The organism is Paeniglutamicibacter sp. ZC-3 (assembly GCF_025847175.2).
Taxonomy (GTDB): domain Bacteria; phylum Actinomycetota; class Actinomycetes; order Actinomycetales; family Micrococcaceae; genus Paeniglutamicibacter; species Paeniglutamicibacter sulfureus.
This window is the reverse complement of the sequence record NZ_JAOYTG010000004.1, coordinates 57,672-114,433: the sequence shown is the minus strand read 5'-3', so window position 1 is coordinate 114,433 and position 56,762 is coordinate 57,672. Positions and strand designations below refer to the sequence as shown.

Sequence of the window (56,762 nt, the reverse complement as noted above, 5' to 3'; positions counted from 1 at the left end):
CGAGCTGGTCTATTTCCGCTCCACCCCGCTGGCCACCCAGCACCTGGTGATCGTCGGATCGGCCTCGCGGGAAATGGCCGGGGTGCGCGGTGCCAGCATGCTGGTGATCCAGCACGTCCTTTCCGCGGCAGCCGTCGACGGGCTGGTCCAGGAGCGCAGCTCCCCCCAGTCCGCCGCGGCGTCCCGGTAACGGGCGCCCCCCCAACACGATTCCCCCCCCGGCACACCACGGCCACGGATGGCCAGGTACAGGAGAACGACACCATGAGCACCCCCGCTTCGACCCACCCGGTCACCCTCTTCACCGGCCAATGGGCGGACCTGCCCTTCGAGCAGGTCGCGGCGCACGCCGCCGAGTGGGGCTACGACGGCCTGGAAATCGCCGCCTCGGGCGACCACTTGGACCTGCGCAGGGCGGACGAGGACGACGACTACGCCCAGTCACGCCTGGACATCCTTGAACGCCACGGACTGAAGGTCTACGCGATCTCCAACCACCTCACCGGCCAAGCGGTGTGCGACGACCCCATCGACTTCCGCCACGAGGCGCTGGTGCGCCCGTACACCTGGGGCGACGGGGAACCGGAGGGCGTGCGCCAACGCGCCGCCGAGGACATGAAGCGCTCGGCCCGGGTCGCCCGCAAGCTCGGCGCGGATACCGTGGTGGGGTTCACCGGATCGAAGATCTGGCCCTATGTGGCCCAGTTCCCGCCGGTGCCCGCCTCGGTCATCGACGCGGGCTACCAGGACTTCGCCGATCGCTGGAACCCGATCCTCGATGTCTTCGACGAACAGGGCGTGCGCTTCGCCCACGAGGTGCACCCCTCGGAAATCGCCTATGACTACTGGTCATCGGTGCGCGCCCTGGAGGCCATCGGGCACCGGGAGGCATTCGGGTTCAACTGGGACCCCTCGCACATGATGTGGCAAAACATCGACCCCGTCGGTTTCATCTGGGACTTCAAGGACCGGATCTACCACGTCGACTGCAAGGACACCCGGATGCGCACCCCCAACGGCCGTGCAGGGGTGCTGGGTTCGCACCTGCCGTGGGGAGACCCGCGGCGCGGCTGGGACTTCGTCTCCACCGGGCACGGGGACGTTCCGTGGGAGGACGCGTTCAGGGCGTTGAAGTCCATCGGCTACTCAGGTCCGATTTCCATCGAATGGGAGGACGCCGGCATGGACCGGCTGCACGGGGCCAGCCAGGCGGTGGAGTATGTCCGCTCCTTGCTGTGGAAGCTGCCGGAGACTTCCTTCGACGCCGCCTTTGGCAACCAGCGCTGACTGGCTGCCTATCTGTCGGTCTTGGCCACGCTGAGCAGCAGGCTGGATTCCTCCAGCGCGGTGATCTGCGAATAGCCCGGCGGCATCACCAGCAGGTCGCCGGTCCGTGCCTCCCAGGAATCGCCGTCCGAGCTCAGGCGGATCCGGCCGGTGAGCACCATGACCGTCGCCTCGCCGGGATTGATGTGTTCCTTCAGCTCGGTGCCGGAGGCCAGGCCGATGACCGTCTGGCGCAGGGTCTGTTCGTGCCCGCCGAACACGGTGCTGGCCGCGCGCCCGCTGGACTGCGCCGCGGCGGCCTGCACCTGTGCGCGGGCAATGGCCGTCAGTGAAAACTTCTTCATGTGCTCCTCGTTCCCCGCGGCAAACCCTCTTGCCCAAGGATGTCCCGGGGACACCGCGCGGGTCAAGGAACCATTCGGCGGCAGCCGGCCGCTCCCGCTCTGCCCGCGGGACGGCGAACCATGGCCAATTCCCTTCCACGGCGGTAGGTTGAAGGCAGCAGCCGGGCGGCTTCGCCGGCCAAACCAGCCGCCCCGGCTCACGATTCCGGGACGCCACGCCGGGCGCTCCGATCCGACCTGGAGGCACCGCATTCAGGCATCGGACGCCCGGGGACGCCCCACCGGCTGGTGATGCGGGCACGCACCTGGAAGTCGAGGTGGCGATGGAAGGACCCACATCGCCGACAACTTCACCTAGCCACGCAACAACCGGCCACCGGCGCGGCGGTCGGCAGCATTCCCGAGAGGACGACGCTTCCATGTCCAGCAACTCCTTCAACGCCCGGGCCCGGCTTTCCGTCGACGGGCACGACTACCACATCCACCGGATCGACGCCATCGAAAACTCCTCCCGCCTGCCCTACAGCCTCAAGGTGCTGCTGGAAAACCTGCTGCGCAACGAGGACGGCCGGCTGGTCACCGCCGAGCAGGTCAACGCCCTGGCCGCATGGGACCCTGCCGCCGAGGCTTCCAGTGAAATCCAGTACACCCCGGCCCGCGTGCTGATGCAGGACTTCACGGGTGTGCCCTGCGTGGTGGACCTGGTGGCCATGCGAGACGCCATGACGGCGCTGGGCGGGGATGCGCGGAAGGTCAACCCGCTGATCCCCGCCGAGCTGGTCATCGACCACTCGGTCATCGCCGACGTCTTCGCCCGGAACGATGCCTTTTCCGTCAACGCCGACTACGAGTTCAAGCGCAACCAGGAGCGCTACCAGCTGCTGCGCTGGGCCCAGCACTCCTTCGACGACTTCCTGGTGGTCCCGCCCGACACCGGGATCTGCCACCAGGTCAACCTGGAATACCTCTCCCGCGTGGTGTTCACCCGTGAGGGGCCCGACGGCCTCGAAGCCTACCCGGACACCCTGGTCGGCACCGACTCGCACACCCCGATGATCAACGGGCTGGGCGTGCTGGGCTGGGGCGTGGGCGGCATCGAGGCAGAGGCCGCGATGCTCGGCCAGCCCATGAGCCTGCTGATCCCGCAGGTCGTGGGACTCAAGCTCACCGGCGAGCTGTCCGAGGGCACCACCGCCACGGACCTGGTGCTCACCGTCGCCGAGCTTTTGCGCAAGCTCCGCGTGGTGGGCAAGTTCGTGGACTTCTTCGGCCCCGGCGTCGCCAACGTCCCGCTGGCCACCCGCGCCACGCTGGGGAACATGTCCCCCGAGTACGGCTCCACCGGAGCGCTGTTCCCCATTGACGCCGAGACCCTCGACTACCTGCGGCTGACCGGCCGCGACCCACACCAGGTCAGGCTGGTCGAGGCCTACGCCAAGGAACAGGGCCTCTGGCACGATCCGGAGCACGTCCCGGACTTCAGCGAGGTCCTCGAGCTGGACCTGGGCACCGTGGTTCCCTCGCTGGCCGGGCCCAAGCGTCCGCAGGACCGCATCCCGCTGGCCGCGGCCCAGGGCGCGGTGCGCCGGCTGCTGGCCGGGGACACCCAGGAGGAGGCGATCGCCGGCGGGCTCGACGACGCCGAGGCCGATTCCTTCCCCGCCTCCGACCCGATCGCCGTCAGCTCCCGGATCGAACGCGACACCCCGCCGCACAACTACGCCGGCGGCGAGGCCGCGATCAGCTGGCCGTCCAAGCCCGCCACGGTCCATCTCGGGGACGGCACCGAGGTGATCGACCACGGCTCGGTCGTCATCGCCGCCATCACCTCCTGCACCAACACCTCCAACCCCACCGTGATGCTGGGCGCGGCGCTGCTGGCGAAGAAGGCCGTGGAGCGCGGGCTGCGTTCCAAACCGTGGGTCAAGACCACCCTGGCCCCGGGCTCCCGCGTGGTCACCGACTACTACAACCGCTCCGGGCTGACCCCCTACCTGGAGACGCTGGGCTTCAACCTGGTCGGCTACGGCTGCACCACCTGCATCGGCAACTCCGGCCCGCTGATCCCGGAAATCAGCGCGGCAGTGAACTCGCACGACCTCACGGTCGCCTCGGTGCTCTCGGGCAACCGCAACTTCGAGGGCCGCATCCACGGGGAGGTGAAGATGAACTTCCTGGCCTCCCCGCCGCTGGTCATCGCCTACGCCCTGGCCGGATCCATGCACGTGGACCTGCTCAACGATTCCCTCGGCGAGGACACCGAGGGCAACCAGGTCTACCTGCGCGACATCTGGCCCAGTGGCGAGGAAGTCAAGGCAGTGGTCGATGCCAACCTCGAGGCCTCGATGTTCACCAAGGGGTACGCGGATGTCTACCACGGGGATGAGAACTGGCGCTCGATGCACATCCCCGAGGGCGACCGGTTCGCCTGGGACGAGTCCTCCACCTACGTGCAGTCCCCGCCCTACTTCGAAGGCGTGGGACCGGTGCCCGATCCCATCGGGGACATCACCGGCGCCCGCGTACTGGCGTACCTGGGCGACTCGGTCACCACCGACCACATCTCCCCGGCCGGCGCCATCCGCAAGGACTCCCCCGCCGGCGCCTACCTGTTGGACAAGGGCGTGGAACCTGCGGATTTCAACTCCTACGGCTCGCGGCGCGGCAACCACCACGTGATGATCCGCGGCACCTTCGCCAACGTCCGGCTGCGCAACAAGCTGGTCCCCGGCACCGAGGGCGGCTTCACCCGGCACCTGCCGGGCACCGACACCACGACCATCTTCGACGCCTCGCTGGCCTACGCGAAGGACAACACGCCGCTGGTGATCCTGGCCGGGTCGGATTACGGTTCGGGCTCCTCCCGCGACTGGGCAGCAAAGGGCACCCTGCTGCTGGGCGTCAAGGCCGTGCTGGCCACCTCGTTCGAGCGCATCCACCGCTCCAACCTGATAGGCATGGGTGTGCTGCCGCTGCAGTTCCGCGATCGTGAAACAGCACAGTCCCTGGGCCTCACCGGCGAGGAGGTCTTCTCCATCACCGGGCTGGCCGGGACCGATGAATTGCCCGGCGAAGTCACCGTGGCGGTGGAACCCGCCGATTCATCGGGCGGTCAATCCCGCGAAATCACGATGCGGGTACGCATCGACACCCCGGCCGAGGAGGCGTACTACCGCCACGGCGGCATCCTGCAATACGTGCTGCGCCAGTTGCTCGACGCCTGACGCGCACCCGGGGGCCCTCCTCGCCAGGAGGGGGCGGTCCGCCCGCGTGCCGCCGGTCGCCAACCGCACGGCCAATGGGTGGCGCCAGCGGCGGCAATCAGTAAGCTGGAACCACTGATCAAACGTTCGTCAATGCACAATCGCCCGGAAAGGCGGAGACATTATGAGTATCGGTGCCGGAATTTTCCTGTTCGTTGTCGGCGCGGTGATCCGCTTCGCACTGAATGTCGAAGTGAGCTGGCTGGACCTTCCGCTGGTCGGGAACCTCCTCATGGGAGCCGGCGTCCTGATCTTTGTGCTGGGGCTGGTTTTCACCTTCCGCCGCCGCCGTAGCGTCTCGACCCGCCGGACCGTCAATGGCCACGGCGAGGTCGACGGTGTCACGCGGACCACCCGCGAAGTGGACGACCCCGACCTCTAACCGCTGCCTTACCGTCCCGGCGCGCCCTTGTTCCCGCCCCGCGGGACCGGCATACTCGGGGCATGATGCGAAGCGTCGCCGTCCTGTCCGACATCCACGGGGTGCTGCCGGTGCTCGAGGCGGTCCTGGCCGAGCCCGCCGTGGCGGCCGCGGAGCGCATCGTCGTCACCGGGGACCACGCCGCGGGGCCGCAACCCACCGAGGTCCTGGACCTTTTGGCGGCCCTGGGCGAGCGGGCCGTGCTCGTGCGCGGCAACGCCGACCGCGAGCTGGCGGCCGTGGCCCGGGGAGCTTCGATCGAGGTTCCCGACGAGGTCGTTCCCTGGGCCGCCGCGCAGCTGGCCCCGGAACACATCTCGCTACTGGAGCAGCTGCCGCATCCTGTCACCCTGGAGGTCCATGGCTTCGGCCCCGTTCTCTTCTGCCACGGGACCCCGCGGGACGACGAAGAGGTCGTGCTGGTGGACAGCCGGCTGGGGCGCTGGACGGAGGTCTTCGCCGGGTTGCCCGACGAAGTCCAGACCGTGGTCTGCGGGCACACCCACATGCCATTTGTGCGGCTGGTGGATCGACGCCTGGTCGTCAACCCCGGCAGCGTGGGCATGCCCTACGGCCGTCCGGGCGGCAACTGGGCCCTACTGCACGACGGTGCCGTATCCCTTCACCGCAGCACCATCGACGTCGAGCAAACCATCGAACGGGTGGTGGCCGAATCAAGCTACCCGAACCGCCGGCAATGGGCCGAGTACTTCATCGGCTCCACCGCGAGCGACGCCGAGGCACTCACCGTGTTCGGCCCCCGGGACGGCCGCGGGAAGTAGCCGCACCGGGGCATCCTCCTCCGCTTCCGGCCCGGGCGCAACCACCGTGCACCTGGTTTGTGGATCAACCGGGTCCCCATCCACAGATATTGCCACCCCGAACCATTCCTCTTCGCGTCGACGCATGCTGGTGGACATGGAAACCGACCGGTTCATCGAACTCACCGCGGGTACCCGCGGCACCCCGGGACACCCTGTGTCGCCGGACGATGAACTGCGCGCGCTGCTGGAGGCCCAGCGGTTGGCCCGCGACCTCGCCCGGCGCATCGCACGCACCACCTCCCCCACCGCCGCCGCCCTGTTCGCCCAAGCCGCCGAGGACGCGCACCGCGCCGCTGGCCACGCCAAGCTCCTCGCCGCCGACACTGCCCGGCGCACCCTGGCCCACGAACTGCCCGAGGCCACGTTCGACGCCCTCGCCGCGGTCCACGCGGACCCGGCGCCCTACGTCGCCGGCACGACGGACCTGCCCGAGGATCCCCGGACCGTCCCCACCGGGCGGCCCGTCTTCAAGGACACCACCGAGTTCCTCACCGGCTTCCTGCACATCTCCTTCTTTGAGGCTCGCGAACGCGTCCGCTCCATCGACCGGCTGCTGCCCGGCACCGACATCCACGGCCAACCGGTCCCGGCGAAGTTCCCGACGCTGGCCGACGACCTGGCCAATGGCACCGCCGACCCGAAGGAAATCGGTGCCGCGGCCCGCAGGCTGGAAAAACTCGCACCACACATCAACCAGCACCCCAACCCCGCCGTGCTGGCCGGGCAGCTGGAGGACCAGGTCGCCGAATCCGTGCGTCGCGAGGACCCCCGCACCACCGCCAAGCTGCTCGCCGGCATCCAGGGCACCCTCGAACAGGGCACCAAGGACGTCCCGGAGGACGTCCTGCGCGCCAGAACCGGTCTCTTCAACCGCGGCACCACCGGCGGGCTCGGCGAATTCCTGCTCCGCACCCTGCCCGCCGACACCGAGGCCCTGCTGGCCCTCTGCGCCAGCACCGACAACCCCCGGACCAAGGCCGGGGACCGCGAGGGCCTGCTCGCCCAGTCCCTGGCCACCGGTGCCGCCGCGGGCTCGGGCGCAGGCGCCGCCGCCGGCAGCGACGGCACCGGGCCCGCCAACGCCTCCAACGCTTCCAACGCTTCCGTCTCCAACGGCTCCAACGGCTCCAACGGCCGGTCGAACACCGGCAACGGTGCCGGAGCCGGGTTCCCTGATTTCCTCGTCGACCCCACCACCGGCCGCCCGCTGAACGACGCGGAGGCCGTCAGGAACCTGTCCCTGGACCCCAACGGCCTCAACCTGGACAACCTGTTCACCGGGAACGGCGCCAACAACACCGGCAACGGGACCGGCAACAGGGCCGGCGATCCGGCCACCATGAACTCCGCCGCCTCCGGCCCCGACGGACTCACCCCTCCCCAACGCCATCTCCAGGGGCTGATGAACCTCATCAGGTCCGCCGGGAACCCCGCCACCGGGAAGAAGACCACCGGTCTTCCCTCCCCCAAGACCCTGGTCATCGCCACCCTTGACGAACTCCGCGGCTTGGCCGACACCCACGGCATCACCAGCCGCGGCCAACAACTCACCCCCGCCGAACTCCGCCAGGGCCTGTGCAACGGCGGGGTCATCCCAGCGGTCATGGGCGGGGACTCCCGGATCCTTGACCTCGGCCGGGAGGAACGCCTCTTCCCCGACTACATGCGCGAAATCATTCTCGGCCTCTACGGCGGTTGCATCATGCCCGGCTGCACCGTTCCGCCCGAACACTGCGAAATCCACCACTTCAACTTCTTCGCCAACGGCGGCAAGACCGAGATCAACGAAGGCGCCCCCGGATGCACCTCGGCACACCACGCCTTCCACACCGGGCTGGTGCGCGTCGTCCGTGACACCGACGGGCTCTTCAGCGTCATCCTGCCCAAGTTCATGGACCCCGAACAAAAACCCCGACGCAACAATCACTGGCGGGACCGCACCCTGAACCCACCCCTGTTCTGAGAGGCACGGCCCACGGCCGTGGACCTGCCGGTGATTTCCCATGCCCATGCCCAATAACGGGCATGCAAAAGGGCGGTCCGCCCCGAAACCGGAGGGGCGGACCGCCCTTGGTGTCTCACCAGACGCGCAATAACGACTACTTTGCGGTTTGGTCCTGCAACGCCTTCACGATCTGCGGCAGCAAGCCGCGGAACGCACGTCCGCGGTGGCTGATGGCATTCTTTTCCTCGCTGGAAAGTTCCGCCACGGAGATCTCGTAGCCATCGGGCTGCAGGATCGGGTCGTAGCCGAAGCCGCCGTTCCCCCGCCGTTCGTGCAGCAGCACCCCGGCCAGGTGGCCCATCTCCACGGCAACAAAGCCGCCCGGGGTGGCCAGCGCCGCGGCACACACGAAGGACGCCCCGCGGTGTTCATCGGAAATATCTCCCAGCTGGGCCAGCAGCAGGTCGATGTTCGCCTCGTCATCACCGTGCTTCCCTGACCAACGGGCCGAGAAAATCCCCGGCGCCCCGCCAAGCACATCGACCGAGAGACCCGAATCGTCGGCGATGGCAACCAGGCCGGTGGCCTCGCACACCGCACGCGCCTTCAGCAGGGCGTTGCCCTCGAAGCTCACCTGGTCCTCGACGACGTCCGGCGCACCCACGGCACCGGCGTCGACGACCTGTGTGTCCACGTCCAGCCCCGGGGCCTGCCCGCGCAGCAGCTCGCGCAGTTCGCGCAGCTTGCCCTGGTTGTGCGTGGCCAGCACCAAACGCGGGGTGGCACCCATGCTCAGAGCCCCAAAGTGGCGCGCTGGATCAGTGCCAGCTCCGTGGTGCCAACCAGCGCCAGGTCCAGCAGCGAATCAAGTTCTGCGCGCTTGAACGGGACGCCCTCGGCGGTGCCCTGCACCTCGACGAAGTCGCCAGTCCCGGTGACGACGACGTTCATGTCGGTCTCGGCGCGCACGTCCTCCTCGTAGGGCAGATCCAGCATCGGGACCCCGTCGATGATGCCCACGGAAATCGCGGCAACCGAGTCGGTGAGCACGGTGGCGTTCTTGCGCACCAGCTTGTTTTCCTTGGCCCACTCGATGGCCTCGGCCAGTGCGACGTAGGCGCCGGTGATCGCGGCGGTGCGGGTGCCGCCGTCGGCCTGAAGCACGTCGCAGTCCAACACGATGGTGTTCTCGCCCAGTGCCTTGGTGTCGATGACCGCGCGCAGCGAGCGGCCGATCAGGCGGGAGATTTCGTGGGTGCGCCCGCCGATCTTGCCCTTGACGGACTCGCGGCCGTTGCGGGTGTTGGTGGCCCGCGGCAGCATGGCGTACTCGGCGGTGACCCAGCCGGTGCCCTGCCCCTTGAGCCAGCGCGGCACGCCCTCGGTGAAGGACGCGGTGCACAGCACCTTGGTGTTGCCGAATTCGATCAGGGCCGAGCCCTCGGCCTGCTTGGACCAGCCACGGGTAATGGTGATCTCACGGAGTTGGTCGACGCCGCGCCCGTCGGCGCGCACTGCTGCTGTGGTTGATGCTGAAGTCATGGCTTCAAGTCTAGTCGTCACGCCGAGCTGTTCCGTCGAGACAATGTGGCGATGCGGCAGCCAGGCGAAAGCGCTAGTTCTTCCTGGTGCCCGGCCACTCGCGGGCCGGCGCCGAACGCACGATCGAGACCGGTGCGGTCGGCAGCGACTTGGGGGTGCCCAGCTGCGAGCCGGAGAACACCCCGTATGTCACCCCGGAGACCGCCACGGCGATGCCGCCGTCGTAGACTTCCTTGGCCTCGTTGACCACGGTGTTGATGTTCGTCCACACCGGGATGTGGGTCAACAGCAGGCGTTCGACCCCGGCCTCGGCCGCCGCCTCGCCGGCGCGCCGCCCGGTCAGGTGCACACCGTGGATCGCATCGTCGCGGCCCTCCTCGAAGGCCGCCTCACACAGGAACATGTCGGCACCCCGGGCCGCCTCGACGAGTTCGGGGCAGGCATCGGTGTCACCCGAATAGGTCAGCACGCTGGTCTGGAGCGACCCGTCGGCCACCGGCTCGGTCGCCTCGACGCGGAATGCGTAGGACTCCTCGATGGGGTGCAGCACCGGGTAGGGGGTGATCGAAAATGGGCCGATCTTCACCGGCTGGCGGGATTTCCAGTGCTGGAAGTCGTAGTCGGGGTGCATGCCCTCATCCAGCGGCAGTCCGTAGGCCGTGGCCATCCGGTCCGCGGTGGCAGCAGGTCCGTGCACCAGCATCCGATCACGGTTCCAGCCGTTGGGATCCCAGCGGATGGCCACGTGCATGCCGCACAAATCCATGCAGTGGTCCGGGTGCAGGTGGGAGATGAAGATTCCGTCCAGGTCCTTGATGTCCGCATAGCGTTGCAACACGCCCAGCGCACCGGAGCCAAGGTCAAGCAGGATCTTCCAGTCCCGTTCGCCGTCGAACGCGGTGACCAGGTAGCAGGAGGCAGGCGACCCCGGGCCGGGGAACGAGCCGGTGCAGCCGATGATGGTCAGCTTCATGAGGCACTCGCTTTCGAAAGAGCCACCATCTGCGGGGTAATCATCGCGATGGAGCCGGTCGGGTAGTGGGCGGCCACGTGGTCGACTTGCTCGACCGCGAGTACTTCCGGGCCCAGGAAGCGCCTGGCCAGGATCTCAAAACTATCGGAATCACCGGTGGACAGGAACTGGTGCGTGGGGGCCTGCTCCTCGGTGCGCGCCAGGTCGTGGTGCATTAGCGCGCGGTACACGTCCTTCGCGGTTTCCTCGGCGCTGGAGACCAAGGTGACGTCCTCGCCCATGACGTAGGAGATCACGCCGGTCAGCAGCGGGTAATGGGTGCAGCCCAGCACCAGCGTGTCCACGCCGGCTGCCTTGAGCGGCGCCAGGTAGGCCTCGGCCGTCTCCATGAGCTCGGCCCCGGTGGTGATGCCGTTCTCGACGAACTCGACGAAGCGCGGGCAGGCGACGGAGGTGATGGAGTAGTGCGGGGCGGCGGCGAAGGCATCCTCGTAGGCGCGGGACCCGACGGTGGCCCGGGTGCCGATGACCCCGATCTTCCCGTTGCGGGTGGCGGCGACGGCGCGGCGCACCGCGGGCTGGATCACTTCGACCACGGGAATCCCGTAGCGGGCGGTGTAGCGTTCGCGGGCATCGCGCAGCACCGCGGCGGAGGCGGAGTTGCAGGCAATCACCAGCAGCTTGACGCCGGCGTCGACGAGTTCGTCCATCACCCCCAGCGCATTCGCCCGCACCTCGGCGATGGGAAGCGGCCCATAGGGCGAATTCGCGGTGTCCCCGACGTACATAGTGGATTCACCGGGAAGCTGGTCAATAATGGCGCGGGAAACGGTCAGGCCGCCGACCCCCGAGTCGAAGATGCCCAGCGGGGCATTCGGATGGGGTCGCTCTGATGTTCGATTCTCGCTAGAGGACACACTTGTCATGGTCTACGAAGCCTACGTGGTTTTCAACGCCAACAGCTAGCACGTGCGACACACTGTAGCCCAGCTCACAAGGACTTGAGCATGGCCTGCATCAGGGATTCCTGCAACCAGGTGACGAAGTTGTAGACCAGCGCAAGGTATTCGTCGACGGTTTCGGCCTTCGACCAATCGTCCTGCGCATGGATGCGCTCGGCGTCTTCCTCGCTTTCCAGGCCAAGCCGTTCGGCCAGCACCAGGCGCACGTCATTGACCGCTGCGGCGAAGCGCGGCGCCGTCTGCTCGTTGAGCAGGATGCTTCCGGACTCCATCAGCAGGGCGGCCTCGCGCAGCGCCCCGATCTTGCGTTCACGGATCCCGCGTTCCGAGAGCCTGCGAAATTCCAGCGATGCGGCGGCATCGTCGGGGTCGGCGTCCGGCAACAGGCGCTTGGTAGCCCGGTCACTCGGTGCGGCGAAGTCTTCCTTGTGGGAGTTCGGATCCAGGCCGACCAGCGCATAGAGCGGATCCTCGTCGTCGGCCCGCTGGGGCTCCAGCAACGTGATGACGTCCTCAAAGAGACCGCGCAGCAGCTGGCGTTCGGCGGCTTCGAGGGACGCGGAGAACCCGCGCATGGTGTTCTTGAATGCCCGTGCCATATCTAGGCTGCGTCCGCCTTGGACAAGGTGGCCCACAGCCCGAACCCGTGCATGGCTGCAACGTCGGCCTCGATCTTCTCGCGGTTGCCGGTGGCGACCACGCTGCGGCCCTCCTGGTGGACCTGCATCATCAGCTTCTCGGCCTTGGCCTCGTTGTATCCGAAATAGGAGCGGAAGACAAAGCTGACGTAGCTCATCAGGTTGACCGGGTCGTTCCAGACGATCAAGATGTAGGGCTGGTCGAGTTCGTGTGCTTGTGCCTGCTCTACGTGCTCAAGCACATCGGGCATCGCAGTCATGGTTGGCATACTCACCATTCTACGACCGGCCGCCTCGGATGCGAACCGGGCGCCAACCGGGCCGTGGACACAACTGCTCCAAAAGCACAAGGCGACGACTCACGTGAGCCAACGCGGCATGGAACCGGTGCCGGGTCTAGAGTATCTACTAGCGTTTATGCCGCAGACCCGGTTTCGCCCCGCCACCTGCGGCGGCCCGGATCCGGCACCCGACGCCCGATAACGGTGCAAACCAGTCCGGCATTCCATTGCCCCAGTCCCCCCGTCGCGAGGAGCCCCCCGGCCATGTGGCAGCAGCCCACCTCCCTGTTTACCGACCACTACGAACTGACGATGCTGCAGGCTTCCCTGCACTCGGGAGCGGCGCACCGCCCCAGCGTCTTCGAGGCCTTCGCCCGCCGCCTGCCCGATGGGCGGCGCTACGGCGTGCTGGCCGGGACCGGCAGGGTCCTTGAGGGCATCAAGGAGTTCCGCTTCGGCGACGAACAACTGCGCTTTCTCTCCGACACCAAGGTCGTGGACGCCACCACCATCAAGTACCTCGAAGACTTCAAATTCAGCGGCAACATCCATGGTTACGCCGAGGGGGAAATCTACTTCCCGTACTCCCCCGTGATGATTGTCGAGTCGACCTTCGCCGAGGCCTGCGTGTTGGAGACCTTCATCCTTTCGGCGCTGAACCACGATTCGGCCATCGCCTCCGCGGCCTCGCGCATGATCGCCTCCGCCGGAACCCGCCCGTGCATCGAGATGGGTTCGCGCCGCACCCACGAGGAATCCGCTGTCGCCGCCGCCCGCGCCGCGATCATCGCCGGGTTCGACTCGACATCGAACCTCGAGGCCGGGCACCGCTACGGCCTCAAGACCGTGGGCACCGCCGCTCATTCCTTCACGCTGCTGCACGATTCCGAACGCGCAGCATTCGAGGCGCAGGTCGCCTCGATGGGCGTGGGCACCGCCCTGCTGGTTGACACCTACGACGTGGAGCAGGGCGTGCGCACCGCGGTGGAGGTGGCCGGCCCCGGGCTGGGCGCCGTGCGCCTTGATTCGGGGGACCTGGTGGAACAGGCCCGCTGGGTGCGCACCCTGCTCGATGACCTGGGCAACGAGAACACCCGCATCATGGTCACCTCAGACCTCGACGAATACGCCATCGCGGCCCTCCAATCCGCACCGGTGGATGCCTACGGCGTGGGCACCTCGCTGGTCACCGGCTCCGGGCACCCGACGGCATCGATGGTCTACAAGCTGGTGTCCCGCAAGAACGACGCGGGCGACTACGTGGACGTTGCCAAGGCCGCCAAGAACAAGGTCTCGGTGGGCGGACGCAAGTTCGCCGTGCGCCTGCTCAACGAGCGCGGCCGAGCCACCGAGGAATTGATCGGCGTGGGCGAGGTGCCCGCTTCCGACGCCAACGACCGGGCCTTGCTGACACAATTTGTTGAAAACGGGGTCATCGACGAGGCATTCACCGGTGCCGCGGGCGTGCACCGCGCCACCAAGCGCCATCACGACTCCATCCAGGAAATGCCCGGCAGCTCCCGCCGCCTGCAGCGCGGCGAACCGGTGATCGGCACCCGATTCATTGACGAGAACTGAGAACAGCGAGAGGAAGCCATCATGACCCAGGAACCAACCAGCGTGCCGGAACAACCTGCGGCACGGGCATTGATCATCGTGGATGTCCAGAACGATTTCTGCGAGGGCGGAAGCCTCGGCGTGGAGGGCGGGGCCGCCGTGGCCGCGTCCATCGCCACCGTACTGCGCGAGCGCGCCGACAGCTACGCGGCGGTGGTGGCAACCCAGGATTGGCACATCGATCCGGGGTCCCATTTCTCCGATTCCCCTGACTTCATCGACTCCTGGCCGGTGCACTGCGTTGCCGCAACGGAAGGTGCCGCGCTGCACCCGGAGCTGTCCGCGGCTGCCGGCTACATCCAGCACCATTTCCGCAAGGGCCGTTACGCGGCAGCGTATTCCGGCTTCGAGGGCCGCTTGTCCGCGGACGAGGACGACGTGGCCGACGAGGGCGGTGAGCTGCTGGGCGACTGGCTGCGCAGACAGGACATCGCCGCGGTGGACATCGTGGGCATCGCCACCGACTACTGTGTGCGCGCCACGGCCCTGGATGCCAAGTCACAGGGCTTCGCCACCACCGTCATCGCCCCGCTGACCGCTGCGGTGCATCCGGCGAACGCCCCCGGGGTGCTGCAGGAACTGCGCGACGCCGAGGTCACCGTCCTGTCCCTGGGCTAGGCCCGCGCCGAGCCAGGGTCCATTTCGGACGCCGAATCAGGCGGCACGAGAAATGCCGGCGGCCCGGTGCGTTGGAGAGCATCCAACGCACCGGGCCGCCGACTACATTAAGCGATCATTTCTTGCCGATGAACCTGCCCTGCAGCTTGTTCAGCCGCTGGCGCGCATCTGGCCGGTCGGCACTCCGATGCGGTCCATTAGGTTGTTGGCTACGCCGGAGAAGTACTCCGCTCCCCATGGGGTGAGATAGCCCTGCTCGATCAGGTCGGCGTCGACCTCGCCGATGAGCGCGAGGTAGTCCGTACGGGTGCCATAGGTCTTGGCAAAATCCGCGGCCGAGATCAGATCCACGGATCCGTACACCGCGCCGGGGGCCGCGGCACCGCGATACTGCCCGAGCGGATGCTCGATTAGTCCGTTGCGGACGCCACCGGCGACGTTTCCATCCTCGTTCCGACCCAGCACGCCGTCTGTCTGGTCAAACCACCGCGAAGGGGCGGCTTCCTTGTTCGTCTTGCCCCAATCGATGAGGGCCTCGGTGGCTGCAATGACAGCCGGCTCCAGCGGATACGGGTTGAGCGATTCCCGGAACGCCGCGTCGTGGACGGCGGTGTTCGGGAGTCGCCCGGCCTTGAGGATCTCTCCGTCGGCAGGGATCACCGGGGAGAGCAGGTCGGTGTGTGGGGTTCCCGGGACCTGCCAATGCCGACGGTTCGCCGGCAGGTCCTTTTCGGCGAGCGTTGCGGCGCCGAAAAGGTCGGCATCGCCCTCCGAGGTGACGGTGATGAACGGGACATCGAGCGCCGGCTCGGAGCCGGGCACCGTAACCAGGCCGTCCTTCGTGCCCTGGCGTAGCGGCCGTTCAAGGACGGCACCGACCGTGTTGAGATAGCCGTCGAACACCGGTCCGTGGTTGGCCTCAGTCACGACCTCGTGGAAGTTGGACACATAGGTGTTGAGGTAGATCCCCGACTGGGACTGGCCCATGAGCAGCACAGTCTTCGCTGTCTGCCCGCCGAGGACCGATCGGCCGTCCTTGCTTTCGAGCAGCGTGCCCACCTGGGTAATGATGTCCCATGCCAGGCCCTCTTCGGCACCCGGAACGACCATGAACGGGTCGAACGCCGCCGGATCCGCCGGGTCGGCGATGATCGCTTCTCGTTCGACGTCCTGGACGTCCCAGGACAGGTCGGCATAGCGCTCCGGGTCGAAGTTCTTCAGCGCGTCCACCTGGATCGGCTTGGAGGTCACGCCGATGATGGTGTGCCCTTCCTCTAGGGCCCACTCCCACATGCGCCGCAGGTGGTCCTCGCCTGGGAAGCCGTTGGAAGCGTTGAGGATATCTACGAGCACGACACCGGAGGAGTCCGCCTTGCTGGCGGGGCGGCGCACGAGGATGTGATTGGTGTACGGCACATCCTGGGTCACGACTTGCGGCTCGCCTGCTGCGTTGTCATAGACGTTCGCCGTCCCGGAAAGGAAGTACTCTTCCTCGACGTATCCGCGCTCCGTGACATCCAGTGGCACCCTGGCCTGTCCCAGCGCCGACCACGGATAACTGTCATCGGTTGTCGCGATCGGCCCGACGACCTCCGGGACCGCGTCCAAGGTTGCGATGCCCGCGCTTGGCTTCCGCTGCGCGGCGGCACCTGCCGGCGTCGCCGCAATGGTCAGTCCAAGCGCGCCGATGCACGCGGCTGCCATAACCCTGCGATACCGACGATTTCCCTGTTGATTAGGCATAGGATCCTCCTTGTTGGGACAACGCTGTCTGGAGGGATGCACCCTCGCACCCCCCTCCGAAAGAGTGTCAGTCGTCACATTCGGGCGTCCACTTGTTGCCGCTTGTTGCCCGTGCCGATGTGGTCCGAGGAATTCGCAGTCCTTCAAGGGCACCTTCACGCACGACCGCGAAATCCGGCTCCGATATGGCTGGTCACGCAAAATGCCGGTGGCCCGGTGCGTTGGAGAGCATCCAACACACCGGGCCGCCGACTACATTAAGCGATCATTTCTTGCCGATGAACCAGCCCTGCAGCTTGTTCAGCCGCTTCTGCAGCTGCTCGGCATTGGCCTGGGCGACGGCCGGCCCGCCGCACACCTCGCGCAGCTTGGTGTGGATGACCCCGTGCGGGGTGCCGGTGCGCGCGCTCCAGGCCGAGACGTTCTTGGAGAGCGTCGAGCGCATCTCCATCAGCGCCCGGTGATCGACCACCGGTGCGGCCGCGGCCTCCTCGGCGCCCTTGCGCACCTTGCGCCGGGACACCTGTTCGGCCTGGCGCTGGCGCAGCAGCACGCCCACCTGGTCTGCGTCCAGCAGCCCGGGGATGCCCAGGAAGTCTTCCTCCTCCTCGGATCCCACGGCGCCGCCGGTGCCGAACTCGCCGCCGTCAAAGAGCACCCGGTCGAAGGACGCGTTGGAGTTCAGCGCCTCGAACTTCTGCTTGTTCAGCTCGTCGCTGGCCTTTTCCTCGCGGTTGGCCTCGGCGACCAGGTCGTCCTCGGGGTTGTAGTCCGGGTCCTGGAAGTGCTTTTCGGGGCGGTCCAGCGCGTGGTCGCGCTCGGTCTCCATCTCGTTGGCCAGCGCCATCAGCACCGGCACCGAGGGCAGGAAGATCGAGGCGACCTCACCGCGTTTTCGGCTGCGCACGTAGCGGCCGATGGCCTGGGCGAAGAAGAGCGGGGTGGAGGTGGAGGTGGCGTAGACGCCCACGCACAGCCGGGGCACGTCGACGCCCTCGGACACCATGCGAACCGCGACCATCCAGCGCGAATCGCCGGCGGAGAACTCGTCGATCTTCTTCGAGGCGCCGGCGTCGTCGGACAGGATCACGGTGACCTTCTCGCCGCAGATCTTCTCCAACTGCTCGGCGTAGCCGCGCGCGTCCTCGTGGTCGGTGGCGATCACCAGGGCACCGGCGTCCGGCACGGTGCGGCGGACCCGGGTCAGGCGCTTGTCGGCGGCCGCGAGCACCGAGGGAATCCAGTCCCCCGCCGGGTCAAGGGCGGTGCGCCAGGCGTGCGCGGTGATGTCCTTGGTGAAGCCCTCGCCAAGCTGGGCCTCCATTTCCTCGCCGGAGCTGGTCTTCCAGCGCATCGACCCGGAGTAGGCCATGAACAGCACCGGGCGCACCACGTGGTCGCGCAGGGCCTGGCCGTAGCCGTAGGTGTAGTCGGCCTTGGAACGGCGGATGCCGTCGGGACCTTCTGCGTACTCGACGAAGGGGATGGCCGCGGTGTCGGAGCGGAAGGGGGTGCCGGTCAGCGCCAGGCGGCGGGTCGCCGGCTCGAAGGCCTCCCGGATGCCGTCGCCCCAGGAAAGCGCGTCGCCGCCATGGTGGATCTCGTCCAGGATCACCAGGGTGCGGGCGGCCTCGGTCTTGGCGCGGTGCAGCATCGGCTTGGAGGCGACCTGCGCGTAGGTGACGACGACGCCGATGTAGCCGTCGCCGTGCCTGCCGTCGGAGTTCTTGAAGTTCGGGTCAATGGCCAGTCCCACGCGGCCGGCGGCATCCGCCCACTGCTTCTTGAGGTGGTCGGTGGGGGCCACCACGATGATGCGGTTGACGGTCTTGGCGTCGACCAGCACCTTGGCCAGGCGCAGCGCAAAGGTGGTCTTGCCGGCGCCGGGGGTCGCCACGGCCATGAAGTCGCGGGGATTGGCGGTGAAGTACTTGTCCAGCGCCTCGGCCTGCCAGGCGCGGAGCTTGGGGCCGGTGCCCCAGGCCGCCCGTTCGGGGTAGGCGGGAGGAAGACGGTCCTCCATGGGCAACTTGTCTGCAAGTGAGAACAAGGTATCGGTCATGCATACACCTCCACGGCAATAAAAAAGCTTCCCCCCGGGGCGCGGGCCGGCGCGCCCCAGGGGGTTCTGTGTGAACCTACGCTGCGTGGAAGATGATTACTTCTTGTCCTTGTCCCCACCACCGGTGAGGCCCTCGTAGATTTCCTTGCACTCGGGGCACACGGGGAACTTCTGCGGGTCGCGGCCCGGGATCCACACCTTGCCGCACAGGGCAATGACCGGATCGCCGGAAAGCGCCGACTCCATGATCTTTTCCTTGCGCACGTAGTGCGCAAAGCGCTCGTGGTCCCCGGCCTCGACGTCCTGGGCCTGCTCGGTGCGCTCGATGGTGGTGGCACCGCCGCCGGAGGTAGTGCGCGGGTCATCTCGGAACGGATCTAGGGGCATGCTCATGTCCACCAGTCTAACAACGGATTGATCGACTTCCGGCAGATTCGCCGCGTGCGGTGCATCGCACCGTTGCCTCAGCGGTTGACCATGACGGCCTGCATCAGCTCCGGCAGCCGGGCCTCGAGCCATCGCCCGCCGATGCGGATTCCCGCCACCAGCAGCACCGCGCCCTCCATCACGCCCACGAGCAGTGCCAGCCAGCCGAAGAGCGCATTCCCCGTCAGCAGCTGGACCACCAGCAGCCCGAGGGCCGGCAGCAGGAGCAGGAACATGATCGCGAACGTGGCCAGCTGCACGATGGCCATCCGCGCGCCGGCGCCCGGAGGTGTCTTGAACGGGCTCTCCCCCGGTAGCGGCACCGCGTAGGTGAAGCGCGCCGAGGCCACCGATGCCACGCCGAGGCCGGCCAGCAGTCCGCACAGCGAAATCCCGAGGAGCGCCGGCAGCAGCTCGGTCCGGTCCAGGAACACCGGTGGCAGGATGGCCGCCAGTAGCGTTACCGGCAGTGCCAACACGGCACAGGCCATCACGCGCCCTGCCCGGTCGGCGACTCCGCGCACCCCGGTGAGCAGGTGCAGCGAGAAGGCGGTGGAATCGTAGGACACGTCGGCGGAAATCGAGAACGCCATCAGGATCCCCAGCAGCGGGCCCAGGACCAGCATGGCCTGGGGATAGCCGGAATTGGAGGCCGTAAACCAGATCAGCACCGGCATCAGCGGGACAACCACGATGGACGCGGCGTAGCGCGGGTCCTTGAGCCAATACGTCAGCGCCCGGGCCGCCACGGCGCCGACCGGGGTCGCGGGGAAAACGCCGAACGCGCCCATGCCCACGGGCTTGGAGCTGGTGCGCGGCGCCATCGGGTTCTCCATCGACTGGTGCAGACCGCGTTTCCACGCCCAGATCACCGCGCCAAGATAGGAAAACCCTAGCGCCAGGCGCAGCACGCCCAGCCCCCAGGCCCCGGCGGCCAGGTCCCCGGGGAGCGCCGCGAAGACGCCCAGCGGGGTGAATCCCAGCACCGCCACGACCCGCGGCAGCCAGTCCAGCACCGATTCGATGCCCGAGGCCGCCGAGCCGATGATGGGGCCCAGCAGGATCAGCGGGATGATCGCGATGATCCCTGCGACGTCGCGGAAGCGCCGCGAACCGGTCAGCCGCGCCATCGAGGTGGTGGTCAGCCGCGCAAGCGCCAGGCACATCAACGCACCCAGCACTCCTCCCACGACGGCGGCCGCCAACGTGGCGGGGTGGTGGCGCCAGGCCAGGAACTGCCCGCCGAACAGCAGCAACGTCAGCAGCCCCGGTATCCCGATGAAGCCCGAGAGCAGCAGTCCGGTTGCCAGCCGGGGCCGCGAGAGCGTAAAGGTGGTGAAGCGCGCCGGGTCAAGGGTCAGGTCGACCCCGAAGGCGATCAACGGGATCAGCGCCCAGCCCAGGGTGATGAGCGAGACCGCGGAGACCAGGATGGTGTTGGCCAGCGCCGGGTCGACATCCGCCAGGTACGCCGTGCCCGATACGAGCATCACGACCATGCCCAGCCCGTAGACCGCCCCGATGGCAACGCCGACCAATTGCCAGGGACTGCGCCGGAAGGAGTTCTTCAGCAGCAGCAGCTTGAGCCTTAGGAGGTGTGCAACCATGAGAGCCCCTCGTTGGTTCCGCGTCCGCCGACCAGCTCAACGAAGCGGTCCTCCAGTGAAGTTGCCCCGCGCACCTCGTCCACGGTTCCGGCCGCCAGCAGGTTGCCGTTCGCGATGACCGCGACGTGGCTGCACATGCGCTGGACCAGGTCCATGACATGGGAGGAGACGATGACGGTGCCGCCGTGGGCCACGTAGTCGGCGAGGATCTCACGAATGTTGGCGGCGGAGACCGGGTCGACAGCCTCGAAGGGCTCATCGAGCACCAGCACGCGCGGGGAATGGATCAACGCGGTGGCCAGGGCGATTTTCTTGGTCATGCCGGCCGAGTAGTCGACGACCAGCTTGGATCCGGCGTCTTCGAGGTCCAGCACGCGAAGCAGGTCTTCGGTGCGCGTCTGCACCGTTGCGCGATCCATGCCGCGCAGCAGGCCGGAATAGGTGACCAGCTGGCGACCGGAGAGCCGGTCGAAGAGCCGGACCCCGTCGGCCAGCACGCCCATGGCTGCCTTGGCCTTCAGTGGCTCGGCCCAGACATCGATGCCGTTCAGCCATGCCTGGCCGGCGTCCGGGCGCAGCAGTCCGGTTGCCATCGAGAGCGTGGTGGTCTTGCCGGCGCCGTTGGGCCCCACCAAGCCGAAAAACGACCCGGCTGGGACATCGAGGGATATGCCGTTGACCGCGACTTTTTCGCCGAATCGCTTGCCGAGCGATCGAATCGACAGGGCCGCCGTACCGGGGTCGGGGTAAGAGTTGCTCATGACATCGAAAATAACAGTCGATGGATGGTTTTGCCGTCATCCCTGCGGACTAATCCCATGGTCGACGCACATCCGAGAACCGGATCGGACTGCCCGCTGCGGTGCCCTGAAAGCACTGGGATGATTGTCCTGGGTGAGTGGACGCCGCCTTCGCCGCCACGCCTAGGGACCTATTCCTCTTCTACGGCACGACCATCGTACTGGCGGGTTTCGTCCCAACCGCCTTGCCCGCTTCCAGCTTGCCGGAACCACCAGCGAGCCGCTGCAGCGGCAGCTTCGATCCGTTGGAGGGCATTGGGGCAAAGTTCGCGCGCCTTGCTCTCGCCTTCACGGTGACCGAAGCCTAAAATGAAAAAAACGTGTTTCCGTTCAGCATGTTCTTCGGCCCCTAGCCATGGACCGAATAATTGCATATTTCGTACTTGGGGTGCGTATGTTTCATCTGCGTTTGCTCGGTAAGGCACCAGCGATTTCCGCCGCTAACGGTGTGGTGCACCGTAGGGAGTACGTACGCCCGAAAGCACCGGCCGCGACTTCGCCACACAACGGATTCAAGCGCTGGAAGGTCCATCTGCTCATGGACCGTGCGGGACATGCCGTGACCCACCCTGCAACGGAACCCACCGAACGCCTTCTTGCCCTTCTGCTGCGGGAGACGACCCGACGGACCCGGGTGCGACCGGACGTTGCCGACCGTCTGCGGGTGAAGTCATGACCGCTTATCCCGGGCCGGCGGTGGCTGCACGTTCCCCGCGGCATATAAGGGCCCAGAGACACTCACAAGCAAGGCTCGCGGGCCTCGCACTGCTGTGCACAGGAGGTTGGGTCGCGTCGGTGACCGTCGGGGGCTCCCTCGACGCCGCGCTCGGAGTGCAGCAGATCGCGTTGGCCGTGCACATCATGGCCATGGTCGTTTCACTGGGCGCCATCCTGCTTATCGACTGGGTCGGCCTGCTGTGGCTGCTGGGCCGGCGGCAAATACACGAACCCGGGCGCGTGGAATCGGCGGCCGTACTGTTGATCTGGGGCGGGCTGGGCATGCTGCTGCTCTCCGGCGCGTTCATCAGCCCCGATCTGAGCGATACCCCCACCCGCGTGAAGTTGGCGTGCGTACTCGTGCTGATGCTCAACGGTGTGGCCATCGCACCGGTGATGAAGCGCCTGCACGAGATGCCGGCAAGCACCAAGTTCTCCCAGCTCAGCCTGGGCCTGCGGGCGCGGATGCTGATGGCACTGTCGATCTCCCAGGCCTGCTGGTGGTCGGCCGTGGTCATCGGCCTGCTCAACTCCGCGATCAGGCGCGGGCCCTGAGACAGGGCGAACGGTGCGTTCGGTAGACGCAGTGCCGTACAGCCAAAGACGGGGAGGCAAGTCGCACCAAAGCGACTTGCCTCCCCGTCTTTGTGGCGCGGCGCCTTGCCCCGCCGGAAATTCCTAGAAGAGCACGCGTGCCAGTTTCTGTCGCGAGGCCACGACGCGCGCATCGCCCACACCGACCACAGAATACAGTTCGACGAGACGGGCCCGAGCGGTTTCCTTCTCTTCGCCTGCGTTGCGGCCGATGAATGCCACCAGGCGAGCGAAGGCGTCCTCGACGTGGCCCCCGACCAGGTCCATGTCCGCAACGTCCAGCTGCGCCTGCAGGTCATCGGGGGCAGCGGCACCGGCGGCACGCACGGCGGCCAGGTCCTTCCCCTCGGTGCGCATCAGCAGGCGCACTTGGTTCAGCCCGATGGCAGCCTCGTTGTCGTTGGGCTTTTCGTTCAGCGCCTGCTTGTAGGCGCTTTCGGCCGCGGGCAGGTCTCCGGATTCGATGGCGTCCAGGGCCGCCTGGTGCAGTGGCGGCAGCGGGGCGGGGCCTGCTGCCGGTGCGGTGGTGCCCAGCGGCGGGATGGTCCCGGCCACGCCGTGCTGCACGCCCAGGGCCAGCAGCTCGTCCATCAGCGACTGGATCTGCGGGGTCTCGGCACCGCCCTGGAAGAGCGGCACCGGCTGGCCGTTGATCAGGGCGATGACGGAGGGCACCTGCGTGACCTGGAAGGCCTGGGCGATGGCCGGCTGTTGCTCGGCGTCCACGGTGGCCAGCGCGAGGGTCCCGCGCTTGGCATCCACCAGGGAGGCGATCACACCGTCGAGCTGCACGGAGGCCGGGGAGCGCGGGCTGCCCAGTGAAACGATCACCGGCACCTGCTGGGAAAGGGCAACGACTTCCGGGAAGCTCTCCTGGTTGACGGAGCGGACCCAGGTGGGCGCGGCCTCGCCCGAAGCACTGACCGGCTCCGGTTGGGACTGCTGCTTGAAGGCTGCCAGATCAATGGCGCCGCGTGAGGAGGGTGCAGTGGGTTCAGGCATGCTGGTGGTCATTCCTCTACTTTAGGCCGCATCGTGCCCGGGTGGAAAACCCGTTGCGGCGATCCGGGCCTGCGCACCGGCTGGCGCCAACGACGGAAGGCGCGGTGCCTCGGTGCCCGGGAACCGATTCCCGTGGCCTGAGGCACCACGCCTTCAAGTGCGGGAACCGCTCGGTTCCCGGTTCCCCCTTCGGGGGCAGGGATGCTACTTCAGCAGCTTTGCTCCCTTGGTGATGACCTCTGCGGCAACCACGGAGACCTTGTCCTTGGAGCCTGCAGCAGGAATGTAGATGAGCGTCGGTTCGCCGTAGGTGATCTCGATGCCCTTCTTGGTGTCCTTGGCGCCGACGATCTTGGACGTCGTGGCATCCAGGCCGATCATTCCGCCGTCTTCCTTGGGCTTGGCAGTGGTCGTGGCGGTGAAGTTGCCCGAGACCAATGCTCCGCCGTCCGGGGTGGCCAGCACAACGGTGTCCTTGGTGTTCACGTTGCGCTTGAAGGAGATCGTCGCGTCCTTGTTGGCCTTGACCAAGGCGTTCTGGTCCTTGGCGTTCAGGGTCAGGAACGCGTTCTTGGCGAACTTGTCTGCGTCCTTGGACTTCTCGTTGTCCATGAGTCCGGCCAGGCGCTCAAGAGCTACCTTCGGGGTCATGGCCAGGTCCTTGGCATCGTCCTTGAGCATCTTCACCGACTGGTCGCCCACCGCGATTCCGGGGAACGTTGAACCGGGCAGCATCGGCGTGGCGAAGGCGACCTTGTAGTTCTCGCGCGGCCCCGACTGGGTCAGCGTGAGGGCGGTGGGAATCGTGGAGGCCTCGGAGTCCTTCGCGGTGACAACCATGATGGAGCGCGGGAAGTGCGCACCGTCGTCGGTGGGTACGGCGGCCGAGCGGATCACGCTGGTGTCGATGGCCTGCGGGGCGTCCAGCTTGACGTCGTCGTTGCGCAGCTCGTAGTTCTGGCCGCGCAGGGTCTTCAGTGCACCGGTGGTGCGCTCATCCAGGTCCTTGGCGTTCTTGGACTTGTCGGCCTTGGCCACGGAGGAGGATGCCTCCCCGAGGATGCGCTCGAGCTGCTTCTGCAGCACGACCGGGTAGACCTTCTCGGCATCTTCGGTCGAGCTTTCGGCGGGGCTCGGCGAGGTGCCTGCCGCCAGGGCCGGTGTGGAGGGAACCAGCACCAATGCCAGCACGGAGGCGGTCGCCACGATCTTGGCCACGGTGTTCTGGTCGCCCTTGGGAGCGGGAGTCGTGGTCAGGGTGTCGGTCTTCGGGGCGTCGGGGTGGCCGGCCGCACGGCGTCCGCCACCGGATCCTCCGCGCGGGGCGGTGCGGACAGCCGCCAGGGCGATGCCGGCAATCACGAGCAGCGAGCCGGCAATGATCAGCGGCATCGAGAACGGGGTGGCGGTGTCGCCGGGCCAGGTCGCGGTGATGTCGGTGGGTGCCGCGGCCTTGCCGTCGGCGGCCAAAAGCAGCGTCCAGGATCCCTCGTCGGGGTTGGTCCAGCGATACGTCATGGTCTTGTCGGCATTTTCGGTTGCCTGGAAGAGGTCGGCGTCAGCCGGGTTGGGCACTTCCGCCTCGCCGGTTTCCGAGGTCGACTCGAGGACCGTCTCTTCGGCGTTGATGCCGGTGATGGTGGTGTGGGCGGCCTTGCCGACCCACGCCTGCGCATCGGCGGAACGCACCAGCGAAGCGGTGAACTTGCCCTCGGCGTTGATGGTGATCTCCGTGGGATGACCGCCCACGGTTCCGGCCCCGGCTTCGATGAGTGTGACCGGGGCGGCTGCGGGGACCTGGGCAAGGGAAGCGGTCAGCGTCTCGGGCGGAGCCCATATGGTTCGCTGGCCAATCCCCACCACCAGGGCTGCCAGCCCAAGAATGATAGCGATCGCTGAAAAGATCTTTCGCACAATTACACCTAACGGATGAGGGGGTCGAGATTCGGCCTCGGGTGCCACCACATCATTTATCAGGATGACACGCTCACAAGTCTAACGAGTTCTAGCGCATCAGGGTTCCGGAATGTGGGTAGCACCACGCCGTTGGCGGTTGAGGTCTTGCCCACTAGTTACCGCGTGCGACTCCTGTCCCCCAATGCCGCCAAGCGGGTCCCGGGGGCATTAAGCTCGGGGTTGTGACTACTCAACACGGAGACGAAGCAGCTACGCCGGAAGGCACCGGGAGCCATGAAGCCGCGCCCCGGGCCGATGCCGAGGGACAGGAAGCCGCGACGCCGAATTACCCCGGGAAACGGCCGACGCAGCCGCGAAAGTGGTGGCGCCGGGCGTTGGGCACCGCCCAGCAGACGCTCGATGCGCGGATCAAGCCGCCGGCGAACTTCGGGTTCCCCCCGGAGCCGCACCGGGAGCCCGGCGACGGGTACCCGGATGCCGACATCTCACCACAGTCCAACCCGATTGCCTTCGGCTTCCTCTTCACCGTGGGCGTGGGCCTGGCGTTGCTGGGCTTCTTCCTGCTGACCAACGTGGGATCGCTGGTCATCTGGATCGCCATCGCCCTGTTCATCGCGCTGGGCCTGGACCCGATGGTGCGCTTCCTGGTCGCCCACGGGCTCTCGCGCGCCATCGGCGTCTTGATCACGATGCTGGCACTGCTTGGCGGTGTGGCGGGATTCATCGGCGCCATCATCCCGACGCTCACCGAGCAGACGGCCCAGTTCATCGAACGTGCACCGCGGATCGTCGACGACTTCCTCAAATCCGAATTCTTTGTCACCCTCGATGCGCAGTACCAGCTCTCGGACCGGATCAGCCAGGAAATCGGAAAGTTCTTCTCCGACACCGGGGCCGTGGGCGGGATCTTCGGCGGCGTGCTGGGGGTGGGCACCGTGATTGCCCAGGGCATGTTCGGAGTGCTGATCGTACTGGTGCTGGCCATCTACTTCCTGGCCTCGCTGCCGGCTATGAAGTCCTTTGCCTACCGGCTGGCCCCGCATTCACGCAGGGTGCGCGTGGAGGAACTGGGCAACACCATTACCCATTCGGTCGGCAACTACGTCATGGGCCAGGCGTTCGTGGCAGTGCTCAATGCGACAATCGCGCTGGTGCTGATGAGCATCCTGGGCGTCCCGTTCGCCGCGCTGCTGACACTGCTGGTGGCCATGCTGGCCTTCATCCCGCTGGTGGGCGCCGTGATCGCCGGCATCCTGGTCTCGCTGGTGGCGCTGACCCTGGGATGGCAGACCGCCGCCATCTACGCTGTCTGCTACTTCGGGTACCTGCAGATCGAGGCCTACTTCGTCTCGCCAAGGGTGATGCAGAAAGCTGTCTCGGTCCCTGGCGCGGTTGCAGTGATCTCGGTGATCGCCGGCGGCTCCCTGCTCGGCGTCATCGGCGCACTGATGGCCATTCCTGTCGCAGCGGCAGTCATGTTGATCCTGCGCGAGGTCTTCATCGTGCGGCAGGACAACCGCTAACCGGCCCGACGTCCCTGGGTGCAGGCGGCATTGATTCCGTCGCCGCCCACCCGATCAGTACCGGTAGGAGCGTGATTCCCAGCACTTCGGGTGCCAGTGCCTCCGTGCCGCGGCCGAGGCGTCATCGCCCGACCAATGGTCAGCACGCCACGCAACCAGGTGCTCGGTCCCGGGCTTGATGAACTGCCCGCATCCGGGGCACTTGTAGGTCTTCGCCGCGCCGACCGAGGAAATCCGGCGCACGTGCCACTGGCCATCGGGCGCGTCCTGCAGGCGCTGTACCCCGTAGCGGGCCTTCTCCAGCCACTGCTCGTCCGATCCGCCGTCGGGTCGCGTCCACTTGTTGACCCGGCCGGAGCGGGGCTTGGGGGCGGAGGAGCGAGAGGGTCGGTTGGAGCGGGCCATGATCCAATTCTGCCCCAGATGCTCCGCCCCTCCGGCCCGGGACGCACCCCCGGGTGGTGTCGCTCCGGCCACGGCACCTGCCCGAAACCCGGTAGAGTGCCTGTTGTGCGTTTAGTGATTGCCAAGTGTTCAGTTGATTACGAGGGCCGTTTGCGTGCCCATCTCCCCCTGGCGACCCGCCTGCTGATGGTCAAGGCCGACGGCTCGGTGCTGGTCCATTCCGACGGCGGCAGCTACAAGCCGCTGAACTGGATGAGCCCGCCCGCGGTGATGCGGATTGTGGCCCCCGACGAGGAGCAGGCCGCCGAGGGCGACGTCGAGCTCTGGCACGTTGCCCACCAAAAGTCCGACGACCGCCTGGTGGTGCACATCAAGGAGATCATCCACGACACCGAGCACAACCTCGGCATCGATCCCGGGCTGATCAAGGACGGCGTCGAGTCGGACCTGCAGCGCCTGCTCGCCGACCAGATCGAGACCCTTGGTGCCGGCTTCACGCTGATCCGCCGCGAGTACATGACCGCCATCGGCCCGGTCGACATCCTGGCCCGGGACGCCGACGGCGCCACCGTGGCCATCGAGCTCAAGCGCCGCGGCGACATCGACGGCGTCGAGCAGCTCACCCGCTACCTGGACCTGCTGAACCGCGACCCGCTGCTCAAGCCGGTGCGCGGGGTCTATGCCGCCCAGCAGATCAAGCCGCAGGCCCGCACCCTGGCGACCGATCGCGGCATTGACTGCCTGATCCTTGACTACGACGCGATGCGCGGCGTCGACGACGTGGCCGCGCGCCTCTTCTAGGCCCCCGCTTTCCCCGCGCTGCGACACCGCGCCGGGGACGATGGAACTTTTGCGGCGCGGATACGTGATTCGCCGCCGCGCCCGGCCCTAGACTGGGTCCATGACTGCCACCGACTCACCTGAACGCTATGCGCTGACCGGACGACTCATCACCCCCGGAAGGGACATCCCCCGGGGCGTGGTTGCGGTGGAGGGCGACCGCATCGCCTTCGCCGGCGATGAGCACGAGTTTACGTTTTTCGACGAATCGGACACTTTCGAGCTGCGCCAGAGCCCGGAAGGCACGATCATCATCCCGGGCCTGATCGACCTTCACTGCCACGGCGCCGGCGGAGGGGACTTCCCCTCGGGCGACCCCGAGTCGATCGCCACCGCCATCGAGTACCTCCACCGCTCCGGCACCACCACATTCCTGGCCTCGCTGGTCACTGCCCCGCGTGCGGACATGTTGGCGGCTGCCGCCGTGCTCGCGGAGTTTGCCCAACGCGGCGACATCGCCGGGATCCATGCCGAGGGCCCGTTCCTTTCCGCGGCGCGCTGCGGGGCACAGGACCCGGAACACCTCATCGACCCAGATCCCGAGTTCGTCGACGAGCTCATCGCCGCGGCGGCCGGCCAGCTGCGCACCATGACCTATGCCCCGGAACGCCCGGGATCCGATGCCCTGCTCGAGCAACTGGTGTCCCAGGGGGTGGTGCCGTCCCTGGGGCACACCGACGCCGACGCCGACACGACCGCTGCCTCCCTTGCGGTTGCCCGAGAGGAACTTTCCAGTGCCGGTGTCGACGGCTTCACCGAGCGGCCCACCGTCACGCACATGTTCAACGGCATGGCACCGATGCACCACCGCGCACCCGGCGCCGTTGCCACCTGCCTGGAGCTCGCGGCCCGCGGAAAGATCATCGTTGAGCTGGTGGCCGATGGCGTCCACCTGGATCCGGTGATGGTGCGGACCATGTTCAAGCTGGTCGGTGCCGAATCCATCGCACTGGTCACCGACTCGATGGCAGCGACCGGCCTGGAAGACGGCAGCTATACGCTGGGCCCGTCCACGGTCACCGTTGCCAACGGGCAGGCCCGACTGGCCTCGGACGGCTCGCTGGCGGGAGGCACAGCCAGCATGCTCGAGGTGGTGCGCTCTGCGGTAGCGGCAGGCGTGGACCTGCAAGACGCCGTCATCTCCGCCACCAGGGTTCCGGCGAGCATCCTGGGCCTGATCGACGAAGCCGGCCGGCTGCACCAAGGATTCGTAGCTGACATGCTGGTTCTGGATGCCGGCCTTGCGCTGCAGCAGGTCGTGCGGAACGGCAAAAACCTATTGTGAAGTTTCCGTTGAGCAAGCGGACCCAGGGGTATTGACCCAAGTCACACGTTTGTGTGATGCTTGACTCAGTCTTTGTGTTGGTTAGTCATACCCGCCAAAGCAGTGCTGCGGGTGTGAAGTAACTGCGGCGGGGTCATACCCACGCCAGTGATCTTCTCACTTGAGTACCACCAATGGTCGTTGCACAGTGCAACGGCCAGATTTTCGCACTAAATGAGGAGAAATACATGGCTCAGGGAACCGTGAAGTGGTTTAACGCCGAAAAGGGATTCGGCTTCATCACTCCTGATGGCGCCGAGGCCGACGTGTTCGTGCACTACTCGGAAATCCAGACCAACGGCTTCCGTACGCTGGAAGAAAACCAGCGCGTGGAATTCGAAGTTGGCCAGGGTGCCAAGGGTCCGCAGGCCACCGGCGTTGTCGGTCTCTAAGGACTTCACAAATTCTTTGAACTTTTCACCAGTCAGGCAATCGACCGCAACGCGGCACGGATCCGGACGGGCGTAAACCTAAGAAGATGCAAAAAGCATGGGGCGGGATGATTCAATCATCCCGCCCCATGCTTTTTGTCTTGCTTGATCAGTCTTGCCGCCAGGTGCCGACGCCGGCAACGGGGCCGGCTTCCAACCAGGCCGAAAGGCCGTTGTAGGTCTGGTAATCCATGGCGATCAGGACTTCTCGGCCTTCATAGCTCATCATCACGATGACGCTTCCGGGCTGCACCAGGTGCTTTTCCTCTTCCGCGGGACGCCGCCAGCCCTTGAGCCGGATGGACGTCCGCAGGAAGCGATGCACAGGGATCGGGGAGACCGAAAAGAGCTTGAGGAACTCAAGCTCACCAGGGCCATAACGCGCAATCGCCATCATCCACTTCCCGGAGGACGTGGAGATGGAAGCGTCGAATGTGCCAAGAGTGCGCCGCAACTGAATGCGGCGCACTCCCATGGCACCCAAGAACATCACCACAAGCAGCAGGGCTGCCAACACGATGAGCACAGGAATGCCGAGTTCGTTCAAGGCAGGACTATCGAGTTCCCGCCGGGACGGAGTCGGCCATGACGGCGTTGTCCGCTACGATCACCACACGGTCGGTATCAACGGAGAAGAACCCGCCATCAACCTGGACCGAGAACCGTGAACCGGAAACCGGAACGATTTCCAGATCACCGGCAGCGAGGACGGCCAGCATCGGCACGTGGCCGGGAAGGATCCCGATTTCGCCATTGCTGGTGCGTCCCTTGACCAGTTTCGCCGCACCGGACCACACGAAGTGGTCGGCAGCAACGATTTCGACTTGGAGTTCGGCCATGATTAGCGAGTCGACTTCTGGATGTCGGCCCACTGACGCTCAACGTCGTCCATGCCGCCGATGTTGAAGAATGCCTGCTCGGCGATGTGGTCGACGTCGCCGTTGCAGATCGCGTTGAAGCCCTCGATGGTGTCCTTGATGGCAACCGTCGAACCCTCGACACCGGTGAACTGCTTGGCAGTGTAGGTGTTCTGGGAGAGGAACTGCTGGATGCGACGAGCACGCGACACAACAATCTTGTCTTCTTCACCGAGTTCATCGATGCCGAGGATGGCGATGATGTCCTGCAGTTCCTTGTTCTTCTGGAGGATCTGCTTGACGCGAACCGCGGTGTTGTAGTGGTCGTGACCAACGTACTGCGGGTCAAGGATTCGCGACGTGGAGGTCAGCGGATCGATGGCCGGGTACAGACCACGGGAAGCGATTTCACGGGAAAGTTCCGTGGTCGCGTCCAAGTGGGCGAAGGTCGCGGCCGGGGCCGGGTCCGTGTAGTCATCGGCAGGCACGTAAACGGCCTGCATCGAGGTGATCGAGTGACCCTTGGTCGAGGTGATGCGCTCCTGGAGGAGACCCATCTCATCGGCAAGGTTCGGCTGGTAACCCACGGCCGAAGGCATGCGGCCCAACAGGGTCGACACCTCGGAACCGGCCTGGGTGAAGCGGAAGATGTTGTCAATGAAGAGCAACACGTCCTGCTTCTGCACATCGCGGAAGTACTCCGCCATGGTCAGTGCCGAAAGCGCCACGCGAAGACGCGTTCCTGGCGGCTCATCCATCTGGCCGAACACCAAGGCGGTGTCCTTCAAGACGTTGGCTTCTTCCATTTCGACCCAGAGGTCGTTGCCTTCACGGGTGCGCTCGCCAACACCGGCGAATACCGAGGTACCACCGAAGTTACGTGCAACACGGGTGATCATTTCCTGGATCAGCACGGTCTTGCCAACGCCGGCGCCGCCGAAGAGACCGATCTTTCCACCCTTGATGTACGGGGTGAGAAGGTCGATCGACTTGATGCCGGTCTCCAGCATTTCGGTCGAGCCTTCGAGGCTTGCGAAGGACGGGGCCTTGCGGTGAATCGGCCAGCGCTCGGTGATCTCGAGTTCCGAAGCCGCAACGTCGAGGGGCTCGCCCAGCACGTTGAAGATGTGTCCCTTGACGACGTCGCCAACAGGCACGGAGATCGGGGAGCCGGAGTCAACCACCGAGGTACCGCGGACGAGTCCGTCGGTGGCCTGCAGGGCGATAGCACGAACCATGGAGTCACCGAGGTGCTGGCTGGTTTCGAAGGTGATGGTGGTGGTCTTGCCGTTGAGGGTAATCTCAGCGGAAAGAGCATTGTAAATAGCAGGCAGGGAGTCGGCGGGGAATTCAACGTCGACAACCGGGCCGATAACGCGTGCGATACGACCGATTGCACCGGTCGAGGCAGCGTTACCCTGCTCGTTGAGTTGGGCAGTCATCTCTCTCTCACTTCACTTGTGTAGATGGCGTGGATGTAAGTGTGGGTAGGAAGTTCCCGTTAACCGTTCAGCGCGTCAGCGCCGGCAACGATTTCGGAGAGTTCCTGGGTAACCTCGGCCTGGCGGGCGTTGTTACGAAGACGCGTGTACTTCTTGATGAGTTCCTTGGCGTTGTCGCCTGCGGACTTCATCGCGCGCTGGCGGGCTGCGAGCTCGGAAGCCGCCGCCTGCAACATGGCGTTGAAGATGCGTGATTCGATGTACCGCGGAAGCAGTGCGTCAAGCACCTGCTCCGGCTCCGGCTCGTATTCGTAGAGCGGCAGCAGCTCATCGGCAGGAGTCTCGGACTCCTCCTCGACAACCTCAAGCGGCAACAAACGAATGACCGTCGGTTCCTGAACGACCATTGACTTGAACTGGGTGAAGACAACGTGGATCTCGTCCACGCCTCCCACTTCAAATTCGTCGGCGAAGTCCTTGAGCAGGGCTTCGCGCAGTTCGCGTGCGGTCGTAAACTCCGGGGCGTCGGTACCACCGGTCCACACCTTCGCGTATTCGCGTCCACGGAAATCGAAGTACGCCTGAGCCTTGCGGCCGACCAGGTAGGTCTTGACGTCCTTGCCTTCTTCATGGAGCAGTTCAACGAGGTGCTCTGCCTGCTTCAAGACGCTGGCGGAGTAGGACCCGGCGAGTCCGCGGTCAGAGGTCATGACCAAGACTGCCGCGCGACGGATTGACTCCGGCTCGGTGGTCAGTGGGTGATCAACCTCGGACTGTGACGCGACGGCAGTAACAGCACGGGTAATCGCATTGGCATATGGCAGCGATGCCGAGACACGCGCGCGTGCCTTGCCAATACGGGAAGAGGCGATCAGTTCCATCGCCTTGAAGATCTTGCCCATCGACGTCGTCGATGCAATCTTCTGGCGGTAGACCCGAATCTGGGCTCCCATGTTTGTCCTTTCCTTATCCCTTTGCAGGGGTTGCCGCACCGCACCTTCTGGTGCGGCAACCCCTAATCAAAGGTGATGTCAGCGCTTTTGCTTGACGATCTTTTCCTGGTCGACGGATCCCTCGGCCAAGGCGTCGAATTCTTCGTTGCCGGCGGCGACAAGCTTGTCGTCGCCTTCACCGAAGAAGCCGGCCTTGAAGTCGGCGATGTTCGACTTGAGCGATTCCACAGTCTCGTCCTCGAGCTTGCCGGTTTCGGCAATCACGGTGAGTACGTTGGTGCGGTGGCGCAGGTGGGCAAGGAACTCGGTCTCGAAACGACGAACGTCTTCAACCGGGACGTCATCAAGGTAGCCCTTGGTGCCGGCCCACACGGAGACAACCTGGTCCTCAACCGGGAACGGTGCGTACTGTCCCTGCTTGAGCAGTTCCATCAGGCGCGCGCCACGGGTCAGCTGCTGCTTCGAAGCGGCATCGAGGTCCGAGGCGAACATGGCGAATGCCTGCATGTCGCGGAACTGTGCCAGCTCGAGCTTCAACGTACCGGCGACCTTCTTCATGGCCTTGATCTGCGCCGAGCCACCAACGCGGGACACCGAGATGCCCACGTCGACTGCCGGACGCTGGTTGGCGTTGAAGAGGTCCGACTGCAGGAAGATCTGGCCGTCGGTGATGGAAATGACGTTGGTCGGAATGAAGGCCGAGACGTCGTTTGCCTTGGTTTCGATGATCGGCAGACCGGTCATCGAGCCTGCTCCGAGCTCGTCGGAGAGCTTTGCACAACGCTCAAGCAAGCGGGAGTGCAGGTAGAACACGTCGCCCGGGTAGGCTTCGCGTCCCGGCGGGCGACGCAGCAACAGCGATACGGCGCGGTAGGCTTCGGCCTGCTTGGACAGATCATCAAAGACGATCAGAACGTGCTTGCCGTCGTACATCCACTGCTGGCCAATGGCCGAGCCGGCGTACGGTGCCAGGTACTTGAAGCCGGCCGGGTCGGAGGCCGGGGAGGCAACAATGGTGGTGTATTCCAGCGCACCATTGGTTTCAAGGGTCTGACGCACTGCGGCAATGGTCGAAGCCTTCTGACCAATTGCCACGTAGATGCAGCGGACCTGCTTGTTGGTGTCCCCGGAAGCCCAGTTGGCCTTCTGGTTGATGATCGCGTCAACGGCCAGGGCGGTCTTGCCGGTCTGGCGGTCGCCAATGATCAGCTGACGCTGGCCACGGCCGATCGGGATCATCGCGTCGATGGCCTTCATGCCGGTCTGCAGCGGTTCGTGAACCGACTTGCGCTGCGTCACGCCCGGAGCCTGAAGCTCCAGTGCGCGGCGACCGGAGGACGCGATCGGTCCCAGGTCATCGATCGGCTCGCCCAGCGGGTCAACCACTCGGCCGAGGAAGGCGTCGCCAACCGGAACCGAAAGGATCTCGCCGGTGCGCTCTACGCGCTGGCCTTCGGCGATGCCGGTGAAGTCGCCCAGGACGACAACACCGATCTCGCGGGTGTCAAGGTTCTGGGCCAGGCCCAGGGTGCCGTCTTCGAAGCGAAGCAGCTCATTTGCCATGACGGAGGGAAGACCCTCCACCTTGGCGATACCGTCACTTGCCGTGGTTACGCGGCCGACCTCGGTGCGCTCTGCTTTGCCCGGTTCGTAGGACGCTGCGAACTCATTCAAGGCATTGCGGACGTCGTCGGCGTTGATGGTCAATTCGGCCATCTGCAGTCCCTGCTCTCCTAAGTTGTGATTACCGCGGTCAATCGTTGCGGTAACCGAAATTTGATTCAGTCTATGGTGACTGGCCTGCAAGGCAGGCCCCCCGTGTTGAAGTGGGGGGCTGCCTAGCTTGCCAACTGGCGGCGAAGCTCCGCGACGCGGGTGGCGACGGTTGCGTCAACAACCTCGTCGCCCACCTTGATGCGGATGCCGCCTACTAGTGCCGGGTCGATCTCGACATTGATCTTCAAGTCCCGGCCGTAAAGGTTGTTCAGGCCTGCCTGCAGGCGCGCTGTTTGCTCGGCAGTGAGGTCACGGGTGACACTCACCTGCGCAATCCAGCGGTCCTGGCGTTTAGCCACCAATTCCACGAAGCGCTCCAGAAGTGCAACGGGCTTGAGCCCGCGCGGCGAAGCGACGGCCTGGCGGATCAGCAGTGCAGATGCGTCCGAGGCGTTCGGCACCAGCTTGAGCGCCAGGGCGCCCTTGGCTTCGGCCGTTGCCTTGGAATCATCGAGGGCACGCTGCAGATCATGACTGGACCCAACCACACGGATGAACGCGAAGAGGTCTTCTTCGAGCCTCTCCAGTCCTGCGGAACCGCCCTGACGCTCGGCTACCGCGATGGCGACAGTTGCCGCCACGGTCTCCAGTGCATCGCCAATGTCTCGTGCCGAGCTCCAACGCGAGGTTGCCAGAGACGCGACGGTGGATTCGGCTTCCGCCGAGACCTTACCGTGCAACAGCTGGGCAACAAGCCCTGCCTTGTCCGAGGCCCCGCGAGCCGGATCAGTCAGTGCGCGACGCAGGCCTGCATTGCCATCCAGAACGTCAACCGTCCCAAATAGCTCGGCGGACAATTCCAAGGACGCGTGTGCAAGCTTGGTTTCCAACGACGCCAGCGCCGCGGACAGTGACTCGCTCGATACACCTGCCATTAGTTCGATGCACCTGCGTTCTGCTGGTTTTCCAGGTCTGCCAGGAACTTGTCGACCACGCGGGAAGCGCGCTCGTCGTTCTCAAGAGCGTCGTCGACGATCTTGCTGGCCAATGAGGTAGCCAGGGTTCCGACCTCGGCACGCAGCGAGGTAACTGCTGCGGTGCGCTCGGCTTCGATCTGGCGGTGGGCCTGCTCGGTAATGCGAGTCGACTCTTCTGCTGCCTTGGTCTTCAGTTCCGCAAGAATCAGGGCACCTTCTTCGCGCGCTTCCTCACGGATGCGGTTGGCTTCGGTGCGTGCTTCCAGCAGCTGTGCCTTGTACTGCTCCAGGGTGGCGTTGGCTTCGGCCTGTGCGGCCTCTGCCTTTTCAAGTCCACCCTCGATGGCCGTGACACGGTCCTGGTAGGACTTCTCGAATGCCGGGGCAATGTACTTGACCACCAAAAACAGCAGGACAGCGAAGCCTGCGGCAGTGACAAGAATTTCCCACGGGTTCGGAAGCAGAGGGTTTGCACCCTCACCTGCAGCGAGGATCAATTCGTTGCTGATCATTCTCACTCTTCCTTATCTCTTAAGTTCCAATTGGAATGGCACCTGCGCAAGTGGCAGGGCCACTACGAGGGGAACTAGACGCCGACGACGAAGGCGAAGACCAAGCCCAGGATGGCGAGAGCTTCTGCAAGGGCGAAGCCCAGCATGGCGATGGGCTGCAGGATGCGCTGAGCTTCCGGCTGGCGTGCGACACCGTTGATGTAGGCAGCGAAGATCATGCCCACGCCGATGGCCGAGCCGATTGCAGCCAGGCCGTAGCCGATCATGTTGAGGGAGCCGTGGAGTTCCATTTCGTTCCTTTCAAGATACCGACACTTTGTCGGCAGGTTGTGAGGTCATTCCCTGATGAAGGGGAAAACTTTGTTTGTGTGGTGCGAGCCCGAATTAGTGGGCGTCTGCATCCAGGGCACCCTGGATGTAGAGGGCGGTCAGCAGGGTGAAGACAAATGCCTGCAGGACCATGATCAGGAGTTCGAGGAAGTACATCGCCACGGAACCGACGATGACCAGCACGCCAACGGCGTTCAGGGCCAGCGACTCCTGGACCATGATCAAGTGCTGGGCACCGGTGGCGGCAAGCATCACGATGATGTGGCCGGCGAGCATGGTTGCCATCAAACGCAAGGAGTGGGTCAGCGGGCGGACGATGAAGTTGGAAATGATTTCCAACGGCACCAACAGCGGCAGGATCCACCCCGGGACCCCCGAGGGAACGACGGCCAGCTTGAAGTAGCGGATGCCGTGGTTCTTCACGCCGACGGCAATCCAGGTGCCGTAGATGATGATGGCCATGGCGTAAGCCGCGCCGGCGTGGGAGAACGAGGGAAGCTGCAGGAACGGGATTGCTCCGAAGAGGTTGTTCAGCAGGATGAAGAAGAAGGTCGCAAAGAGCATCGGCACCCACTGGGCGAAGTTCTTCTCGCCAATGATGTCGCGGCCCACGCTGTTACGGACGAAGCCGTAGGCGCTTTCGGCCAGGAACTGTGCCTTGCCTGGTACCAGCTTCGGATTCTTGATGGCCGACTTGAAGAACCACACGATCAAGATGATCGAGAGGATGATCATGACCATCTGCTTGCCGAAACCGGTCCCGTACTCGGCTAACCATGGCAGCACCTCGGGAAGGTGGGTGTCGGAAATCGACGGCGGGACATAGGGTTCAGTGGCCGTCGGAAGCGCAAACGCGGTCAACGCGCTGTCCTCTCTGCAGTTTCGGTCGTGGGGCAAAATCGGTGATTCGGCGCAAGGCACCGCACACCGTGTGAAGTTCTAGTGGTCGATCTCATCGCTGCGTGGAAACCCGCGGCGTCGATGCCGCAAATGGTGGCGAGCCAGAAACAATCCGGCGGTGGCGCCTAAGAGCGCCCCGAGGAAAACTATCCAGCGAGTGTCCAGCAAAAGATCCAGGCCCCAGCCTATCAAACCCCACGCGAGCAGCCCGCCAACAATGTAGTTGACGTACTCGCGGACGGGGGCCTGACTTGGCGCTTGGCTGGGGTCCATCTCAGGGTTTTCCATGATCGCCTCCATCGGATGGAGACGGCGACGGATCGTCCTGGTTGAAAATGGGAAGCCTCGCCCGGGAAAAAGCGCGAATCTCTCCGACCTGCCACAGCACCAGGGAACCAATGGCCCCCCACATGAAGTAGGGCGCAAGCACCCATTCGGGCAGTCCGGAAAAAAGCACCAGGAAACCCATGCCAAGGACCTTGATGAAATACATGAACAGGAAGGCCGGCAGCGCCCAACTGGCGCGATGCCGTCCTGCCCAATCGGCAACGAGCAGGCTGATGCCGAAGAAAACAACGATCAGGGCGCATCCGAACGCCAGCGAACCGGCCGCTTGCGCGCCTAGGATCGGCCAAGCGACGATGGACGCAACGGCGCCGACACCAACGGTGTAGGAAACGCACGTCTTGAGGATGCCCAACCACGGGGAGCGCGGAGCCGACGATGCAACCAGCGCACCGCTCGGTTTGGAACCGCGTCCCGACTTGATCATGTATGTCCAGTTCCCTTGTTGCAGCAGCACCGCTGATGGGCCCTGCATGACATGGAGGCTTGATGGGGGGTATGTTCCTCCGTGAAGAGGCACCTTGAATTCTACACGAGATAGAACGGGGCTCCGAACCGCCGATGGGCCCGGCGCTACAGGGAAAGGAGGGCCTACTTGGCGCCGGGCAAGCCGAGCTTGCCGTGCGCCCGCTTGAGCATGGGCAGCCAGGTGACAAACGTCACGAAAATGAAGGCCGCAACATAAAGGGGAATTGCGATTCGTCTGTCGCTCAGCGAAATCACCACGACGCCGGAGGCAACCAGCGCCGCCCATAGGTAGAGGATCAGGACCACGGCGCGGGGGCTGTGCCCCAGGTCCACCAAGCGGTGGTGGATGTGCCCGCGGTCGGCACTGAAGGGTGATTTGCGCTTGGCCGTCCGCCTGATGACGGATAGCAACAGGTCCAGGTACGGCAGCACGATCACGGCGACCGGCAGGATCACCGGCATAAAGGCCGGGACGTTGCGGAAGCGGAAGGCATCCTGCCCCAGCACGTCGCCGGTAACGGCAAGGGTGGCCACCGCAAAAAGCAGCCCGATGGCCAACACTCCGGTCTCTCCCATGAAGATGGAAGCCGGTTGGAAGTTGTGCGGAAGGAAGCCCAGCGTCGCCCCCAGCAGCACCGCACACAGCAGCGCCGAGAAGTTGGCGTAGTCCTCCGCGCTGACGCGTGTGGCCAGCAAGTAGCTGTAGACAAAGAAGGTTGCCGCCCCGATGGCCGAGATCCCCGCAGCGAGGCCGTCCAACCCGTCGACGAAGTTGATCGCGTTCATCGTGCCCACGATGACCAGCACCGTGACGAAGACCTGAAGGGCAGGGGAATCGATATGCAGCGACCCGACGGGCAGGGCCTTGAGCAGGATCCCGTGCTGGACAATCACCAGGCCCACGGCGACCTGTCCGATGAGCTTGGCCCACCAGCGCAGGTCGATCAGGTCATCGAGCACCCCCATGACCAGGATGATGGCCAAGGCGATCAGCACTCCCTGGATGGGCTCGGGGGACCTGAAGATGCCGGAGAAGAACGACATCTGCTGGGCCACCGAGATTCCCAGGTACAGCGCCCCCACGATGGCAACCCCACCCAGCTTGGGGGTGGGCTTGTGGTGGAAGTCGCGGTCACGCACCGGGAGCTGGGGCATGAATCGCACACCCAGGACCCGGAGCACCGGAGTGAGCAGATACGAGGTCATGAACGTGATCCCGATCAGGAGCAAATAGCTTCTCATGGTGTCCGGGCGGACTCCCCTGCGGCGTCCCCGCTTTCGGTGCCGCCGCGATTCTGTGTTTCAACGGGAGCGGCCCCCGGCGAGGTGCCGGACTTGGCGTCCGAATGCGTAGTGGCAGGGCCTGACGCGATGTCAGCGTCGGCGTCCGAGTCGGCGTCGGCGTCCGAGTCGGCGTCGGCTTCGGCTTCGGCGCTGTCGCTGTCGCTGTTGGCGTCGGGCAACAAGAAATCATCGCTTGCGGGCAGGGCTTCCGCTGCAGCGTCGTTCACATCGGCTTCGGCTTGCTCGAACCCCGCACCGGATTCATCGGATGACGGCGCGGCGTCCACTGTCAGGGCCGGGTCCGGTTGACCGTCGGTGTCCAGAAGGTCGGGAACCACCACGCGCAGCGCCTCAACGGAGATCGCACCGGCGCGCACCACGCGGGGCGGGGTGAGGGTGCAGTCGACGATGGTGGAGCTCAAGGCTTCACCGGCGATCGGGCGGGCCCCGGCCTCAAGGTACACCTCGACGGTCTCGCCGAGCTGACCGAAGGCGGCCTCGGCGGTGGCCGCGGCGGGGTGACCGGTGCGGTTCGCCGAGGAGACGGCCAGCGGGCCGGTGCTGCGCAGCAGCTGGCGGGCCACCTCGTCGTCGGGCATCCGCAGGGCCACGGTGCCGCGGGTCTCCCCCAGGTCCCAGGTCAGTGACGGCTGGGCGTGAAGTATCAGGGTCAGCGCGCCGGGCCAGAATTCCGCCGCCAGGTCCCGGGCGAAGGCGGGGATGTCGATGGCCAGGCCGTCCATCGTGGCTGCCTGGGGGATCAGCACCGGGGGCGGCATGTTCCGTCCCCGGCCTTTGGCGGCCAGCAGGGTCGCCACGGCCTGGGCGGAAAAGGCGTCGGCGGCAATGCCGTAGACGGTGTCTGTGGGCATCACGATGCATCGGTTTTGGGCCAATGCGTCGCGTGCGGCCTCGAGACCAGCCTCCAGTTGCTGGCTGTCGCGGGCATCAAAACGTGAAGTCACGTGATTCATTCTTCCATGTTTCGTGGGTTTTCAGCGGCGGATGCCGCTCGTGGCACGGTCTCGTCCGGTGAGGTCACGGTGGGTCGCCACCTGCTCCCAGTGCCCGGAGGCGGCAAACATCGCCGCCATGCCAGCGGCCTGGACCTCGGCGTGTTCCATGACGAAGAAGCCCCCGGGGTGCAACAACCGTGCTGCGGAGGCCTCGGCGGCGCGGGGCAGGACCATGCCGTCCTCCCCTCCCCCGTACAGCGCCATATGCGGGTCGTGGTCCCGGGCCTCTGGTTCGCGCGGCAGGGCGTTGGCGGGGATGTAGGGCGGGTTGGAAACGACCACGTCGCAGCTCCCGTCGAGCTCGGCAAACGCGTAGGTCAGGTCCCCCTGCACCAGGTTGACACCCAGCGGCGCCAGGTTGCGCTGCGCGTAGGGGAACGCGTCGTCGGAAAGCTCCACCGCGTGGACCCGTGCCCCGGGCACTTCATGCGCCAGCGAGCCGGCGATCGCGCCGGACCCGGTGCCCAGGTCGACCATCAGCGGGTGCTCCATCCCGCGGGCGGCGTCGATGGCCAATTGCACCACCGACTCGGTCTCGGGCCGCGGCACGAACACGCCGGGACCCACAAAAAGGTCCAGGTACCGGAAATGGGCGACGCCGGTGAGGTGTTGCAGCGGCACGCGGGTGGCGCGCCTGGCCACCAGTTGCTCGAAGCTTGCAGCAGCGGCGGGGGTGAAGCTCTCCCCCATCATCGACATCGAGGCCAGCCGCCCGCGGCCCACGTCCAGCACGTGGGCAGCCAGCAGCTCGGCATCCACCCGCGGGGAGGGCACCCCGGCGGATTCGAGGACTGCCGCTGCATCGCCGAGCACCTGCGCCAGCGGCCTGCCGCTTCCCGATTCGCTCACCTGCGTCCTAGCCCTTGTCCCCGCCGATGGCGTCCAGGCGCTGCTGCTCGTCCATCTCGATGCAGGAGTTGATCAGCGGGTCCAGCTCGCCGTTCATCACGTGGTCAAGGTTGTAGGCCTTGTAGCCGGTGCGGTGGTCGGCGATCCGGTTTTCCGGGTAGTTGTAGGTGCGGATGCGCTCGGAGCGGTCCATGGTGCGCACCTGCGACTTGCGGATGTCGGAGTTTTCCGCGTCGATGATGGCCTGCTGGTGGGCCAGCAGGCGCGAACGCAGCACGCGCATGGCTGCCTCGCGGTTCTGGATCTGCGACTTCTCGTTCTGCATGGCCACCACGATGCCGGTGGGCAGGTGGGTCAAGCGCACCGCGGAGTCGGTGGTGTTCACCGACTGGCCGCCGGGGCCCGAGGAGCGGTAGACATCGACCTTCAGGTCGTTCGGGTGGATATCGACCTCTTCGGGCTCGTCGACCTCGGGCAGGATCAGCACGCCGGCGGCCGAGGTGTGGATCCGTCCCTGGGACTCGGTCTGCGGCACGCGCTGCACGCGGTGCACCCCGCCCTCGAACTTCAGGTGCGCGTAGACGCCCTCGGCGGGGTCGTTGGACTTGCCCTTGATGGCCATCTGCGCGTCCTTGTAGCCGCCGAGGTCCGACTCGTTGAAGGAGATGAGCTCCGTCTTCCAGCCCTTGGTCTCCGCGTAGCGGGTGTACATGCGCAGCAGGTCGGCTGCGAAGAGGGCAGCCTCGTCGCCGCCTTCCCCGCCCTTGACCTCGAGGATCACGTCGCGCGCGTCGTTGGGGTCGCGCGGGATCAGCAGCCGGCGCAACTTTTCCTCCAGCACGGGCAGTTTGGTGTTCAGCTCTTCGACCTCTGCGGCGAAGTCGGGGTCCTCGTCGGCCATTTCCCGGGCCGTCTCGAGGTCCTCGGTGGCCTGCTTCCAGCGCCGGTGCGCCTCGACGATGCCGTTGAGCTCGGCGGAACGGCGGCCGAGCTTGCGGGCCAGGGCCTGGTCTTGGTAAACGGCGGGGTCCGAGAGCCGGGCCTGGAGGGCTGCGTGCTCATCGAGTAGGCCCTGTACGGACTCAAACATGTTTTCAGCTTCTTTCACTACGACTGGTTCCCAGTGTAGGGAACGAAAAGGAATCTGGTGTTAACGACCAACGCCCAGCCTCACCGAGCCCGGGGTGTCCGGGCACGGTGAAACTGGGCGCATGGGCAGCTAGGCGTCGTTCTTGGAACCCAGCGTGGTCTTGTTGATGAGCATCAGGAACTCGGCGTTGGAGGAGGTCTCGCGGATCTTGCCCGTGAGGGTCTCCAGAGCCTGCTGGGTGTCCAGGCCCGAGAGCACGCGGCGCAGTCGCCACATGATCCGAACCTCATCCGGGGACAGCAGCTTCTCCTCGCGGCGGGTACCCGACGCGTTGACGTCGACGGCCGGGAAGATGCGCTTGTCCGCCAGCTGGCGGCTCAGGCGCAGCTCCATGTTGCCGGTGCCCTTGAACTCCTCGAAAATGACCTCGTCCATCTTGGACCCGGTCTCCACCAGTGCGGTGGCGAGGATGGTCAGCGAGCCGCCGTTTTCGATGTTGCGGGCAGCACCGAAGAAGCGCTTGGGCGGGTACAGTGCCGAGGAATCGACACCGCCGGAGAGGATACGGCCCGAGGCCGGGGCCGCCAGGTTGTAGGCGCGGCCCAGGCGGGTCATCGAGTCCAACAGGACCACGACGTCCATGCCCATTTCCACCAGGCGCTTGGCGCGCTCGATGGCGAGTTCGGCCACGGTGGTGTGGTCGTCGGCCGGGCGGTCGAAGGTCGAGGCAATGACCTCGCCCTTGACGGTGCGCTGCATGTCGGTGACTTCTTCGGGACGCTCGTCAACCAACACCATCATGAGGTGGACCTCTGGGTTGTTGATGGTGATGGCGTTCGCGATGGACTGCAGGATCAGGGTCTTGCCGGCCTTGGGCGGCGAAACGATCAGGCCGCGCTGGCCCTTGCCGATCGGGGCAACCAGGTCGATGACGCGGGGGCCGATGAGCTTCTGGTCGGTCTCCAGGCGCAGGCGCTCAGTCGGGTACAGCGGGACCAGCTTGGAGAAGTCAACGCGGCTGGAATTCTCCTCCGGGGTCTTGCCGTTGATCGCCGTCAGCTTCACCAGGGCGTTGAACTTGGCTCGCGAGGAGGGGTTCTCGTTCTCGCGGGGGGCGCGGATGGCGCCGACCACGGCATCGCCCTTGCGCAGGTTGTACTTCTTGACCTGGTTCAGGGTGACGTAGACGTCCGACGGGCCGGCGAGGTAGCCGGAAGTGCGGATGAAAGCGTAGTTGTCCAGCACGTCCAGGATGCCGGCTACCGGCAGCAGCACGTCCGAATCGCTGAACTCGGTGTCATCGACGTCCGGCTGGTTGCGGTTGCGGCCGCGGCGGTTGTTCCGGTCGTTGCGGTCGTTGCGGTCGTTGCCGCGGTCCTGGCGGTCCCCGCGCTCACTGCGGTTGGCATTGCGCTCGCGGTTGCGCTCATTGCGTTCGCGGTTGCGCTCGCGTCGGTTGGCCGAGCGCTCCTCGGAGCTTTCGCGGCGGTCTTCGCTGCGCTCGTTCGACTTGCCGTCGTTGGAACGCGAGTCGCCGGACTTGGCCTCGACCTGCTTGTCCTCCTGGGCCTCGGCGGGCTCGGTGGACTCGGCGGAGTCGTTGGTGTTGGCGTTGTTTTCGCGGCGGTTGCGGTTGCGGTCCCGGCGGTTGCGGTTCCGTTCGCTGCGCTCGTTGCGGTCGCCGCGTTCGCTGCGGGACTCGTTGGCGTCCTGGGTCGACTCGGTGGAATCGGCAGATGCCGGCTCGGCCGCGGCAGCGGGTGCCGTTTCGGCCGGGGCCTCGGTGGTGCCGGTGGACTCGGCACGGCGGTTGCGGGTGTTGCGGCGCGGTGCGCGCTCCTCGGTCGCCGGCGACTCGGCTGCGGCCGGGGCGGCGTCGGCCTTCGGCTCGGCGGCGGGTGCCTCGGCGGCCGGGGCAACGGTTCCGCTGGAATCGGCGCGGCGGTTGCGGGTGCGGCGGGTGGCGGGCTGCTCGGCCTTTGCCTCGGCGGCTGCCGGTGCGACATCGGCCTTCGGCTCGGCGGCGGCCGGGGCCTCCGCCTGCTTCGCAGCGTCCTTGGCGGCGCCGCGGGCCGGGGCCTTTGAGGCCGACTTGGCCGGTGCCTTCTCCGCCTTGGCCGGGGCCTCGGTCTTGGCGTCGGCCTTGGGCTCTGCCTTGGCCTTGGCGTCGCGGTCGGCCACGGAGCCGCCACGCTGGTGGTTTGAGATCGCGGTGACAAGATCGTTCTTGCGCATCCGCGAACCGCCGGTGATGCCCAGCTGGGACGCAAGCACCTGCAATTGTGCGAGTTTCAGGCCGGCGAGCCCGCCGCCCTTGGATGCGTTGTTTTCTTCCACGCCTGCAGTAAGGCTGGTGGTTTCGGTCACGAAGGTTCCTTCCCCCTCGTCGGGCGGATCCCGTCAGAGAGACCCGCAACGTTTGACTAGCCCCGTTCCCGCGTCAGATGCGGGAAAAGGTTCGGCCGTGCACCGCCAAGTGGAACGAGGCGGATGCTTCGGTCGATCGTGAGACACACCAAGGGATCTAGTCACCAACATGGTTGACGGTTTCAATCGGATGGTGTGGGTGTGCCTGCTCGCCCAGCGAAAATGGTTTGTGATGATCGAATTCCCCAAAATCCGCCCGCCGCGGCGGGGGAAGGAATTGATGGCTGCACGAAACGCGACGAGTCATCCATCGAAATACGGACAACTCTTTTCAGGCGGGTGCTAGAGCACTTCTACTCTAACACCCGTTGGGGGTACTGACTCAATTCGGACACGCCACGTTGTTTCGGCGTGGCGTGCCGCGTAACCGGAAATCGCGGCGGCGGCCGCCTGGGCACCGTCCTGGCCATTGCTCAGGACCAACACCGTGGGACCGGCCCCGGAGACCACGGCTGCATGCCCCGCGGAGCGAAGGTGCGCGATGAGGCCGGCGCTCTGCTCCATGGCAGGGGCGCGGAACCCCTGGTGCAGGAAGTCCTCCGTGCCGACCATCAGCGCTGCCGGCTCGTGGGCCAAGGCGTGGATGAGCAGGCCCACCCGTCCCCCGTTGGCCGCTGCAAGGGCGTGCGGCACGGTTTCCGGAAGCAGGCCGCGGGCAGCGGCGGTGGACAGCTCGATGTCGGGGATGGCAATGACCGGGACAATGTCCGAATGCAGCACCCCCTGCAGCGTGCCGAATCCGGCATCGGTGGTCCAGGACAGCGTCAACCCGCCGTACACGGCCGGGGCGACGTTGTCAGGGTGCCCCTCCCAGCGCGAGGCGGCCTGGAAGATCTCCTCCGGGCCGGACTGCGCGTCGGCGGGAAGCAACGCGTTGGCCGCTGCCAGCGCACTGACCATGGCCGCTGCGCTGGAACCCATGCCGCGGCCGTGCGGGATGTTGTTCGTCGCCTCGATGCGCAGGCCGCAGGGCTCAAAGCCCAGTTCCGCCCAGCGCTCCAGGATCGTCTTGGCAATCAGGTGCGTCTCGTCGGTGGGCAGCGTTTCGGCCCCCTCCCCGGTGATGGACACGCTGACGCCCGACTCTGCCTGCGTGTGCACCACCAGGGTGTCGCACACCGACAGGGCCAGGCCCAGCACGTCGAAGCCGGGCCCCAGGTTCGCGCTCGTGGCCGGCACGTGCACGGCGATGGATTGTCCGGCTTGGATCTGCGGCATCAGGCGTTGGTCCCCTTTGTATCCGGTGCCGGGGCTAGGCCAGGCCGAGGGCCGAGGCAACCGAGACGACATCGAAATCGACCTTGGTCGGGGTGACCGGCGATCCGTCCTCGGTCTTCAGGGCCCAGTCGGGGTCCTTCAGGCCGTGGCCGGTGACAGTGATGACGATCTTCTTGCCGGCCGGCACGTTGCCCGCGGCGTGGTGCTTGATGATGCCCGCAACGCCGGCCGCGGAGCCCGGCTCCACGAAGACGCCCTCGCGGGAGGACAGCCAGCGGTGCGCGGCCAGGATCTCGGCGTCCGTCACCGAGTCGATGATGCCGCCGGATTCGTCGCGGGCCTCTTCGGCCTGCTGCCAGGACGCGGGGTTGCCGATGCGGATGGCCGTGGCGATGGTGTCCGGTTCGGTGACCGGGTGGCCCAGCACGATGGGCGCGGCGCCGGCGGCCTGGAAGCCCCACATGATCGGGGTCTTGGTCGACACCGGTGCCAGGGTGTCACCTGCCTGGGTGGTGTACTCGGAGGAGTACTCCTTGTAGCCCTTCCAGTAGGCGGTGATGTTCCCGGCGTTGCCCACCGGAAGCACGTGGTAGTCGGGGGCGTCGCCCAGGTAGTCGACGACCTCGAAGGCGCCGGTCTTCTGGCCCTCGATGCGCGCGGGGTTCACCGAGTTCACCAGGAACACCGGGTAGTTCTCACTGAGCTTGCGGGCGACCTCGAGGCAGTTGTCGAAGTTGCCGTCGACCTGAAGCAGCTCGGCGCCGTGGGCGATGGCCTGGGAGAGCTTGCCCATGGAGATCTTGCCGTCCGGGACCAGCACCGCGCACTTGAGCCCGGCCTGGGTGGCGTAGGCGGCGGCGGAGGCGGAGGTGTTGCCGGTGGATGCGCAGACAACTGCCTTGGCGCCGGCGGCGACCGCTGCGGTCATCGCCATGGTCATCCCGCGGTCCTTGAAGGAACCGGTCGGGTTCATGCCCTCGACCTTGAGGTACACCTCGGAGCCCGTGAGCTCGCTCAGTGCCGGGGCGAACACCAGGGGTGTACCGCCCTCGCCCAAGGTGATGACCTTGGTGTTTTCGTCGACGGGCAGGCGTTCGGCATATTCGCGGATGACTCCGCGCCACTGGTGGGCCACTTAGTTTCCTTCAACTCGCAGGACAGAGGTTACTTCTTGGACGGCATCCAAGTCGGCGACGGCGGCCACGACGGCGGCCAGCGAGGACTCGGTGGAGCGGTGGGTCACGATGCGCAGCTCGGCGGACCCGCCGTGGTTTTCCTCGATGATCGACTGGCGCAGCGCCTCGATGGAGACGGTGTTCTCCGCGAAGATCGCGGCGATGGCTGCAAGCACGCCGGGCTCGTCCGAGACGCGCAGGCCGATCCAGTAGCTGGTCGAGATCTCGTCGAACGAGAGCGCCTTGACCGATTGCTGCGCGGCGATGGCCGGCAGCGGACCGCCTGAGACCACGCGTCTGGCCACCGAAACGGTGTCGCCCATGACGGCGGAGGCAGTGGGTGCCCCGCCTGCGCCGGCGCCGTAGAACATCAGCTCGCCGGCGTTTTCCGCCTCGACGAAGACGGCGTTGAAGGCGCCGTGGACCGCGGCCAGCGGGTGGGTGCGGCGCAGCAGCGTCGGGTGCACGCGCACGCCGATGCCGTCCTGGGTGCGCTCTGCGATGGCCAGCAGCTTGATGACCATGCCGGCCTCCTTGGCGGCGGCGACGTCGGTGGCGGTGATCTTGGTGATCCCCTCGCAGTGCACGTCGGCGTAGGCAAAGTCGGTGTGGAAGGCCAGGGAGGCGAGGATCGCCGCCTTCGCGGCGGCGTCGTGCCCTGCCACGTCGGCGGTCGGGTCGGCCTCGGCATAGCCCAGGGCCTGGGCCTCGGCGAGCACGTCGTCAAACTGGGCACCGGTGGTGTCCATCGCGTCGAGGATGAAGTTGGTGGTGCCGTTGACAATGCCCATGATCTTGTTGATCCGGTCCCCGGAGAGGGAATCGGAGATCGGGCGCAGGATCGGGATGGCCCCGCCGACGGCTGCCTCGTAGCGCAGCTGGGCGCCGGACTCGAAGGCCAGCGCGTTGAGTTCGGCGCCTTGGGCAGCGAGCAGCGCCTTGTTGCCGGTGACGACCGAGGCACCGCGGGCCAGCGCCCGGCGGATCAGTTCGCCGGCCGGTTCCAGGCCGCCCAGCAACTCGATGACGATGTCGGCGCCGTCGACCAGTGCGGGTGCGTCGGTGGTCAACAATTCCGCGGGAATCGCCGCGTCGCGCTTGGTCTCGAGGCTGCGCACGGCGATGCCGGCGAGTTCAAGCTTGGCGCCGGCACGGTCGGCCAGCACATCGGAATGGTCCAAGAGGATGCGTGCCACCTGGGACCCGACATTGCCGCAGCCAAGCAGGGCCACCTTCAGTGTTTTCACGTGTATTTCTATGCTCCCAAATCGCGGGCCAACAGATCGGCTTCGGTTTCCCTGCGGATGATGGCGCGGACCGCGCCATTGCGCACGGCAACCACGCCCGGGCGACCCAGGTAGTTGTAGTTGCTCGACAGGGCCCAGCAATAGGCCCCGGTTCCCGGAACGGCCAAAAGGTCGCCGGCGGCAACATCCTCGGGCAGGTAAACGTCCCGTACGACTATGTCACCGGACTCGCAATGTTTCCCAACCACACGTGAAATAATCGGTTCACTTTCCGTCACACGGCCGGCCAGCACCGCGGTGTAGTCGGCGTCGTAAAGCACCGGTCGGGCGTTGTCGCTCATGCCGCCGTCAACCGACACGTAGCGGCGGGGCACCAGGGTGCCGTCCCCGGTCTCGACCTGGACCGACTTGCGCACCCCGGCCTCGTAGAGGGTGAAGGTGGAGGGGCCGGCGATGGCGCGGCCCGGCTCGATGGAGATCCGCGGGACCTTCAGGCCCAGTTCGGCAGCGGTGCTGCCCACGACCTCTGCCATGGCGGCAGCCAGCACCGCCGGTTCGCGCGGGGTGTCGACCTCGGTGTAGGCGATGCCGTAGCCGCCGCCCAAATCCAGCTCGGGCAGCTCGACGCCGTGGTCCTTCCTGACCTGTGCCAGGAAGCCAAGCATCTTCTGCGCGGCCAGCGCGAAGCCCTCGGCCTCGAAGATCTGCGAGCCGATGTGCGCGTGCAGGCCCAGCAGGTTCAGCTCCGGGTGACCCAGCGCGAAGGCGACCGCGGCCGCGGCGGGGGAAGCGTCATCGCCCACCGGGATCATCGAGAGGCCGAACTTCTGGTCCTCGTGCGCGGTGGCAATGAACTCATGGGTGCTGGCGTGCACGCCGGGGGTCAGGCGAAGCATCACATTGGCGCGCTTGCCGGTATCGCGCGCCAGCAGTGCCACGCGCTCGAGCTCGTCCAGCGAGTCGATGACGATGCGGCCCAGGTCGGCCTCCAGCGCGGTGCGGATTTCGGTGGCCGACTTGTTGTTCCCGTGCAGCGAGAGGTTGGCGGCCGGCACGCCGGCGACGCGGGCCACGGCCATTTCCCCGCCGGAGCAGGTGTCCAGGCGCAGGCCCTCGGAGGTGACCCAGCGGGCCACCTCGGTGCTCAGGAACGCCTTGCCGGCGTAGTAGACATCCACGCCGCCGCACAAATCGGCGAACGCGGCGTCGAAGGCCTGCTTGAAGCCGCGGGCACGGGCACGGAAGTCGTCTTCATCCAGCACGAAGAGCGGGGTGCCGAATTCCTTGGCCAGGTCGCTGACCAACAGGTTCTGCACGGCGAGTTCGCCGCTTTCGGAGCGGGCGACGCCGGCGGCCCATTCGATCGGGCGCAGCGCATTGACATCGGCGGGCAGGGACAGCCAGGTCGGGGCAAGTGGTGAAGAGGTCATGGTTCCTTACATTTTTTCCGGGGCCGAGACGCCCAGCAGTCCCAGGCCGTTGGCCAGGACCTGGGTGGTGGCGTCATTGAGCCACAGGCGGGTGCGGTGGATGGGCTCGACGGCGCCGTCGCCCACGGGGGTCACGCGGCAGGCCGCGTACCAGGAGTGGTAGGCGCCGGCGAGCAGCTCGACGTGGCGGGCCACGCGGTGCGGTTCGCGGTGGGTTGCCGCCTGGGCGACGACCGAGGGGAACTGGCCAAGGGCCGCGAGCAGGTCGTTCTCGGTCTCGTGGGTGAGCAGCGTCGCATCGAAGTCGGTGCGTTCCACGCCCTTTTCCACCGCGTTGCGGCTGGCGGCGCGGGAGCGGGCGTGGGCGTACTGGACGTAGAACACCGGGTTGTCGTTGGTGTTCTTCTTCAGCTGCTCCGGGTCGATGGTCATCGGCGAATCTGCCGGGTAGCGGCCCAGCGAGTAGCGCAGCGCATCGGCGCCGAGCCAGTCGATCAGGTCGCGCAGCTCGATGATGTTGCCGGCACGCTTGGACAGGCGGGCACCGTTGACCGAGATCAGCTGGCCGATCAGCACCTCGATGTTGACCTTGGGATCGTCGCCGGCCGCGGCCGCGATGGCCTTGAGGCGGTTGACGTAGCCGTGGTGGTCGGCGCCGAGCAGGTAGATCTTCTCGGTGAAGCCGCGGTCCTTCTTGGACAGGTAGTAGGCGGCGTCGGCGGCGAAGTACGTCGGCTCGCCGTTGGCACGGATCAGCACGCGGTCCTTGTCGTCTCCGAAGTCCGTGGTGCGCAGCCACACGGCACCGTCGGTGTCGTCGATGTGACCCTGCTCGCGCAGGCGCGCCACGGCATCCTCGACGGCTCCCCCGGCGTGCAGTTCCTGTTCGGAGAAGAAAACGTCGAACTCGACGCCGAAGTCGTTCAGGGTCTCCTTGATGTCGGCCATCTGCGCCACGTAGGCGGCATGGCGGACGATCGGCAGCGCGGCTTCCTGGGTGAGCGATCGAATGTCCGGGTGCGCCTTGGCCACGGCATCGGCCAGTTCCTTGATGTATGCACCGGGGTAGCCGCCCTCCGGAACCGGCAGGCCATGCAGGCGGTTGTAGACCGACAGGGCAAAGATGTTCATCTGGTTGCCGGCGTCGTTGATGTAGTACTCGGACGTGACGGTGGCACCGCTGGCCTTGAGCACGCGGGCGATCGAGTCGCCCAGGGCTGCCCAGCGGGTGTGGCCGATGTGCAGCGGTCCGGTGGGGTTCGCGGAGACGAACTCCATGTTGATCTCGTGGCCCACCAGGGCATCGTTCTTGCCGTACTCGGTGCCGGCCTCGACGATGGCCTTGGCCAGCCCCCCGGCGGCACCAGCCTCGAGGGTGATGTTCAGGAAGCCCGGTCCGGCGATCTCGACTCCGGCTACTCCGGCCGATTCCGCCAAGCGGGTGGCCAGGACCTGGGCGAAATCGCGCGGGTTCATCCCGGCCTTCTTGCCCAGCTGCAGGGCGATGTTGGTGGCCCAATCCCCGTGCTCGCGACTCTTCGGTCGCTCCACTCGCACATTCTCGGGCACGTCGACGGAAATCTGGCCGGCGTCGACTGCGTCGCGGAGGCAAGCGGAAATGGCTGTGGAGAGTTCTTCAGGAGTCACCACTCAAGGATAACCGGGGGCACGGACCCCAATGGACGATGTGACGGCGCGGCGTCGCACACATCAGATGCGTATTTGGGCGCCTCCCCGCAGCGCTGAAAGCCCAATTTGTCATTCACCGCTTCACACCTGCTAAGCTCGTCTACGTTCCCAGCCGGAAAATGTTTCAGAAAGCATGAAATTGGTTGTTGATTTCCGGCAACGCCCTCGTAGCTCAGGGGATAGAGCGTCCGCCTCCGGAGCGGAAGGCCGAAGGTTCGAATCCTTTCGAGGGCACCAAAGCAAGAGTCGCTGTTTCCCGGTTTCACCGGGAGACGGCGACTTTTTGTTGTTCCCGACACTACGGTGCCCTGGCCTGCACGTTTGGGCCAATGCGCACTTCTGGCCGGCAGTGTCTTCAGGGAACGTCCCCTCACTCGTTCAGGCTGCGGAGCCCGCATAAGGTATCCGATGCGCTGCCAGGCACCCAACACCCCCTCCCGGCCGCCCTGGGCATCCTCCTTCCGGCACCAGATGCACGCGAAATCGAACGCCTTCCAAAGTTCTTGAAAGTTTTTTCGCTCACCTGTCGATATCGGTGGCTCCCGTTCGATGTAATGAGTGAAGGACGTATTTGCGCGCCTTCCCGAACCCCAAGGAGAACACCATGAAATTCATGCTGATCATGCGCTCGACCCAGGCCGCCAAGGAAGCCTACGAGAAGGCGGACTTCAACGAGATCATCAATGCCATGGGCGCCTACAACGAATCCCTGATCAAGGCGGGTGTGCTGCTGGCCGGAGAGGGGCTTTCCGATGACCTCAGCGAGGCCTTCGTCGTCGACTTCTCGGAGGAAACCCCGATCGTCACCGACGGCCCCTATGGGGAAGTCCACGAGCTGTTCAACGGCTTCTGGATCCTCCAGGTCTCCAGCAAGGAGGAAGCCGTGGAGTGGGCCAGCCGGGCGCCACTGGGCGCCGGCGCCAAGCTCGAGGTCCGCCGCGTCACCGACATGTCGGATTTCGAGGACTTTGCCGACAACGAATACCTCAAGAAGGAAGAGGTCTGGCGCGAGGAACTCGGACAGCCGTAAACCCGAAGCCCGGGCCACCCCCGGAAGGCAGGCATGGCAGACACCCAACGCACCCTTGACGCGCTCTGGCGCATCGAGGGTGCGCGCATTGTTGCAACCTTGGCCAAGATGACAGGCGACCTTGGACAGGCGGAGGACCTCGCCCAGGAAGCACTGGTTGATGCGCTCGCGCAATGGCCCGGCGAGGGGATCCCAAAAAATGCCGGCGCCTGGATCACCGCGGTGGCCAAGCGAAAGGCCATCGATGCGTGGCGCCGGACGACCAGGCTCGATGAACGCCAGCGGGAGTTGGCCCGGAACCTCCGGGAATCGACCGAGCAAGCTTGGGAGCCCATCGACGACGACGTGTTGCGTCTGGTCTTCACCGCCTGCCATCCGGTGCTGTCCCGTGAGGCTCAGGTTGCGCTGACACTGCGCGTCGTGGGCGGGCTGCGGACCGAGGAAATTGCCCGGATGATGCTGGTGCCCGTGGCCACCGTGCAGCAACGGATCGTGCGTGCCAAAAAGACGCTCGCCGCGGCCAAAATACCGTTCGAGGCCCCGGAGGCGCAGGCGTGGGGCGAACGCCTGTCGGCGGTGCTGGCGGTGATCTACCTCGTGTTCACCGAGGGCTACGCCGCCACGGCCGGCGACGACCTGATCCGCCGCGAGCTGGCCAACGAGGCGCTGCGCCTGGGCCGGGTCCTGCTCGGACTGCTTCCCCGGGAGCCGGAGGTCGCCGGGCTGGTGGCGTTGATGGAGATCCAGGCCTCGCGGTTTTCAGCCAGGATCTCCCGGGACGGCAGCCCGATCCTTCTGGCCGACCAGGATCGTTCGCGCTGGGACCACTCGCAGATCATGCGGGGGCGCCGGGCGTTGGAACGTGCCGATGCACTGCGGCACGGTCGGGGCTTCTATGCCCTCCAGGCGGCCATCGCCGAATGCCACGCCGTGGCACGGAGCGTCGGGGAAACCGACTGGGACAGGATTGTGCTGCTCTATGGGGCCTTGTGCAGCCTTGCGCCGGGACCCGTCGTCGAGCTGAATCGGGCAGTGGCGGTCTCGATGACCGAAGGACCGGATGCGGCCCTGCGCATCGTCGACCACTTGGCACAGCAGGGGGCACTGGCCAGTTCGCATTTATTGCCGAGCGTGCGCGGGGAATTGCTGGCCCGATTGGGACGCAACCCCGAAGCCGTGGCCGAATTCCTGCTGGCGGCCTCGCTGGTCGGTAACAGGCGCATGGGCGCAGTCTTCCGGGCGAAGGCGGAGGACCTTCAATCCAGGTCTTCGGGGGAATTAGGACGGCCCCCACAGTGACGGCGAATCTCTGTGGGGGCCTAACCGCCGCCCCTTTGAGAAAAGGTGCATTGGCTTCCATGAACACTACAGCCCTTGCACCCCGGGACCGTCATTTCCGGGGCGTGATACGCACTACATTCAAGCGGCAATGAGCGGATTGAGCCTAGCGGCCGATGCAGTTTTCGTAGGAATAGACCACGATCTGCACCCGGTCGCGTAGCTCGAGCTTGCGCAGGATCGCCCCGATGTGGGTCTTGACCGTTGATCCGCCCAGGAACAGCTTCTCGGAGATCTCTTGGTTGGTCAGCCCCAACGCCACGGCGGCGAACACCTCCCGCTCCCGCTCGGTCAGCTCCAGGTAGGGCAGGGGAACCTCGGGCACCGGTGCGGGCTCGTCGCGCAACAGCGCGGCCAGGGACTGCGGGGCGATCACTGAGTTGCCGCCGTTGACCGCGCGAATCGATTCGCAAACGAACTCGGGAGTGCTGTCCTTGAGGATGAAGCCGCTGGCCCCGTGCCGGATCGCGGTGGCGGCATGTTCGTCCCAGTCGAAGGTCGTGAGCATGATGACCTTCGGGAGCTTATCGAAGCGCCCCGTCGCGTCCTCGAAGATCTTGCGGGTGGCCTCGACGCCGCCCATCGGCGACATCTGTACGTCCATCAACACCACGTCGGGTTCGTGGACGGCGATCGCGCCCAGGGCCTCGGTGCCGTCGGTTGCCTGCGCCACCACGGCCATGTCAGGCTGGGCGCCGATGATCACCGCCAGGCCGGAACGAAAAAGTTGCTGGTCATCGACCAGCGCCACGCGGATCTGCGGTTGGTTCAACGGGTGGTCCATTCGTGGTTGAGCGGAAAGGTTGCGGCAATCGTGAACAGATCGGGGGCGCCGGCGACCCCGTCCTCGGTATTGATGCTCAGGGTGCCTGACAGACTAGCCAGGCGCTGGCGCATGCCGGCTATGCCGGTCCCGGCGCGCTTGGAAAGGGCCGATGCCTCGAAATAGTTCGTCAGGCTCAGCGTATAGCTCGTGGCGCCCCAGTAGTGCCTGACGTAGATCGGGGTGGTGGCGCAGCCGTGGTGCAGCGCGTTGGCGAGCATCTCCTGGATGATCCTGCGGGTGGCAGGAACGATGTCGGCCGGCAACGGCACCGGCTCCCCCAGCGTTTCCTCGCTGACCTCGTATCCGGTGCCGCGCACGTTCTGCAGGATGGCGGAGATCTCCGAGACCGCCGGGTGCAGCAGGCCCATCTGCGCGGTCTGCAGTGCCATGCTGCGCGTTGCCGTCGACACGGCCTGCCTGGCAGCGGACCGCCTCGCGCCCGTCGCCCCGGTGTCCACGACCCTGGCATCGGTCGACTTGGTTTCCGCGGTTTGCGACAGCACCTGGCGCACCTCGCCCAGGGATCGGCGGGCAGCCTCGGCGATGGTCCCGGTCGTCTCGCGGATGCGAACCACATCTGCGTCGGGGATGAAGCGGATCGAGTCGGCCTGGGCAATGATCACTGCCAGGGAGTGGCCCACGACGTCGTGCACGTCGCGAGCCAGTGCCGCATTCTCCGAGCGCAACCGGGCCAGTTCCAGGGCGCTGTCCGCTTCCTCCCGCGCCCGCGCCGATCCGCGTTCGGCCGTCTGTTTCCCGGCCAAGAGCCGCAGCAACAGGCCTAGCAGCCAGGGCAGCGTCAGCACCGATGCAACCACCACGAAGACCGCGATGACTTGGTTGTTGGTGGGCCAGGCGTTTGACTCCATGGCGCGGAAGAGCGGATCGGAGACCCAGGAGCCGATCCGGCCGATGTAGGCGGTGCCGAGCACCGATCCCGCGGCAATCGACAGGCCCGCGCACAAAACCCACAGCCGTGTGCCGTACCTGGCGGCCATTCCCACCACGTACAGTGCGGCCAGCTGGGCGAGGTCGACGTCCACTCCACGGAGCATCTGCAACAGCGTGCCGACCCAGACCAGCGCGAGCGCCACCCCCGGCAAGACCCGCGCGCAACCGATGGCCACGGCGGCGGCCAGCACGAAGAACGACGTGTCGCCGAGGTAGTTGCCCGAGTACGAGCCCCATAGCAGGAACTCGTGGCAGAAAACCACCAGGGCCAGAAAAAGGGCCGCGGCCGTCACATCGGAGCGCCACCCCCAACGCCCGCGCCAACGAACCGGCTCGTAATAGTCGGCTTCCGCGCTCACCGCTGCCCCGCCGATGCCGGCACGGTCATTGCCTGGCCGGGCGGCCGCCGTGTACGCGGGCAGCTGGGGTTCAGGGCGGGCATTCCGGCCCGACAAGGGCCCGCGGGGCGGGAAACACATTGGTGCATGGTCCTACCGTAGACGCCCGGGTCGGCCGGCGAGTCACCCGCAGGTACCGAACGGATCAGACCCAGGTACCGGTTTCGCCGTTCCACGCCCGGTCCTGG

General features: G+C 66.1%; 53 protein-coding genes and 1 tRNA gene (1 of these 54 only partly in view). 16 read left to right on the top strand and 38 right to left on the bottom strand.

What is annotated here, in order from left to right; genetic code table 11:
• Together OIU93_RS06635 and OIU93_RS06630 are read left to right on the top strand one after the other, a co-directional pair.
• Positions 1–190 carry the end of an ROK family transcriptional regulator gene (locus OIU93_RS06635; RefSeq protein ID WP_264269299.1) on the top strand. 1,037 nt of this gene lie to the left of the window's left edge, so only the last 190 of its 1,227 coding nucleotides appear in the window; the start codon falls outside the window, past its left edge; it ends in the stop codon at positions 188–190.
• Between the two features lie 74 nt (positions 191–264).
• Positions 265–1,287, top strand: coding sequence for a sugar phosphate isomerase/epimerase (locus OIU93_RS06630; RefSeq protein ID WP_264269298.1), 1,023 nt, complete (start codon positions 265–267; stop codon positions 1,285–1,287).
• 8 nt (positions 1,288–1,295) lie between these two features.
• On the opposite strand, the gene OIU93_RS06625 is transcribed toward OIU93_RS06630, so the two are convergent.
• A complete protein-coding gene (locus OIU93_RS06625) occupies positions 1,296–1,631 on the bottom strand; it encodes a cupin domain-containing protein (protein WP_264269297.1) in 336 nt (111 codons plus the stop codon).
• 419 nt (positions 1,632–2,050) lie between these two features.
• On the opposite strand from OIU93_RS06625, the gene OIU93_RS06620 reads away from it, so the two are divergent.
• The 4 genes from OIU93_RS06620 to OIU93_RS06605 all read left to right on the top strand — a co-directional run bounded on the left by OIU93_RS06620 (position 2,051) and on the right by OIU93_RS06605 (position 8,102).
• Complete coding sequence (locus OIU93_RS06620; protein ID WP_264269296.1) at positions 2,051–4,855, top strand: aconitate hydratase; 2,805 nt, start codon at positions 2,051–2,053, stop codon at positions 4,853–4,855.
• A 163-nt stretch (positions 4,856–5,018) separates the two neighbouring features.
• Positions 5,019–5,276 (top strand): DUF6458 family protein, encoded by a 258-nt coding sequence (locus tag OIU93_RS06615; protein ID WP_264269295.1) that lies wholly within the window; start codon positions 5,019–5,021, stop codon positions 5,274–5,276.
• Between the two features lie 62 nt (positions 5,277–5,338).
• The gene (locus tag OIU93_RS06610; protein ID WP_264269294.1) at positions 5,339–6,097 is read left to right on the top strand and encodes a metallophosphoesterase; all 759 of its coding nucleotides are present in this window, start codon (positions 5,339–5,341) and stop codon (positions 6,095–6,097) included.
• Positions 6,098–6,221: 124 nt separating this feature from the next.
• Positions 6,222–8,102: an HNH endonuclease signature motif containing protein gene (locus OIU93_RS06605; protein WP_264269293.1), complete on the top strand. Its 1,881-nt coding sequence runs from the start codon at positions 6,222–6,224 to the stop codon at positions 8,100–8,102.
• 136 nt (positions 8,103–8,238) lie between these two features.
• Here the strand turns inward: OIU93_RS06605 and rdgB are convergent, their stop codons facing one another.
• The 6 genes from rdgB to clpS form a co-directional block, all read right to left on the bottom strand.
• Positions 8,239–8,874: an RdgB/HAM1 family non-canonical purine NTP pyrophosphatase gene (gene rdgB, locus OIU93_RS06600; RefSeq protein ID WP_264269292.1), complete on the bottom strand. Its 636-nt coding sequence runs from the start codon at positions 8,872–8,874 to the stop codon at positions 8,239–8,241.
• A gap of 2 nt (positions 8,875–8,876) precedes the next feature.
• Positions 8,877–9,626: a ribonuclease PH gene (rph, locus tag OIU93_RS06595; RefSeq protein WP_372342877.1), complete on the bottom strand. Its 750-nt coding sequence runs from the start codon at positions 9,624–9,626 to the stop codon at positions 8,877–8,879.
• Positions 9,627–9,699: 73 nt separating this feature from the next.
• Entirely contained in the window at positions 9,700–10,599 is a 900-nt protein-coding gene (locus OIU93_RS06590) for an MBL fold metallo-hydrolase (protein ID WP_264269291.1), read from the bottom strand.
• Positions 10,596–11,525, bottom strand: coding sequence for a glutamate racemase (murI, locus tag OIU93_RS06585; RefSeq protein ID WP_264269290.1), 930 nt, complete (start codon positions 11,523–11,525; stop codon positions 10,596–10,598). The genes OIU93_RS06590 and murI overlap by 4 nt, the downstream gene beginning before the upstream one ends.
• 65 nt (positions 11,526–11,590) lie before the next feature.
• Positions 11,591–12,160 carry a DUF2017 domain-containing protein gene (locus OIU93_RS06580; RefSeq protein ID WP_264269289.1) on the bottom strand — a complete coding sequence of 190 codons (570 nt, stop codon included), beginning with the start codon at positions 12,158–12,160 and terminating at the stop codon, positions 11,591–11,593.
• A 2-nt stretch (positions 12,161–12,162) separates the two neighbouring features.
• On the bottom strand, positions 12,163–12,459 hold the full coding sequence (gene clpS / locus OIU93_RS06575; RefSeq protein ID WP_264269433.1) for an ATP-dependent Clp protease adapter ClpS: 297 nt from the start codon (positions 12,457–12,459) through the stop codon (positions 12,163–12,165).
• Positions 12,460–12,744: 285 nt separating this feature from the next.
• Here clpS and OIU93_RS06570 point away from each other — a divergent pair, with 285 nt between their 5' ends.
• Together OIU93_RS06570 and OIU93_RS06565 are read left to right on the top strand one after the other, a co-directional pair.
• Positions 12,745–14,058, top strand: coding sequence for a nicotinate phosphoribosyltransferase (locus OIU93_RS06570; protein WP_264269288.1), 1,314 nt, complete (start codon positions 12,745–12,747; stop codon positions 14,056–14,058).
• Between the two features lie 21 nt (positions 14,059–14,079).
• Complete coding sequence (locus OIU93_RS06565) at positions 14,080–14,715, top strand: isochorismatase family protein (RefSeq protein ID WP_264269287.1); 636 nt, start codon at positions 14,080–14,082, stop codon at positions 14,713–14,715.
• A 150-nt stretch (positions 14,716–14,865) separates the two neighbouring features.
• On the opposite strand, the gene OIU93_RS06560 is transcribed toward OIU93_RS06565, so the two are convergent.
• The 5 genes from OIU93_RS06560 to OIU93_RS06540 form a co-directional block, all read right to left on the bottom strand.
• Positions 14,866–16,458 carry an alpha/beta hydrolase domain-containing protein gene (locus OIU93_RS06560; protein ID WP_264269286.1) on the bottom strand — a complete coding sequence of 531 codons (1,593 nt, stop codon included), beginning with the start codon at positions 16,456–16,458 and terminating at the stop codon, positions 14,866–14,868.
• 265 nt (positions 16,459–16,723) lie between these two features.
• A complete protein-coding gene (locus OIU93_RS06555) occupies positions 16,724–18,520 on the bottom strand; it encodes a DEAD/DEAH box helicase (protein ID WP_264269285.1) in 1,797 nt (598 codons plus the stop codon).
• A 96-nt stretch (positions 18,521–18,616) separates the two neighbouring features.
• A complete protein-coding gene (locus tag OIU93_RS06550; RefSeq protein ID WP_264269284.1) occupies positions 18,617–18,913 on the bottom strand; it encodes a DUF3039 domain-containing protein in 297 nt (98 codons plus the stop codon).
• Positions 18,914–18,984: 71 nt separating this feature from the next.
• The gene (locus tag OIU93_RS06545; RefSeq protein WP_264269283.1) at positions 18,985–20,553 is read right to left on the bottom strand and encodes a transporter; all 1,569 of its coding nucleotides are present in this window, start codon (positions 20,551–20,553) and stop codon (positions 18,985–18,987) included.
• On the bottom strand, positions 20,535–21,314 hold the full coding sequence (locus OIU93_RS06540) for an ABC transporter ATP-binding protein (protein WP_264269282.1): 780 nt from the start codon (positions 21,312–21,314) through the stop codon (positions 20,535–20,537). Before OIU93_RS06540 ends, OIU93_RS06545 begins: the two co-directional genes overlap by 19 nt.
• An 834-nt stretch (positions 21,315–22,148) precedes the next feature.
• On the opposite strand from OIU93_RS06540, the gene OIU93_RS06535 reads away from it, so the two are divergent.
• Positions 22,149–22,625 carry a hypothetical protein gene (locus OIU93_RS06535; RefSeq protein WP_264269281.1) on the top strand — a complete coding sequence of 159 codons (477 nt, stop codon included), beginning with the start codon at positions 22,149–22,151 and terminating at the stop codon, positions 22,623–22,625.
• Positions 22,626–22,748: 123 nt separating this feature from the next.
• Here the strand turns inward: OIU93_RS06535 and OIU93_RS06530 are convergent, their stop codons facing one another.
• Entirely contained in the window at positions 22,749–23,666 is a 918-nt protein-coding gene (locus tag OIU93_RS06530; protein WP_264269280.1) for a tetratricopeptide repeat protein, read from the bottom strand.
• 204 nt (positions 23,667–23,870) lie between these two features.
• Positions 23,871–25,580, bottom strand: coding sequence for a hypothetical protein (locus tag OIU93_RS06525; protein ID WP_264269279.1), 1,710 nt, complete (start codon positions 25,578–25,580; stop codon positions 23,871–23,873).
• Between the two features lie 224 nt (positions 25,581–25,804).
• On the opposite strand from OIU93_RS06525, the gene OIU93_RS06520 reads away from it, so the two are divergent.
• Positions 25,805–27,106: an AI-2E family transporter gene (locus OIU93_RS06520; RefSeq protein ID WP_264269278.1), complete on the top strand. Its 1,302-nt coding sequence runs from the start codon at positions 25,805–25,807 to the stop codon at positions 27,104–27,106.
• Positions 27,107–27,160: 54 nt separating this feature from the next.
• Here OIU93_RS06520 and OIU93_RS06515 read toward each other — a convergent pair whose 3' ends face one another.
• A complete protein-coding gene (locus OIU93_RS06515; protein WP_264269277.1) occupies positions 27,161–27,511 on the bottom strand; it encodes a hypothetical protein in 351 nt (116 codons plus the stop codon).
• A gap of 105 nt (positions 27,512–27,616) precedes the next feature.
• On the opposite strand from OIU93_RS06515, the gene nucS reads away from it, so the two are divergent.
• The 3 genes from nucS (at position 27,617) to OIU93_RS06500 (ending at position 30,067) form a co-directional block, all read left to right on the top strand.
• Positions 27,617–28,312 (top strand): endonuclease NucS, encoded by a 696-nt coding sequence (nucS, locus tag OIU93_RS06510; protein ID WP_264269276.1) that lies wholly within the window; start codon positions 27,617–27,619, stop codon positions 28,310–28,312.
• 100 nt (positions 28,313–28,412) lie between these two features.
• Positions 28,413–29,636, top strand: a complete 1,224-nt coding sequence (nagA, locus tag OIU93_RS06505) for an N-acetylglucosamine-6-phosphate deacetylase (RefSeq protein WP_264269275.1) — start codon at positions 28,413–28,415, stop codon at positions 29,634–29,636.
• 227 nt (positions 29,637–29,863) lie between these two features.
• On the top strand, positions 29,864–30,067 hold the full coding sequence (locus OIU93_RS06500) for a cold-shock protein (protein ID WP_068735141.1): 204 nt from the start codon (positions 29,864–29,866) through the stop codon (positions 30,065–30,067).
• Between the two features lie 148 nt (positions 30,068–30,215).
• On the opposite strand, the gene OIU93_RS06495 is transcribed toward OIU93_RS06500, so the two are convergent.
• The 21 genes from OIU93_RS06495 to argS all read right to left on the bottom strand — a co-directional run bounded on the left by OIU93_RS06495 (position 30,216) and on the right by argS (position 51,989).
• Positions 30,216–30,653, bottom strand: a complete 438-nt coding sequence (locus OIU93_RS06495) for a DUF2550 domain-containing protein (protein ID WP_264269274.1) — start codon at positions 30,651–30,653, stop codon at positions 30,216–30,218.
• A gap of 7 nt (positions 30,654–30,660) precedes the next feature.
• Positions 30,661–30,945, bottom strand: coding sequence for a F0F1 ATP synthase subunit epsilon (locus OIU93_RS06490; protein ID WP_264269273.1), 285 nt, complete (start codon positions 30,943–30,945; stop codon positions 30,661–30,663).
• A 2-nt stretch (positions 30,946–30,947) separates the two neighbouring features.
• Positions 30,948–32,405, bottom strand: a complete 1,458-nt coding sequence (atpD, locus tag OIU93_RS06485; protein WP_264269272.1) for a F0F1 ATP synthase subunit beta — start codon at positions 32,403–32,405, stop codon at positions 30,948–30,950.
• Positions 32,406–32,464: 59 nt separating this feature from the next.
• The gene (locus OIU93_RS06480) at positions 32,465–33,358 is read right to left on the bottom strand and encodes a F0F1 ATP synthase subunit gamma (RefSeq protein ID WP_217389145.1); all 894 of its coding nucleotides are present in this window, start codon (positions 33,356–33,358) and stop codon (positions 32,465–32,467) included.
• Positions 33,359–33,436: 78 nt separating this feature from the next.
• A complete protein-coding gene (gene atpA, locus OIU93_RS06475) occupies positions 33,437–35,074 on the bottom strand; it encodes a F0F1 ATP synthase subunit alpha (RefSeq protein WP_264269271.1) in 1,638 nt (545 codons plus the stop codon).
• Between the two features lie 122 nt (positions 35,075–35,196).
• A complete protein-coding gene (locus tag OIU93_RS06470; RefSeq protein WP_264269270.1) occupies positions 35,197–36,009 on the bottom strand; it encodes a F0F1 ATP synthase subunit delta in 813 nt (270 codons plus the stop codon).
• A complete protein-coding gene (locus OIU93_RS06465) occupies positions 36,009–36,563 on the bottom strand; it encodes a F0F1 ATP synthase subunit B (protein WP_264269269.1) in 555 nt (184 codons plus the stop codon). The genes OIU93_RS06470 and OIU93_RS06465 overlap by 1 nt, the downstream gene beginning before the upstream one ends.
• 74 nt (positions 36,564–36,637) lie before the next feature.
• Positions 36,638–36,853 (bottom strand): F0F1 ATP synthase subunit C, encoded by a 216-nt coding sequence (locus tag OIU93_RS06460; RefSeq protein WP_209681488.1) that lies wholly within the window; start codon positions 36,851–36,853, stop codon positions 36,638–36,640.
• 94 nt (positions 36,854–36,947) lie between these two features.
• A complete protein-coding gene (gene atpB, locus OIU93_RS06455) occupies positions 36,948–37,754 on the bottom strand; it encodes a F0F1 ATP synthase subunit A (protein ID WP_264269268.1) in 807 nt (268 codons plus the stop codon).
• A 78-nt stretch (positions 37,755–37,832) separates the two neighbouring features.
• Positions 37,833–38,081: a hypothetical protein gene (locus OIU93_RS06450; RefSeq protein WP_264269267.1), complete on the bottom strand. Its 249-nt coding sequence runs from the start codon at positions 38,079–38,081 to the stop codon at positions 37,833–37,835.
• Positions 38,068–38,595: a hypothetical protein gene (locus OIU93_RS06445; protein ID WP_264269266.1), complete on the bottom strand. Its 528-nt coding sequence runs from the start codon at positions 38,593–38,595 to the stop codon at positions 38,068–38,070. The genes OIU93_RS06450 and OIU93_RS06445 overlap by 14 nt, the downstream gene beginning before the upstream one ends.
• Before the next feature lie 134 nt (positions 38,596–38,729).
• The gene (locus tag OIU93_RS06440) at positions 38,730–39,848 is read right to left on the bottom strand and encodes an MraY family glycosyltransferase (RefSeq protein ID WP_264269265.1); all 1,119 of its coding nucleotides are present in this window, start codon (positions 39,846–39,848) and stop codon (positions 38,730–38,732) included.
• Positions 39,845–40,864 (bottom strand): L-threonylcarbamoyladenylate synthase, encoded by a 1,020-nt coding sequence (locus OIU93_RS06435; protein WP_264269264.1) that lies wholly within the window; start codon positions 40,862–40,864, stop codon positions 39,845–39,847. The genes OIU93_RS06440 and OIU93_RS06435 overlap by 4 nt, the downstream gene beginning before the upstream one ends.
• 21 nt (positions 40,865–40,885) lie before the next feature.
• Positions 40,886–41,755 (bottom strand): peptide chain release factor N(5)-glutamine methyltransferase, encoded by an 870-nt coding sequence (gene prmC, locus OIU93_RS06430; protein WP_264269263.1) that lies wholly within the window; start codon positions 41,753–41,755, stop codon positions 40,886–40,888.
• 7 nt (positions 41,756–41,762) lie between these two features.
• A complete protein-coding gene (gene prfA / locus OIU93_RS06425; RefSeq protein ID WP_264269262.1) occupies positions 41,763–42,845 on the bottom strand; it encodes a peptide chain release factor 1 in 1,083 nt (360 codons plus the stop codon).
• A gap of 129 nt (positions 42,846–42,974) precedes the next feature.
• Positions 42,975–45,212: a transcription termination factor Rho gene (rho, locus tag OIU93_RS06420; RefSeq protein ID WP_264269261.1), complete on the bottom strand. Its 2,238-nt coding sequence runs from the start codon at positions 45,210–45,212 to the stop codon at positions 42,975–42,977.
• Positions 45,213–45,554: 342 nt separating this feature from the next.
• Entirely contained in the window at positions 45,555–46,490 is a 936-nt protein-coding gene (thrB, locus tag OIU93_RS06415) for a homoserine kinase (RefSeq protein ID WP_264269260.1), read from the bottom strand.
• Positions 46,491–46,524: 34 nt separating this feature from the next.
• Positions 46,525–47,625 carry a threonine synthase gene (gene thrC / locus OIU93_RS06410; protein ID WP_264269259.1) on the bottom strand — a complete coding sequence of 367 codons (1,101 nt, stop codon included), beginning with the start codon at positions 47,623–47,625 and terminating at the stop codon, positions 46,525–46,527.
• A complete protein-coding gene (locus OIU93_RS06405; protein WP_264269258.1) occupies positions 47,626–48,912 on the bottom strand; it encodes a homoserine dehydrogenase in 1,287 nt (428 codons plus the stop codon).
• Between the two features lie 8 nt (positions 48,913–48,920).
• Positions 48,921–50,342: a diaminopimelate decarboxylase gene (gene lysA, locus OIU93_RS06400; protein ID WP_264269257.1), complete on the bottom strand. Its 1,422-nt coding sequence runs from the start codon at positions 50,340–50,342 to the stop codon at positions 48,921–48,923.
• 6 nt (positions 50,343–50,348) lie between these two features.
• On the bottom strand, positions 50,349–51,989 hold the full coding sequence (gene argS, locus OIU93_RS06395) for an arginine--tRNA ligase (RefSeq protein WP_264269256.1): 1,641 nt from the start codon (positions 51,987–51,989) through the stop codon (positions 50,349–50,351).
• 203 nt (positions 51,990–52,192) lie between these two features.
• Here argS and OIU93_RS06390 point away from each other — a divergent pair.
• The 3 genes from OIU93_RS06390 to OIU93_RS06380 all read left to right on the top strand — a co-directional run bounded on the left by OIU93_RS06390 (position 52,193) and on the right by OIU93_RS06380 (position 54,360).
• A tRNA-Arg gene (locus OIU93_RS06390) sits at positions 52,193–52,268 on the top strand.
• A gap of 367 nt (positions 52,269–52,635) precedes the next feature.
• Positions 52,636–53,061 (top strand): YciI family protein, encoded by a 426-nt coding sequence (locus OIU93_RS06385; protein WP_264269255.1) that lies wholly within the window; start codon positions 52,636–52,638, stop codon positions 53,059–53,061.
• Between the two features lie 33 nt (positions 53,062–53,094).
• Positions 53,095–54,360 (top strand): RNA polymerase sigma factor, encoded by a 1,266-nt coding sequence (locus tag OIU93_RS06380; RefSeq protein WP_264269254.1) that lies wholly within the window; start codon positions 53,095–53,097, stop codon positions 54,358–54,360.
• Positions 54,361–54,505: 145 nt separating this feature from the next.
• Here OIU93_RS06380 and OIU93_RS06375 read toward each other — a convergent pair whose 3' ends face one another.
• Together OIU93_RS06375 and OIU93_RS06370 are read right to left on the bottom strand one after the other, a co-directional pair.
• On the bottom strand, positions 54,506–55,171 hold the full coding sequence (locus OIU93_RS06375) for a response regulator transcription factor (protein ID WP_264269253.1): 666 nt from the start codon (positions 55,169–55,171) through the stop codon (positions 54,506–54,508).
• Positions 55,168–56,655 (bottom strand): sensor histidine kinase, encoded by a 1,488-nt coding sequence (locus OIU93_RS06370; protein WP_264269252.1) that lies wholly within the window; start codon positions 56,653–56,655, stop codon positions 55,168–55,170. Before OIU93_RS06370 ends, OIU93_RS06375 begins: the two co-directional genes overlap by 4 nt.
• Positions 56,656–56,762 lie beyond the last annotated feature (107 nt).

What these genes read in the sequence shown, in the direction of transcription:
- OIU93_RS06630 (WP_264269298.1), top strand. Translation starts at nt 265, where the DNA reads ATGAGCACCCCCGCTTCGACCCACCCGGTCACCCTCTTCACCGGCCAA.
- OIU93_RS06625 (WP_264269297.1), bottom strand. Translation starts at nt 1,631, where the DNA reads ATGAAGAAGTTTTCACTGACGGCCATTGCCCGCGCACAGGTGCAGGCC.
- OIU93_RS06620 (WP_264269296.1), top strand. Translation starts at nt 2,051, where the DNA reads ATGTCCAGCAACTCCTTCAACGCCCGGGCCCGGCTTTCCGTCGACGGG.
- OIU93_RS06615 (WP_264269295.1), top strand. Translation starts at nt 5,019, where the DNA reads ATGAGTATCGGTGCCGGAATTTTCCTGTTCGTTGTCGGCGCGGTGATC.
- OIU93_RS06610 (WP_264269294.1), top strand. Translation starts at nt 5,339, where the DNA reads ATGATGCGAAGCGTCGCCGTCCTGTCCGACATCCACGGGGTGCTGCCG.
- OIU93_RS06605 (WP_264269293.1), top strand. Translation starts at nt 6,222, where the DNA reads ATGCTGGTGGACATGGAAACCGACCGGTTCATCGAACTCACCGCGGGT.
- rdgB (WP_264269292.1), bottom strand. Translation starts at nt 8,874, where the DNA reads ATGGGTGCCACCCCGCGTTTGGTGCTGGCCACGCACAACCAGGGCAAG.
- rph (WP_372342877.1), bottom strand. Translation starts at nt 9,626, where the DNA reads ATGACTTCAGCATCAACCACAGCAGCAGTGCGCGCCGACGGGCGCGGC.
- OIU93_RS06590 (WP_264269291.1), bottom strand. Translation starts at nt 10,599, where the DNA reads ATGAAGCTGACCATCATCGGCTGCACCGGCTCGTTCCCCGGCCCGGGG.
- murI (WP_264269290.1), bottom strand. Translation starts at nt 11,525, where the DNA reads ATGACAAGTGTGTCCTCTAGCGAGAATCGAACATCAGAGCGACCCCAT.
- OIU93_RS06580 (WP_264269289.1), bottom strand. Translation starts at nt 12,160, where the DNA reads ATGGCACGGGCATTCAAGAACACCATGCGCGGGTTCTCCGCGTCCCTC.
- clpS (WP_264269433.1), bottom strand. Translation starts at nt 12,459, where the DNA reads ATGACTGCGATGCCCGATGTGCTTGAGCACGTAGAGCAGGCACAAGCA.
- OIU93_RS06570 (WP_264269288.1), top strand. Translation starts at nt 12,745, where the DNA reads ATGTGGCAGCAGCCCACCTCCCTGTTTACCGACCACTACGAACTGACG.
- OIU93_RS06565 (WP_264269287.1), top strand. Translation starts at nt 14,080, where the DNA reads ATGACCCAGGAACCAACCAGCGTGCCGGAACAACCTGCGGCACGGGCA.
- OIU93_RS06560 (WP_264269286.1), bottom strand. Translation starts at nt 16,458, where the DNA reads ATGCCTAATCAACAGGGAAATCGTCGGTATCGCAGGGTTATGGCAGCC.
- OIU93_RS06555 (WP_264269285.1), bottom strand. Translation starts at nt 18,520, where the DNA reads ATGACCGATACCTTGTTCTCACTTGCAGACAAGTTGCCCATGGAGGAC.
- OIU93_RS06550 (WP_264269284.1), bottom strand. Translation starts at nt 18,913, where the DNA reads ATGAGCATGCCCCTAGATCCGTTCCGAGATGACCCGCGCACTACCTCC.
- OIU93_RS06545 (WP_264269283.1), bottom strand. Translation starts at nt 20,553, where the DNA reads ATGGTTGCACACCTCCTAAGGCTCAAGCTGCTGCTGCTGAAGAACTCC.
- OIU93_RS06540 (WP_264269282.1), bottom strand. Translation starts at nt 21,314, where the DNA reads ATGAGCAACTCTTACCCCGACCCCGGTACGGCGGCCCTGTCGATTCGA.
- OIU93_RS06530 (WP_264269280.1), bottom strand. Translation starts at nt 23,666, where the DNA reads ATGCCTGAACCCACTGCACCCTCCTCACGCGGCGCCATTGATCTGGCA.
- OIU93_RS06515 (WP_264269277.1), bottom strand. Translation starts at nt 27,511, where the DNA reads ATGGCCCGCTCCAACCGACCCTCTCGCTCCTCCGCCCCCAAGCCCCGC.
- nagA (WP_264269275.1), top strand. Translation starts at nt 28,413, where the DNA reads ATGACTGCCACCGACTCACCTGAACGCTATGCGCTGACCGGACGACTC.
- OIU93_RS06500 (WP_068735141.1), top strand. Translation starts at nt 29,864, where the DNA reads ATGGCTCAGGGAACCGTGAAGTGGTTTAACGCCGAAAAGGGATTCGGC.
- OIU93_RS06490 (WP_264269273.1), bottom strand. Translation starts at nt 30,945, where the DNA reads ATGGCCGAACTCCAAGTCGAAATCGTTGCTGCCGACCACTTCGTGTGG.
- atpD (WP_264269272.1), bottom strand. Translation starts at nt 32,405, where the DNA reads ATGACTGCCCAACTCAACGAGCAGGGTAACGCTGCCTCGACCGGTGCA.
- OIU93_RS06480 (WP_217389145.1), bottom strand. Translation starts at nt 33,358, where the DNA reads ATGGGAGCCCAGATTCGGGTCTACCGCCAGAAGATTGCATCGACGACG.
- atpA (WP_264269271.1), bottom strand. Translation starts at nt 35,074, where the DNA reads ATGGCCGAATTGACCATCAACGCCGACGACGTCCGCAATGCCTTGAAT.
- OIU93_RS06470 (WP_264269270.1), bottom strand. Translation starts at nt 36,009, where the DNA reads ATGGCAGGTGTATCGAGCGAGTCACTGTCCGCGGCGCTGGCGTCGTTG.
- OIU93_RS06465 (WP_264269269.1), bottom strand. Translation starts at nt 36,563, where the DNA reads ATGATCAGCAACGAATTGATCCTCGCTGCAGGTGAGGGTGCAAACCCT.
- OIU93_RS06460 (WP_209681488.1), bottom strand. Translation starts at nt 36,853, where the DNA reads ATGGAACTCCACGGCTCCCTCAACATGATCGGCTACGGCCTGGCTGCA.
- OIU93_RS06450 (WP_264269267.1), bottom strand. Translation starts at nt 38,081, where the DNA reads ATGGAAAACCCTGAGATGGACCCCAGCCAAGCGCCAAGTCAGGCCCCC.
- OIU93_RS06440 (WP_264269265.1), bottom strand. Translation starts at nt 39,848, where the DNA reads ATGAGAAGCTATTTGCTCCTGATCGGGATCACGTTCATGACCTCGTAT.
- OIU93_RS06435 (WP_264269264.1), bottom strand. Translation starts at nt 40,864, where the DNA reads ATGAATCACGTGACTTCACGTTTTGATGCCCGCGACAGCCAGCAACTG.
- prfA (WP_264269262.1), bottom strand. Translation starts at nt 42,845, where the DNA reads ATGTTTGAGTCCGTACAGGGCCTACTCGATGAGCACGCAGCCCTCCAG.
- thrB (WP_264269260.1), bottom strand. Translation starts at nt 46,490, where the DNA reads ATGCCGCAGATCCAAGCCGGACAATCCATCGCCGTGCACGTGCCGGCC.
- lysA (WP_264269257.1), bottom strand. Translation starts at nt 50,342, where the DNA reads ATGACCTCTTCACCACTTGCCCCGACCTGGCTGTCCCTGCCCGCCGAT.
- OIU93_RS06385 (WP_264269255.1), top strand. Translation starts at nt 52,636, where the DNA reads ATGAAATTCATGCTGATCATGCGCTCGACCCAGGCCGCCAAGGAAGCC.
- OIU93_RS06380 (WP_264269254.1), top strand. Translation starts at nt 53,095, where the DNA reads ATGGCAGACACCCAACGCACCCTTGACGCGCTCTGGCGCATCGAGGGT.
- OIU93_RS06370 (WP_264269252.1), bottom strand. Translation starts at nt 56,655, where the DNA reads ATGTGTTTCCCGCCCCGCGGGCCCTTGTCGGGCCGGAATGCCCGCCCT.